This window comes from Lysinibacillus zambalensis (genome assembly GCF_040183165.1).
In the GTDB taxonomy this organism is placed as follows: Bacteria; Bacillota; Bacilli; order Bacillales_A; family Planococcaceae; genus Lysinibacillus; species Lysinibacillus zambalensis.
This window is the reverse complement of sequence record NZ_JBEGDG010000001.1, coordinates 461,369-519,039: the sequence shown is the minus strand read 5'-3', so window position 1 is coordinate 519,039 and position 57,671 is coordinate 461,369. Positions and strand designations below refer to the sequence as shown.

Below are 57,671 nucleotides of genomic sequence, written 5' to 3'. Positions count from 1 at the left end.
TTATCAGTTAATTGCACACCAAATATTTTACAATCATTTAAAAACGGATTCTATTACAGCCTGGGGGGAAATTACCGCTAGATTAATTGAACAAAATCCTGAGAATGAAGCAGAAATTATGAAAGTCTTAACAGGTAATTCTTCTGATTCGAGTGAGTATCAGGAAAAAGGGCGAGAAATCTTTAGACAGTATGGATTATATGAAGATTTGGAGACAAAACTGTTTCCACTTTTAAATAACCATATTTTTAGCTTTAATCAAACAATATTTTGGGGATTGATTTGTTTCGGATTTATACTGTTTTTGGCAAACTATATGCAATACAAAATTATTTTCAATAAAATTAAGCAACTTACTTCAACTGCTAAGAAAATAATTGATGGTGATTACTCAGTTTCAATAAATGAAAATAAAGAAGGGGATATCGCCAAATTAGCGGTTTCATTTCGCTCTATTAAAGACATAATTAGAAAAAATATAAAGGATTTACTTGGTGAGAAGGAATTCTTAGGACAAATATTGCAAGACATATCCCATCAATTAAAAACGCCACTTTCAACTATATCAATCTATAATGAATTGTTATTGAATGAAGACTTGCCCCGTCAGCAACAAATTCAATTATTGCAAAATAATGAAGTTCAAATCTCCAGAATGAATGTCTTGATTCAAAACTTATTAAAAGTAGCGAAAATAGATGCCAAAGCAGTTTCATTTGATAAAGAATCTTTAAACTTGGTGGAGACCATTCATGAAGTTTTGAACCGTTTGGAAAATATAATCAATGAAAGGAATTTGTCAATTGACTGGGACGGGACGGAGGAAGTAGTGGTTACCCACGATAAATTATGGATGCAAGAAGCTTTGATGAACTTGCTAAAGAATGCGATTGAGCATTCCAAGCCTGGTGATACAATCACTATTCAAGTTAAGGATACACCGATTTATACAGAGCTCATAATTCAAGATTTTGGAGAAGGGATTACTGCTGAAGACTTACCACATATCTTTAATCGGTTCTACAAAGCAAGCACTTCTAAAAAACATGACTCGACTGGGATTGGCTTGGCTTTAACAAAAGCGATTATTGAAGCGCATCAAGCCTTAATTAAAGTTGAAAGTGAGAAAAATGTTTATACAAAGTTTACTATTACCTTTATTAAATTTTAAATTTTATTAAATAGGTTATTTTTATCATCTATCAATTAAATGAACCTTGTTCAACTAACCACCTGTTAGTTGAACAAAACACCTTAACTCTACCGTCTACATTGCAACCGTCTTTTTTCTCATAAATACCCTTTTTCTGGAACATCGGGCAAGGTGATATTGCAAACTTTTTAAGGAATGTTCATTCAAAAAGAAAAGAATCCATTTTGATTAATCTCTTTGTTAAAATGGATTTTTTATTTACTGTAAAATTGTGTTTGCCATTATTTTGTAAAATTTTAGAAAAATATACATTCAACAGCTTGATAATTTGCACGAAATGGATTATATTGATATCAAATGATACATTTATCTATCAAAAATAATTACTTTATACAAATGAGGGAGAGATTTACAATGGAAAAAGGCTTGTCAGCGTTGAAGGAAGCGAGATTTAATGCAATTCTTGATGCGGCTACTATATTACTTGTTGAAAATCCTACTGCTTCGATGAATGAAATTGCGGAATATGCGGGAATTGGCATTGCTACACTTCATCGCTACGTCGAAAGCAGAGAGAAATTGATGCTGTTCTTGGGCCATCGGGCTATACAACTGGTAAGTGATACCGTAAACCAGATTCCACTGGATGAGGAAAGAAGCGAAAACTATATTCCGGAACTCATTGAAGCTTTAATCCCTTTAGGTGACAAAATCTATTTTCTAGGTCATGATGCATCTGTATTTAACAACAAAGAATTAGGTGAAGCCGAAGAGAAGCTGAGGGAACCCTTACGACGCGTTATTGAGCTGTTACAACAAAGAGGTTACTTTCAGCAAACGGTTAGCAGCGAATGGATTTTGAATACGCTTTATGCCCTGCTTTTCCATACTTGGGAACAGGTACATGAAGGCAACGTGGCTAAAAAATCGGCTGCAGCCCTTGTTTTAAATACGTTTTATTATGGTTTCAAAGCTAAGGATGATAATTAACATCAATAATATAAAAAGAGAATAGGAGTGCTAGGAAATGAATCAAATCTCTATTGTAAAGGCTGATCATCGATCCATGGTCAGCGCTAAGCTAAATGTAATGGCATTGGAATACATGGCGTTTTCACTTGCAGGATCTGAGGAGGAGAACACGGTCGAAGGGACATTTCGTACGCTATGGCAGCAGGAGAACAACCGTTTTAGTCATCAATATGCTTACGAAGCACAGATGGACGGGAAAACTTTAGGGATGATTACTTGCTATCCCATACCTGTTTTAAATCGTCTTGCATGGCCCACTTTTAAACAGCTGCTTTCATTCCGAAAGCTGGGCCTTGTTGTTTATAACATTCTGAATATCAAAATGTTTTATTCCATGATCACCATGAAGGAGGGAGAAGATGACGAGTTTCACATCGGAACAATCGCCTTATTGCCCGAAAGCCGGGGACTGGGGGTAGGTACCAAGCTGCTTGAGTTTGCCGAGGAACAGGCCTGCCTGCAAGGCTTTGCCAAATGCTCTCTGACGGTAAAGAAAGAGAACCATCTTGCCATTAAATTGTATCAGAGGATAGGCTACCAGATTACAGGTGAAATCAATAAACCAAAGTTATCGTTGTACAGAATGGTCAAAAATGTAGAACCTTGCAACCGTTTATAAAAAAAGTTGTACCGTATTACCCCTTTGATTAAAGATTAAGTGAGTTTTATTCAAAAACAACACAATATTCAAGTATCAGCAGTGTACCAGAGACTCTTTACTATTAAGGGTACAGGTTTAAAGGTAATCTAAAATTAAAGAGTGTTATTGTCAAGCGAAGACGCATAAAAGAAACTGGGAAGAAATGAGTGAGATTTATAATAACATTTACCTAACTAATTTAGTTAGGTAAATCGAAATTCTTCACCATCATACTCTTAACGCAAATAAGCAAATGATTTTCATGGTTTAATTCGAGATTTAGTTTTTCATGCTTAGGAAAAATATTAAAGGAACTTCTATAGTTACAATTTAGTAAGCTTATATTTCAAATTGTAAGAAAACAGTTATTCTTTTAAATAAAGAAAATGTTTATCTTTAAGGTAATAATAAACAATTAGACAAAAGTGAGGTAAATAATATGACTTTTGAAGAAAAATTACAAGCGTATGCAGAACTTGCGGTAAAAGTCGGTGTCAATATTCAACCAGGGCAATATTTATTAGTCAATACATCAGTGGATGCATTGGATTTCGCCCGTTTAGTTGTGAAAGAAGCTTATAAGGCTGGGGCGGGACGTGTTCATATTAATCTATCGGATGATGAAATGGATCGTGCTTACTTTGAACATGCCTCAGATGAAGAATTTAATCGTTTCCCAGAATGGATAGTCAAAATGAATGATGAGCTGATCGAACGTAAAGGAGCACTATTAATGATAGATGCTGCAGACCCTGATAAATTTACAGGTATTTCAGCCGATCGTCTAGCTACCTATCAAAAGGTATCAGGAGCTGCTTTGGAAAACAATCGCAACGCCGTAATGAAGGATTTAATAGCTTGGTCGATGATAGCAGTTCCTTCACCAAAGTGGGCTTCGAAGGTGTTCCCGAACTTAGCAGCTGAGGATCAAGTACCAGCATTATGGGAGGCTATTTTTAAAGCTGTTCGTATCGGTGAAGGCAATGCTGTTGAAAAATGGCGTGAACATGTACCAAATTTAGAATCTCGTGTGGTCCTACTGAACAGTAAAAAATATGCGAAGCTTCACTATACAGCGCCAGGTACTGATTTAACAATTGCGTTAGCGCCACAGCATAAATGGATTACTGGAGGTGGTAAAACGCCAGATGATACGATCTTCATTGCTAATATGCCGACAGAAGAGGTTTATACGTTACCGATGAAACAAGGTGTAAATGGCTATGTCAGCAATACAAAACCATTAGTTTATCAAGGGAATATTATTGACGGTTTTAAACTGACATTTGAAGAAGGAAAAATTGTTAAAGCTGAAGCACAGATAGGACATGATTTATTACAGGAGCTTATTAATGTGGATGAAGGCTCCTGCTATTTAGGTGAGGTAGCACTTGTACCACATGAATCGCCAATTTCAGCATCGGGGATTTTATATTTTAATACATTGTTTGATGAAAATGCATCGAACCATTTAGCGATTGGTAAAGCTTATCCAACTTGCTTAGAGGGTGGAAGAGATTTAGAAAACGATCAGCTTGAAGCGTTAGGTGCAAATATTTCAGTAACACATGAGGACTTTATGATTGGCAGCAGTGAGATGGACATCGACGGTATACTACCAGATGGAACTGTAGAGCCAATTTTCCGTAAAGGTAGCTGGGTATTTTAAGTTTTTGATAAGAAGAAAGAAGTGGGGCAGATGAAACGATACGTGAGCTTCACTAGTAGCAATACTCACAAAGGTATTTAGGTTTCATCTGCTTTAGCTCAGACTGAAAACTAACAGTCAATTGGAGATTCCTTGACGGCTGGTCCAACACCTTATCAACAGAAATGATACAGACTACAGTGATTTAACCACCATGAGATTGGGGATGACCGGTCAAATTGAGGTTCTAGGTTATCCACTAATAATGCTATAAAATATATTTATATTAGGAGTCTTGGAATGAATAAAATAAATTCTTATACAAGAATAGATACTATGGATTATTTACGAGGATTTGCCTTGTTGGGGGTACTTCTTGTAAATAGTTATCAGGTAATGGGGTATTTGTCTAATACTAATGAGTTACACCAAGTATTATATGATATATTTAACAGAAAATTTTATCCTATTTTATTCTTTTTATTTGGATTTGGGTGTTATCTTTTTATGAATCGATCCAAACAAAAAGTAAACAATAGATACCTTCCGTTTTTACGCAGAATCTCTTTTTTATTTGTACTAGGGCTTATCCATACATTTTATGCACCATTAGGAATTAATGATGTATTAATGTTTTATGCTGTACTAGGCTTGTTTATTATAATATTTTCCAAAAGAAGTAAATGGACCAACTTAATCGTAACGATTACACTAATAGCCTTATCTATAGTTACTGCTTTTTGTCAACCGTATTATGGTGAGAGAATTGCATGGGTGGAATTTATATCCAACACAAGTAAATGGTTTGTATTAATGATGCTAGGTTTTACGATGGGGCAATTTAAATTTTTTGAAAATGTCTCTGGAAAATTAAAGTATATTTCGATTTTTTTAATCGTTAATATTTGTACTTATGTATTTTTATTTTATGTAAGGGGGTCAGGGTTATTGAACATTCCCCCTTCAGGAATTGAAGTGCTAGAAGATTATAGTGTAGCCTTTATGATGACTAGCAGTCTTCTTATTATTTTACAATGGGATAAGGCAAAAGTGATATTAACTCCATTAAAGTTCTATGGACAAATGTCTTTAACAAATTATCTTGCACAAAGTGCTTTACTAATTGTATTTAGTATCATAATTGGTTTTACACCTATTAATTCATTAATAGTGTGCTTCATAATCCACGCTATTTTAATTACTTTTAGTATAGTTTGGTTAAGGTATTTTAAAATGGGACCAGTTGAATGGTTATTAAGATATTTTACATATTGGAGTAAAATTCCGAATAGGAAGAGTTCTGTTAGAAACTATTTAGAAAGTGTTTAAATGTTTAATCACTTTAATTAGAAGTAAAATGCATTCAAAGGAGATAGGCCAATGAATTTCTGGGAAGTTGTTTTGGCAGTTGTAAATTTTAGTCTAATAAGTTGGATTTTGTTAGTTAGCAGGGAAACGAAAAAGTGGTCTAAATTCGCATCTTTGGTTGCTGTTGGAATGGTTATAATGCAGCTATTGGCAGAAGGTTTTAGATGGCAGATGATTCCAGCTTATTTATCCCCAGTTATCTTGATTATATGCTATTTATCAGCTGAGCGGAAGAAGGGGTTCAGAAACAGGAGTATATTCATTGTTAAGTCTGTGTCGTTGTTCATCTATATTTCTGTAGCAGTTACGTTACCCTTACTTATGCCAGTATTTGCATTTGAAGAACCAACTGGCCCACATACGGTCGGTACGAAACTATATCATTGGGTCGATCATCAGAGAAGTGAACCGTATTCAAAAAATCCAACCGACCGGCGTGAACTGATGGTGCAAATTTGGTATCCTGCAGCTGAAAAAAGCAATGGGAATCGAGAACCTTATATTGGGAACATGACAGAGCTTGCTAAGGGACTGGAAAAAGCATTGTCCATTCCTGCATTTGCATTCAGCCATCTGGGTTTGGTAAAATCGCATTCGTTTAAGGATTTACAACTATCAGACTCAGAGAATCGTTATCCCATATTAGTTTTCTCCCATGGTTTAAGTGGTTTTCGTAATCAAAACACGTTTGAAGTTGAGGAGTTGGCTAGTCAAGGATATATTGTTCTAGGTATCGATCATACATTTGATGCTGCAGCTACCGTCTTCCCAGATGGTCGAACTGCTTACGTACAGTCCCACAATTTAACTGATTTTGACGAACGCGATCGCCACATCAAATTATGGAAAGAAGATGTCACTTTTGTACTTGACCAGTTAGAGAAGCTTAATCAAAACGATGAGACCGGCTTCTTTACAGGAAAGATTGATACCTCGCGTATTGGAATGTTTGGGCACTCTTACGGCGGGGCTACCGCAGCACAAATACTTGCAGAAGACTCTCGTGTCAAAGCAGCTATTGATATGGATGGGACATTGTATGGGGAAGTATTACCTGAAAGTGGGATTGGAAAACCATTTCTGCTCATGAGTGCAGACATAAATGAAGATTCTGATGAAGATGCCTATAAAGACAAGGTTCGCAGTGAACGTGGGTTAGCTGGTGGTGGTATGTCAATGGTCATTCCCCATACGGATCATACAAGCTTCACTGATTTTCATTTGTTCTCCCCTCTGTTGCGGAGCCCAGGTGAAAATCCAAAGGAAGTTCATCGCATTATCAACGAATTCAGCCTGGCATTTTTTGACCAGTATATTAAGCAGAAGGACGACGGCTCAACCCTTAAAAGGCTGAAGACCAAATACCCGGAAGTGAATTTTAAAGTAAACCGATAACCTTATGCAGAAACTAACTTCATCTGTTGAAGAAGCTGGGAAATCGTATTCTCCAATCCATTTAAGGTGTAGTATCTCATACCAAACAAGTTTCTGTGACCTCAGAAGAAATGTCCGCATTTTCAGAGGAGATTACAACAGGTGTAATGGAAACAACAAATAAGATTGCAAAGGTAACAGAAAGTGTTGTAGCGTACGATGGTGCAAGAAAGCTACAATCAAGACAGCCTTGAAAAATCTATTTCAAAGTTCGAGTAAAATTCTACCATTATGTAATTTTGCTATCGATTATCTTTTTGAGGGTGGGATTAGAAGAACACTTTTCAATGTTCTTTGTAAATCCCATTCCAATAAATGTTCCAAACTTGCTCGGCGCGCCTTCTAAATTTTGCTTCCGTATAAAAAAGTAATTCCAAAAAGAGTCCATCCATCAAACAATTAAACGAAGCTATTAAGTCATCAACCGGTTGATCTTTTATTATGCCTTGCTCTATTCCTTCTGAAAAGATTGTTTCAAGCACCTCAAAAAGCATTTCTTCCATCTCATTAAAAATGTTTTTCACTTTATCATTTAAAGTTGGAGGAAGGTAAAAAGCTAATTTTGTATATGCTGCTGTTTTTTCAGGTTGACTTAAATAGTAATTACAAAGTTCTTTCACTATTTGGTAGAGCTTTTCTTTAGCCGACCCATTTTTAAAATTGGCAATTGATCGTTTTATGTGAAGGTAATACTCTTCGAGCAGATCTTTATATACAGCCATAAACAGGTCCTCTTTGTTTTTAAAAAAAGCATATATCGACGGTGTTTTAATGCCAACTTCTTTAGCAATACTAGAAAGAGTTGCCTGATCGTAGCCTTTTTCAGCCAATTGTTTATAAGCAACTTCTTTAATCCTGTTTCTTGTCATAAATATCACTTCTAACTTATTTTTTATTGTAAAGCTTACTATCTGTATTAAAAACAAGGTGCAAAAACTTAGTATAAAAATACTCCTCTAACTATAATACAAAACATTTGAGTAAAACAAAAATAGAGAATACTAAATATGAGGTGTTTTCTATAAAAAAATTTCTTATATTTATTTTTGCTATTTCTCTTTTGCCGTTTGTTACTCCGAGTATCTGTCAGACATATACGTAACCCACAGGAGGGATTACCTAAAAGGCCCATAGTAGAAGATTTAATTTCTATTTGGTTTTGATCAAACTAGTATTATCCCCTTTAAGTAGACAATTAGTACTTTATTAAACAATTACAATAATGATTTTTTTAGGGCAACTATAGGTGGTGATAGTGTTTTATTGCGAATTAACTCATTCTTTGTCTCTTGTTCGCTAAATTAGTAAGTGACAGATAAATGAAAATATTTGTTTTTTTAAAACTATTTTCTTATAATAGATTAGCTGTTACCTCAATGATCTCATTTAACTTTCGTAACCCATTTCTTTCTAAAATAGTTAAGTTTTTAAAGGTAATTCCGAATGTAGGGAAAGGAGAGATTGGAATGAAGCTATCATCTGTTGAACAAGAAAAATTATTCCTTCATGTGGCAGGAGAACTTGCGCAAAAAAGAAAAGCTCGTGGACTAAAGCTGAATTATCCAGAAGCTGTAGCACTCATTAGTAGTTTTATTATGGAAGGTGCCAGAGATGGAAAAACAGTTGCACAATTAATGAGTGAAGCGAAGCAAGTGCTCAAAGTAGATGATGTTATGGAGGGCGTCGGTGACATGATTTCAGATGTACAAGTTGAATGTACATTCCCAGATGGAACGAAGCTTGTAACTGTACACCGCCCAATTCAATAAAGGAGGATTTGTCTATGATTCCTGGAGAAATTCGCCCAGCTAAAGGCGAAATCGAAATGAATGTAGGACGAGCTACTAAGACGATAGTCGTTGCTAATACTGGTGATCGTCCGATACAAGTTGGTTCGCATTTTCATTTTATTGAAGTGAATAGATTTTTAGAGTTTAATCGGCAAGAGGCAATCGGAATGCATCTAAATATTCCTTCAGGTACAGCAGTTCGCTTTGAACCAGGTGAAGAGAAAGAAGTTGAGCTTGTCGAGTTTGGTGGTAAAAGTTATGTGTTTGGTTTGGACAAACTAACAGAAGGCTCTACACATCATAAGGACGAAATTTTAGACAAGGCAATTGAAGGTGGTTTTAAAGGAGCTGAGGAAAAATGAGGGTGACACATGATGCGTATGCAAAAATGTTTGGACCGACAGTTGGAGATAAAGTTCGATTAGCGGATACCGATCTATGGGTTGAAATAGAGAAGGATTATACAAGCTATGGGGATGAGGGTGTATTTGGTGGCGGAAAATCGCTACGTGTCTCTATGGGGCAAAATGGTAAGAATACACGAAATGAGGGTGTTCTCGACACGGTTATTACCAATGTAGTCATTATTGATTATACAGGTATTGTAAAGGCTGATATTGGTATTAAAGATGGCCGAATTATTGGTATTGGAAAAGCCGGAAATCCGAACAGTATGGACGGTGTCGGTCAGGATATGATCATCGGTGTTGGAACAGAGGTATATGCTGGGGAAGGTTTAATTGCAACGGCTGGGGCGATCGACACACATATTCACTTTATCAGCCCAGATCAGGTAGAAACAGCATTACTAGCAGGTACGACTACCTTTATCGGGGGTGGTACAGGTCCAGCTGCTGGCTCAAAAGCGACAAGTTTAACTCCCGGTGAATGGCATTTACATAGAATGCTTCAAGCAGTTGAAGGATTCCCAATCAATGTTGGATTACTAGGAAAGGGTAGTGCATCTGATCCAGAACCGATTATTGAGCAGGTTCGAGCTGGTGCAATCGGCATGAAAATTCATGAGGACTGGGGCGCAACCCCTACAGCGCTAAATCAAAGCTTATCCGTTGCAGACGAGTATGATATTCAAGTGGCACTTCACTCTGATACATTGAATGAGGCTGGGTTTGTGGAAGATACGATCAATGCTATTGATGGACGTGTTATTCATATTTTCCATACGGAAGGTGCGGGTGGAGGACATGCCCCTGACCAATTAGTCATGGCGTCATTACCTAATATTTTACCAGCATCTACGAATCCCACGAAACCATTTACAACCAATACGATTGATGAGCATTTAGATATGCTAATGGTGTGTCATCATCTTAAACATGATGTCCCAGAGGATGTGGCATTTGCTGATTCACGTATTCGTCCAGAAACAATTGCTGCAGAGGATATTATGCAGGATTTAGGGATTTTAAGTATTATGTCATCCGATTCCCAAGCAATGGGGCGTGTCGGTGAAGTGACAATAAGAACGTTCCAAACGGCAGACAAAATGAAAAAACAACGTGGTTCCCTGCCACAGGATGAAGGTAAGGGTCATGATAATTATCGCGTGAAGCGCTATATGGCGAAGCTTAATATTAATCCAGCGATCGCTCATGGAATTAGTCATGAGGTAGGATCACTGGAAGAAGGAAAGTTAGCAGATATTGTCCTCTGGGATCCAGCCTTCTTTGGCGTAAAGGCAGAGTTGGTCATTAAAGCAGGTATTGCCGTTTATGGTATTACAGGTGATCCCAATGCATCGATCCCTACACCACAGCCTATGCAAGGACGACGTATGTTTGGCTACTATGGACAAGGGCCACAAAATTGCGGAATGACGTTTTTACCAAAGATTGCTGTGGAAGAAGGATTACCAGAAGTATTAGGGTTAAATCGAATGATTGGTACGGTGAAAAATTGTCGGAATATTGGTAAAGCTGATATGAAGCTTAACAACGCTACCCCAAAAATTGATGTTAATCCAGAAACGTACGAAGTGAAAATTGATGGTGAGCTAGCAACTTGTGAGCCAGTAGATGTACTACCAATGTCCCAACGGTATTTCTTATTCTAATTGTAATGAAAAGATTGAATTGTAAGAAAAATGAAGTTTCTATATGAGATTTACAGAGGAGCAGCCATTTAAATCCATTAAAATATGAGGTGCCTATACTATGTTAATAGAAAAAATTATCGGTAATATTGCCAACGAGGAAGAACTTACTCACAAATCCACGGAATGGATTGAGCTTGAATGGGAAGAGTTAAGCAAACGTATTCTTCGCACAGAAACGGATAAGGGAACTGACATTGCTTTACGTATTGATGGAGAAGAACCTTTACTATATGGAGATTTATTATTTGAAGATGACAACCGTCGTATCGCTATTCGCACAAAATTAGAGCCTGTAATTGTTATTACGCCGAAAGATATGGTTGAAATGGGGAAATCTGCATTTGAATTAGGGAATCGTCATACACCTTGCTTGATTGAAAATAATGAAATCATCGTACGTGCAGATCATACGATCAATCCATTATTAGATGAAATAGGAGTAAACTATGAAACGACAGAGCGACGTTTTAAACAACCGTTCAAATACCGTGGACACTCTCACTGATTTATCCATATTGCATTTATTACAAATTCATGATTCCGCATTTCCGATAGGGTCCTATACGCATTCATACGGAATGGAAACCTATATTCAAAGAGATTTAATTCGCACAAAGGAACAGTTAATTCAGTTTTGCAAAGCGTACTTAATGCAAAACTTAGTATATGGTGATGCCATTATCATTAAGGAGTCGTTTCATGCAGCGGTAAGCAAAGACGAAGCTCGTTTAAAGAAGCTTGATGAGCTTTGCGGGGCTATGAAACTTGCGAAGGAATCGAGAGATGCTAGTGTCAATGTCGGAAAGCAATTTGTTCGAACAGTAGCACCTCTTGTAGAGAACCTTTTTATAGAGCAATGGAAGGAAAAAATAGAGCGTGAAGAAGTGAAGGGACATTATGCAGTTCTTTATGGTATTTATTGTGAAGAATTTGGTATCAATGTCTATCATGCCATCATGACTTTTATGTATGCATCCATAAGTGGCTTAGTGCAAAATGCGGTACGATCTGTTCCATTTGGACAAAATACAGGGGTTCAAGCATTACACGAACTACTTGCTTATGTAGAGCAAGCAGCCAAAAAGGTGATAGATTTAACCATTGATGATTTGGCCAATAACGCATTAGGGATTGAGCTTGCATCCATGAAGCATGAATTTTTATTTTCAAGATTATTTATTTCGTAGAAAGAGAGTGAAGATTAATGAAACCAATAAAAATTGGAGTCGGTGGGCCAGTTGGTTCAGGAAAAACATCGCTGGTAGACCAATTAACACGCGCTATGCATGAGCAATACAATGTGGCGGTTATTACTAATGATATTTATACACGAGAAGATGCCCAATACCTGATTACGAATGGTGTTTTAAATGAGGAGCGTATCGTTGGTGTAGAAACGGGTGGATGCCCACATACAGCTATTCGTGAAGATGCGTCGATGAACTTTGCGGCCATTGATGACTTGAATAGACGCTTTCCCGATTTAGATATTATTTTCATTGAAAGTGGTGGAGATAACTTATCGGCTACATTTAGTCCTGAGCTTGTTCATGGCTATATTTATGTTATTGACGTAGCAGAAGGCCAGGATATTCCACGAAAAGGTGGCCCAGCTTTAACACGTTCAGATTTGTTGTTAATAAATAAAACATCGCTTGCTCCACATGTTGATGTTGATTTAGAGCTGATGGATCAAGATGTGAAAAAAATGAGAGGTGGGCGTCCATATATTTTTGCTGATGTTCGCTCTCAAACGAATGTGGATCAGGTTGTCGCATGGATTCAGCATCATATGTTACTAGAAGGGGCAGAAGCAGTTGACGGCAATGTCTAGTCAGGGAAAAGTAAATCACTTTGGCAAGCTAGAGATGGCATTTGAGCTTAGAAGAGGATACACAAGACTTGTTCATGTGTACCAGCAGCCCCCATTGAAGGCAAGTCGAGAATTATATGAAGGAAATAATCCAACAGCTACTGTTTTTATTATGGAATCCTCAGGTGGTATGGTGGCAGGTGACCGAAATGAAATCAACGTTAAACTTGCTGCTGATAGTCAAGTGTGCTTGAAGCAACAATCAGCATTAAAGATATATCCGTCTCATACAGGCGAACGATGCACACAGTCAATTTCGATTGAATTGGAGGAGCAGGCTCGCTTAGAATGGATGCCCGAGGTAACCATTCCATTTGAGAGGGCGAAATTTCAGGTGGATACAACGATTCGCATGAAGGAAAGCGCGACACTAATTTGGGGAGAAATCATTGCACCAGGAAGGGAAATGCGCGGAGAAATCTTTGATTATCAGGCATTTCGCTCAATCTATCAGCTATATGTGGAGGATGCATTAATAGCATTTGATACATTACTATTCAAGCCACAAGAAATGGATTTATCATCCATGGGCTTGCTTGAAAAAGCGCTATACATCGGATCATTATGGATTGTTTCACCACAGGTTAAAAACCTTAATATAAGAGACTTACAGGATATGATACTACAGGAGAGCTCACTAGAAGCAAGCGTAACGCGGCTTACGGATCATGCGATTCATTGTAGATGGCTTTCTAAAGAGCAACGCATTCTACATAAAGAAATCAATCGAATGTTTATACATGTTGCCTCGCTAATTTAAAGCGCTTGTTTGTTTAAAGGAGAAAGTGAATTGAATTGAAAAAGTTTTTAGTAAGTTTGCTAGGAACAGCACTGTTACTAGGTCTTATGGGTTGTAGCAAATTGTCTAGTGAAGGTGCAAAACAGCAACAATCTGCTGAAGCGACATCACATGCAAATGAACTTATATATGCTTCAGAATCTGAATTTGCAAACTTAAACCCTATTTTAGAGGAAACAAATTTAGATGCTTTATTATTTCGTGGATTAATGCGTTTTGATGAGCACAATAATCCGGTGAATGACATTGCAGAAAATGTTCAAATATCGGATGACCTGTTGACATATACGATTACTATAAAAAATGATGTCAAATTCCACGATGGGCAGGTTTTAACAGTTGATGATGTCATTTTTACAATCGATAGTATTTTAGACGATCAAAATGCCTCGTTTTTAAAGTCTGATTTTATTCATGTAAAAGCAATGGAAAAAGTGAATAACTCGACTATGAAACTCATTTTAGATGAACGTTTTACGCCAATGCTCGATAAGCTGACAGTACCGATTTTGCCGAAGCATGCGTTTGAGGGGCAGGACATGCGAACAACTACGTTTAACCAAGAGCCTATTGGTGCTGGTCCATATATGTTTGCTAAATGGGATCGTGGCACGAGTTTAACACTGAAAGCATTCCCAACATTTTTTGGTACAAAAGCTTCTATTGAAAAGGTCATCTTTAAGTTTATTCCAGACAGCAATGTTCGTGCATTACAGTTAAAGTCTGGGGAGGTTGATATTGCGTTACTTGACCCTAATCAAGTGGATGAACTTTCTAAAGTAGAGCATTTAAAAATGTACGAGGTTGAATCAGCGGATTACCGTGGCATTTTATTTAATATGAAATTTAATCTTTGGCAGGATGTGAATGTACGTAAAGCAATGAGCTTTGCGGTAAATCGTGAAGGAATTGTAAAAGGCATCTTACATGGCTTTGGTACAGAAGCATATTCGCCACTACAGAAACACGCTTATGTCAACGACAGCATTGAGCACTATGAATACGATTTAGATAAAGCCAAGCAGTTACTTGAGCAATCCGGCTGGAAGCTAAAGGATGACGGCTTCCGCTATAAAGATGGCAAAAAACTTAGTTTTACCATTACTGCCCCTGCTACAGATACAGTACGTGTAAATATGGCAAACTATGTAGCCGAGGGTTATAAAGTGATTGGCGCAGATGTGGAAGTGGCCGCCTTAGATTGGAGTAATATTGTCATTGAAGATACAGAAGCGTTTATGGTTGGCTGGGGAAGTCCTTATGATGCAGACCACCATACCTATAGCCTATTCCATTCAGGTGAGTCTAGCTTAACGAGTGCTGGCTATAATTACGGAAGCTATGCTAACGCAAATGTCGATGAGTTGTTAGGGGAAGGGCGTTCAACGGTTAATCCTAACAAACGTAAGGAAGTTTATATGGCATTACAAAAAGTGCTAGCAGAGGATCCACCGTTTGCTTATTTTGCCTATGTAGATGCGGTTTATGGCATTAATAAAAATATTAGTGGTGTAAAAGAACGTATTTTGGGTCACCACGGAGCGGGCTTCTTATGGAATGTTGAGGAGTGGAAATGGAATGATCGCTAAGTGGCTTGGGAAGCGATTGATAATGGGGACACTTGTCCTCATTATCGTGAGCTTCCTCTCTTTTTTTATATTACAAGCCGCTCCTGGCAATCCAGCAGCGGCTTATTATGGAGGCAATGCACAAACATTAACTGCAGCCGAGCAAGAGCGCATTGAAAAAGCTTTTGGCTTAGATAAACCCATCTTCTATCAATACGGAACATGGCTTCATGAAGCTGCTCAAGGCAATTTAGGATATTCCGCAAAAGAAGGAAGACCGGTTTTAACGATTTTACTAGAGCGATTACCTAACACCTTACAGCTAGTGGGTATCACCTTGTTTATTGTAGCGCTTACCTCTATTTGGTTAGGACTTCATGCAGGCTTAAATGAGGGTACGCTACTAGATCGTGGATTATCCGTTTTTAGCGTGGCTAGCTCAGCTGTGCCACCATTTTGGATAGGTATTGTATTAATCATTGTATTTTCCGTACAGCTTGGCTGGCTCCCGTCATCAGGAATGAACGATATACGTGGTGATGGAGGATTAATAGATAGAATGCGCCATCTCGTCCTGCCTGTGATTGTACTTGTTGTTTCACATGTAGGGATATTCGCACGCTTTTTACAGGATTGTGTGAAGGTTGAAAACTCAAGTTACTATGTACAGGTTGCTCGTGCAAATGGTGTGGCACATCGAGAAATACGTAGTACTATTTTACGGAATTCCATTATCCCATATCTCAATTACGTAGGAGTTACGATTCCATCATTCTTTGGTGGCTCCATTGTTGTAGAATCATTATTTGGTTGGTCAGGCTTAGGGCAGCTTCTAGTGAAATCGGTAATGGTTAAAGACTTTCCACTTTTAATGGGAGGCATCCTTATTATAGGGGTGGTTGTTATTTTGTGCCTATTTGTAATCGATATCATCATGATTGTTTTAAATCCTAAGCTGAAAAGAGGTGCTTGGCAATGAGAAAACAACGGAAAATATCAATCTTTTGGCTTGTGATACTGTGCATTATTTTCACTGTCACTATTTTTTCTTCCTTCCTTGCGCCCTATGAGCCAAATGCAATGGATATGAATCATACTTATGAAGCTCCTACTCCGACACATATACTTGGAACAGATCAGCTAGGCAGAGATGTACTTTCACGTTTACTAGTTGGTGGACAGGTAACACTTTTAATTGCGGTTGTTTCAGTAGTGATTTCCAGCTTAATTGGCATACTATATGGTGGTATAAGCGGTTATTTTGGCGGCGCTGTAGATGCAGCCATGATGCGAATTCTTGAAGCCTTGTTAACGATTCCTTCGTTAGTTATCGTTCTTGCCTTCCAAGCGATATTGCAAGGCAATGTCTGGAGTATGGCGTTCATAATGGGGGCAACAGGGTGGTTTGTTACGGCACGTATTGTGCGCTCTGAATTTATTCGTCTGAAGGAAGCAGAGTTTGTACAGATGGCAATCATGTTCCGCACACCTATATGGAAGATTTTTGTTGGGCATTTATTGCGTAATATCTACCCAGCAATTTTTATCGTGACATTGTTTAATTTTGCTGGGGCTATTTTTACAGAAGTTTCATTGAGCTTTTTAGGAATTGGCGTACCACCCACAACACCTTCTTGGGGAACCATGTTGAATTCTGCTCAAAATGATTTACTGATTGGTGCATGGTGGATAGGGCTTTTCCCAGGCATTTTAATATTTGTGACGATTTTATGCGTACAAATGATTGGTGGGGCTTTCAAGCAAGGAGGAGAGCGTTCACATGCTTAAACTAAAAAACGTTTCTGTTAGCATTAATAATAAGAATTTAATCCAACATATTTCCTTCACTGTCCCAGAACATAAAATTACAGCTGTTATTGGTGAAAGTGGTAGCGGTAAAAGTACTACAATTTCCGCAATTCTAGGTATATTACCTGCTCAGGCGGATATTCAAGGAGAGATATTCTGGCATGACAGCAATGTCCTAGCAATGTCGTCAAAGGAAAGGTCGACGGTAGGAAAAACGAATTTCTTCACAATTTTTCAGGACGCAGCAAACAGCTTTTCACCAACGACAAAAATGAGGAAGCAATTATATATGTTTAGCGGACAACGCTTAGGTCATAAGGAAGAGCTGTTTCTCTCAAAAATGTCTTTGATCTTTAAGGACCTAGATTTAAGCGAAGATATTTTACAGCGCTATCCCTTTGAGCTTTCAGGAGGCATGCTTCAAAGGTGTATGCTAGCTTGTGCGTTTTACAATGAGCCTGCATTACTAATAGCTGATGAACCAACATCGGCGCTAGATATGCTTCATCAACAAGAGTTTATTAAACTATTGAAAAACCTCAATAACCGACTTGGAACGACAATATTATTGGTTACGCACGATTTAGAAATGGCCGTTTCGATTGCCCATTCCATTGTGGTAATGAAAAGCGGCGAGGTTGTTGAAACTGGACAAGCGTCGGAAATTTTTGAGGCGCCAAAACATTCGTATACAAAGCGACTTGTCGCGAATCATTTTTAGAAGGAGTGGTTTTGTTGCTTCACGTTGAAAATATTAGTAAAAGCTACACAGGGCAGCAAGTACTACATCATATAAATATAAACGTTGGACATGGAGAAATCGTTGGGCTTGTTGGTGAAAGTGGCAGTGGAAAAAGTACGTTGGCTAAAATCATCATGCAGCTAGAGCAGGCAGAGCAAGCCCAAATTCGCTTTAATGAAACCTATATTACAAAGAAAAATCGTCTATCTTTATATGAAAACTGCCAAATCATCTTTCAAAACGCGACTGCCGCTTTCAATCCAGTTTGGACGGTCAGAGAAATTTTAACGGAGCCATTACAGCAACAAAAGTCAGATTGTTATTGGCAAACAATGCTTGAAAAGGTCAAGCTATCAACAAATATATTAAATTCCTTTCCACATGAGCTAAGTGGTGGTGAAAGGCAAAGGGTAAATTTATTAAGAGCCATTCTAATTCAGCCCAAATTGTTAATATGTGATGAAATCGTTTCAAGCTTAGACCGTTTGATTCAACGTGAGATTATTGATTTATTAATTTCATTGAATAAAGAGCACAGCATGGCTATTTTATTTATCTCACATGATTTAAAGGCTGTTTCATATTTATGTCAACGCGTTTATGTGATGAAATCTGGCGAGATTGTTGATGAGTGTTGTAAAGGGAAAGATGGCTTTACATTCACGGATAGCTATGCGCAAAAACTGTTTCAGGCAATGAAAAATTGAATTTTTACAATTGATAATAGAAAGTCTGTGAAGGGGATGGAATAGCATCTACTTTTCAGACTTTCTTTATATTTATCCTACGCCTAAATTATACTTTAAATCAATTGATTGGTGTTTTGAAAATTCAGATATTTAAAGAGGGGTGCTAGGACAGGACAATAACCTTGGCAAACAGGAAGATTGACTATTTCTTTTTTCTCTCAGCCTATCTATATTCCCTATACATATGAAAGATTTGTGCAGTGAATAAAATGGGATTTCGCGTCTGAAGGTAGCCGTTTTGTAGATAATTCCATCATACTGAAAAATATCAGCATTAGTATTTAATGTTAAAACTTCTTCGGCATCAATATCAATACACGCCAAAATTTAAATTCCATTAGTTATTGTGCTTTGGATTAATTTAATTTAATATACAAATGATAACTAACTAACCATTAACTTACAATGAAAAAACTGAAAATTATTATATGGGTTCTTTATCCTAAAATCGGGTGGGGAAGTTTTTTAGATAGCAAGTTTTCGTATAAAATACAATCGAAGGAGGCGGAATTTTATGGATTTTATCAGGAAATAAACCGCTTGAAAATAATTTATTCCTTTCTGCTATTGCGGAGTGTCTCTGATCCTATCTGTACCTTATAGTAACGGAAGAAGGGTACGGAAGAAGCCGTATCAGAGAAACCCTTGAAAAAGTTAGTTCAGAAAATTTCTAGTAGGAGCGTGTAAAATGAATTTAAAAGAAAAGTTGATATTAATAAAAGAAAATGGGTACCAAGCACCCCCCGATACATTCCAGTTGATACTAGAAATGATAAATAACATCGGTTCTTTGGATGCCCAACTACGTGATGAGCTAATCTATACAACCTTATCACATTGGATTCCTGATAATTCTCTAACAGCAAACGAACTAGAACAACTTCTACCGATTGTTTTGGATAAAAACCATTTGCTTTTTAAGCTTGGTGAAACAAATACAGACTCTGTCTTCACTCGATCTTTCTCCATGTTAGTCATACCGCTCCTCTTCATGAGGCATAGAGAATCACCATTTCTCTCAAGAGAGCAAATTCATCAGATAAAAGAGAAAGTATTTTACAATGTACAAGAAGAGCGAGATTACCGTGGGTATGACGAAGAAAAAGGCTGGGCTCATGCTATAGCCCATGCAGCAGATGCTTTAGAAGATTTGGCCCAATGTTCTGAACTGGATAAAAATGACCTCTTAACTATCCTCGATTTGGTTTACGAAAAGATGACCATAACAGATCGAATTTACTCCGATGGGGAAGATGAGAGAATGGTAAAATCCATAATTAGTGTTTTAAATAGAAAAATACTTAGTCAGACTTATGTAGAGCAATGGATTCAAAGTTTTGGTGATGTGGAGAAAAATTCAGAATTTCTCCCTGCCTTTAAGCAAAAAAATAATATAAAGAACTTTTTGAAAAGTTTATACTTTCGAGTTAAATTTTACAAAGTGGATGCCGTTCTCTGCTCGACTATCGAGCATACATTATATAAAGTAGAAAAAGTATACTATTCTTAATTAAAAAAATGAGGGGAAAGCACCCGCACTTGTCCGTCTCCACTTCAAATGTGGTAACAGGCAAACAATAGCCCTCAGGGGACATTTTTACTTCACACTTTTCACAGAAAATTTGATTTGCGGGGATTCAGATGGATCTCCGTTCTACCTGGCGTCAAAGGAACGTTGAGGGTTAAAATTATCTTTGAAGCAAACGTATGCAAACCTACAATAATTACGGGGGTTATCTTTTGTTTCTCTTCAAAATAGTTTCGAATAAACCGTGTGCCGTTGTTCGTGAATTCTTTTAGTAGTTCACGGTGTCGGTGGATAGCTATTTTTGAACTTTTTGCTTAGCTTGAATAAACGTCGGTTTTTCCGGATTAAGCCAAACTTCTTCTACCAGACTCCAATCACGTGTAGCCCCTGACCAACGACTAGGGAGAAACACCTTGTCCTTTTCCTTTTCCTTTTTTGTACTCTGAATAAAGGTTAAAAGTGTAATAGTTGTACTCATTGTTAGTTTTGTCTTCCTTAATAGGGACTTGGAAACTCAGAGGGTCTTTATAAAATCCCATTCCTATTGCTTTTAAAAAGGCCTCTTTTCTTGTCCATATATAAAAAATCTTGATTCCTTTTCAAACAAAGTTTTTACCTCTAATACATAATCATTTCTTCTATTCTAAAAATGTGCTTCATAATATTGAAATCCACAGGACAAATACGTTCAACATCAACTCCTACCTCATCTAAACCTATCACACAGGCGAGTAGGCCATTACTATGAGCTAAATTAAAATAAATAGGTTTGTCTTTAAACATAGAATTATTTAAAAATAATTTCCCATATTTGCTTTTCTTAAATACTACTATATACTTATCTATTTTTTCTTCGTAAATTATTTTTCGTAGCCTTTAAACAGTATTTTTTCCTATTCTGAAAAGTTGCACATATTCGATTGGTGATACAACAATTCATAAAAGGATAACGCATTTGTTTACTTGACAGCGGTAGATTCAATGCTTTTAGTACTTACTCTTATTTTATTTCCAAAAATTTAATCTTGCCAAAAAGCAAACGTTTGTTCTAATATGTATACAAACAAGTGTTCTTGTGTATGATAAGTAAAGGGGAAAATCATTGTGCCAATAATAAATAACTGTATAGGAGATATTTTGGTTCAAATTGGATATAAAAGGTTTGAAAGTCCAGGTGCGATTCAATTTATGGAAGTTAATCCTTTACTAGTAGGCATATCGGTAGAAATTGAAAGTCAAGATATAGTGATTAGCCAATTAAAAAATTGCGAGAGGTAATGGGAGGAAACTACGTTGAGAGAACAACTGATTAAAGCTATGCAGCGCAAACAATTAGTGAACATGATGTATGTAGCAAAAGATGGTTCCATAACAAAAAGGCGTGTAAAAGTCATTAAAATTGTTGGTGATTCATTTCAAGCATTTTGTTTTACAAGACATGCAAAACGTACTTTTTTGATTAGTAACGTTCTAGCCGTTATTCCTTTTGTTAGTAGGGGACGTGAAGTTGTATGAATTATGAGAGTATGCCCAATAGACCTATTATGTGTATCGATATGAAATGCTTTTACGCCAGTATCGTAGCGATGTTACATGGGCTAGATATTTTAAAAACTCCAGTTGCAGTAGTAGCAAATTTTGACCAACCAGGTAGCGTAGTGCTTGCTGCATCCCCCTTAATGAAAGAAAAATTTAGTATCAAAACTGGTAGTCGTCGTTATGAAATACCTAAACATCCTGACATTAGATTGTTTGAGCCTAAAATGAGTTTCTTTATTCAAATGTCGATGACGATTACAAAGCTAATCTCTAATTACGTCCCGGTTGATGCTATACATGTGTATAGTGTAGACGAAAGTTTTGTTGATTTAACCGGCACTGAAAAGCTTTGGGGTTCACCAGAAGAAACGGCTAAGGAAATACAAAAGGCTATTCTTGACCAATTTAATATACCTAGTGCAGTAGGTATGGGACCAAATATGTTAATAGCCAAATTAGCTTTAGACCTTGAAGCAAAGAAAACAGGCTTTGCTAGATGGACTTATGAGGATATTCCAAAGAAATTATGGCCTGTACGACCTCTATCGGAAATGTGGGGCATAGGAAAACGAATGGAAGCAAATCTAAATGCTATGGGAATACAAACAGTTGGTGGTTTGGCTAATACAGATCTAAAAGAATTAGAAAAGCGCTTTGGTGTAATGGGCAATCAACTCTATTACCATGCATGGGGAATAGATTTATCCAAATTAGGGGAGCCGTTAATAACAAACGGAGCTTTAAGTTTTGGGAAGGGACAAATGCTGATGAGGGATTACCATACACGAAAAGAAATCTCTGTAGTGCTCCTTGAAATGTGTGAGGACGTAATGAAGCGAACGCGGGATGCAGGTTATGTGGGTCGTACAATTAGTATTGGTCTTTCTTATAGTCGAAACGCCATGACCAAAGGATTCCATCGGTCTAAAACAATTGCAGTGCCAACAAGTGAAACTCTTGTGATGTATAAAACTTGTCTTGAATTATTGGATGAATACTTTGCAGGGGAGCCAGCTCGTCAATTATCTGTCCGAATAACGAACCTCGAAAGAGAGCATAGTATCCAATTAGATTTATTTGACGAACGCAAACCACAGCGTCAAATTATAGGACCTACTATGGATGCCATACGCAATCGGTTTGGAGCAACATCCATATTAAGAGCAGTTTCTTTCACAAAAGCTGGTACAGCTATTAATCGAGATCGCCTAGTTGGTGGTCATTTGGCATAGGAGTGATTTATTAATGATACAAGACAGAGGTAATATTAAATGGGCATCGATGATGTTGCCGGAGCATTTGGAGCTTCTTAGAGAGTACAAACAAGAGTGCACAGAACAGCCAAGAGAATTGACTGAATGGGAGCTGGAAGAGCTACAGAAAACAATTGATCAAGCTTTAAATCAGCAATTGGACATAAAATTAGAAGTGTGGAAGGACTACAAAATCACACAATGGACGGGAATAATTAAATCGATGAATACTAATGAACTCCTACTTGAAACACTACTTAAAACGAAAAGTATTCCAATCCAAAGTATTCAATCAGCCCAACTGGATGCTGATTATTATGATTAAAGCCGACGAAAGACAGTTACTTCATAAGTATCTTTTGTTAGAGCTAGCAGTTAAATCATTGCAGGTTGACTATTGTAAATTAGAGCAGTTTAAAATGAAAACGGTATTTCTTCCAATGATGGATGCATTGCTAAAGGATCTAAGACAAGAATATTTTAGCCTAAAACGAGAACTTGCACAGCAACGTATACGAGTAGTAGGCTGGCAACCAGTAGATGAATACTTTAGTGACGTGCAAATTGCCACTGCAGGTAATGATGTAGTACTTCGTTATGCGAATCAAGCTCTTAAATCCCAGGTGGAAAAGTTGTTAGCTAATCATATAGGTGTAGCTTTAGAATAAAGACTTTTTCTTTCAACCTTTATTTATCAGCAAACGCAAAAACACTCCATTTCGAAAAAAGATTGATCAAATATACTGTGACAAGGTGTTTTTTGTTTGGAAGGAATTTGTAACTTTTTAATAGAAGATCAGATAATGAATTTTTACACATAAGGAGATAAGACTATGGCAGAAAACAAATTACTAAGAATGGACAATGTCGGCATCGTTGTAGAATCTCTTGATAATGCAATCGCTTTTTTCGAGGAGATTGGCTTGAACCTTGAAGGGCGAGCCACTGTCGAAGGGGAATGGGCTGGTCGCGTAACTGGATTGGGTTCTCAGTGTGTAGAGATTGCTATGATGGTTACTCCGGATGGCCACAGTCGACTTGAACTTTCGCAATTTCTCAGCCCACCTACTATATCAGATCACCGGACTGCACCTGTAAACGCCCTCGGCTATTTACGTGTCATGTTCGCCGTTGAAGACATTGACGAAATGGTATCCAGACTAACTAAGTATGGTGCTCAGCTCGTTGGCGAAGTGGTTCAGTACGAGGACTCGTATCGGCTCTGCTACATTCGTGGAATCGAAGGACTTCTAATCGGTTTGGCGGAACAACTCGGTAACAAATAAGTAGGTGGTGTTTTATCGGTTTTCCACAAGAAGACTCCTTCCTCAATCACGTGCAGGGCGTAACCCAGTGATAGGTGGGAGATGAATTATGATTGGCGTTAGCCAAAAGTATTTAAACACATCATGCCTTATTGTATAATCAGGCATATCAGAGGAAGGCGTGATTATACCCAAAGACCATGTTCACATTTTGTTTAAAGCACAACCTAATACAGAATTATCTAAGTTCATCAATGCGTATAAGAGTGCTAGTTCCCGACTGATAAAACGTGACTTCCCATTAGTTCGTAAAAAACTTTGGAAAGAAATGTTATGGTCAAGAAGTTTTTTTGTTAACTACTGGTGGTTCTCCCATTCAGGTGGTTAGAAAATACATCGAAAACCAAGGAATGAAGTGAGGTGAAAGCATTGTTAGTCAAAAAAGCTTATAAGTTCAGAATCTACCCAAATAAAGAGCAGGAAATACTGATTGCGAAAACAATCGGTTGTTCTCGTTTTGTTTTTAATCACTTCTTAGGTATGTGGAATGACGTATACAAAGAAACTGGTAAAGGTCTGACTTACAACTCTTGTTCTGCTCGACTACCGCAGCTCAAAATGGAGCTAGAATGGTTGAAAGAAGTTGACAGCATTGCTATTCAATCAGCAATTAAAAACCTCGCAGATGCATATAATCGCTTTTTCAAAAAGCAGAATGACAAACCACGTTTTAAATCTAAGAAAAACAACGTTCAATCTTATACGACTAAGTATACAAACGGCAATATTGCTATTGTAGATAATAAGATCAAGCTACCAAAGCTCGGTTTTGTTAAGTTTGCCAAAAGTCGTGAGGTACATGGACGTATTATGAATGTTACTGTTAGACGAAATTCAAGCGGAAAATACTTCGTGTCCATTCTTACAGAAGTTGACATACAACCACTTGAAAAAGCTGATTCTGCTATCTGTATCGACCTAGGAATTACTGACTTTGCTATCCTTTCTGATGGTCACAAGATTGACAATCATAAGTTCACTTCCAAAATGGAGAAGAATTTAAAACGTGAGCAACGCAAATTATCAAGACGTGCATTAATCGCTAAAAATAAAGGAATCGATCTTCTTGATGCGAAAAACTATCAGAAGCAAAAGCGTAAAGTTGCTAGATTACATGAAAGAGTCATCAATCAACGGGATGACTACTTAAACAAGTTGAGTACAGAGATCATCAAAAACCACGATATCATCTGTATCGAAGACTTGAACGCAAAAGGCATGTTGCGTAATCATAAATTAGCTAAATCAATCTCTGATGTATCTTGGTCTGCTTTTGTATCTAAATTAGAATACAAAGTAACTTGGTATGGCAAAACAATCGTCAAAGTAAGCAGATGGTTTCCATCTAGCCAAATATGTTCTGATTGTGGACATCATGATGGCAAGAAATCTCTTAAAATAAGAGACTGGACTTGTCCTATTTGTCATGCAAACCACGATAGAGATATTAATGCTAGTAAAAATATTCTAGCTGAAGGCTTACGAACATTAGCCTCGGTTTGAATAATCATAGAACCGTAGGAATCTACGGAGATAGCTTGGTAAATAAGAGAAACCGCTGTTGGTAAAGAAATACACCAACAAGTATGCTCTGTTCCCAAGAATCTCCCACTTCAATCTAGACCGGAAGGTCGATAAGTGGGTTCAAAAAAAGCCTTCACTGAAATATTTGAAGAAAATTATCATTCAATAAAGGGGCATTTGTTGGTTTTAAACGACTTTATTGTCACATCTACGAGTACTTATTCGGCAATTGTACCAAAAATTAAACGACTTTATTTTACACCGTCCGCAAATGTGGACGGTGTTATGCGTTTTTTAGCTTCAAAATTAAATAACGGAAGCTCCCAGTAACCGTCTATTATACATAAGAAAAAAAAGAGCTGCATATTCCGATTCCCCTCCAATCACTCCTCTTACTGCTCTCCTAATTTTCTATAAGCAACTACACCACCGACTATACCTACAACTGCTGCCTTGATAGGATTAATTGAAAAAATTAATGAATTACTGAACGTTTCTCGTTTCAAAGTTCTGCTTTTTTTATTAAATTACCAAGAAGATAGACTTAATCTATCTTTGGTAAACTAGTACTAATTACCGATATTTTAAAATGCTTAAATATTCAGATATTCGCATTGGTACTTTTGTGATAAATTGGAAATATCACACTAAACTGAAAAGTGTGACAATTATAGGTGGAAGGGGAAATGAGATTTGAAAAAGTTTAAGTTTACGAAGTTCTTAAGTAGTATTCTAGCTTTCGTTATGGTGCTTTATCTATTGGTTCCATTGTCGAGTGCTAGTGCTGAAGAATCGAAGCCATTCAAGCAGGATGGTCAAAGTGAAAGTATAATTCAACAAAAGGCGGCTATTGCTGAACAGCTAAGCTTGTCTAAAGATGGTCCAACTCTTCACGAAAGCTTACAAAATGTATCAGGTAATCAAAAAGTTGCAGTCATCGTTCATTTATCTGAAAAGCCTGTGGCACTAGAGCAAGGAATGAGCGAAGTCAAAGGTGAAGAATTCTCTAAAGCCCAAGCAAATGAAGTTCGTTCAAATGTAAAAGAACAACAAGCAGAAGTTAAAGAAGAGTTAGCTGCTAAAAATGTTCAGATGACTCAAGGATATGCATTTGATACTGTTTTAAACGGTTTTGCGGCAACTGTGAAAGCAAATGATCTCCCGAAACTGCTTACAGTAGAAGGAATTACATTAATCGAACCTGATGCAATTGTTTCCGCATCAGAAGATAATACGAAATCATCGGAACTTATTAAGGAAGATCAATTAGAAGCTCAAATGAATACAAGTAATTCTTTCCTTGGCATCGAACAGCTTTGGAAGGAAGGACTTGAAGGACAAGGGATAAAAGTAGCAGTATTAGATACTGGTATTGATGTAGATCACCCTGAGTTTGCTGGAGTTTATAAAGGTGGAAAAAACTTCATTCCGAATTCAGCAACATACACGAAGCCTAGGGCAGATGACGATGCATCGGAAACATCGCCTTCGGAGCGTCCAGCCGGGACACCTGAATTTAATGAAAAGGGAAGCGCGTTCTATACTTCTCACGGTACACATGTTGCTGGAACAATTGCAGCAATCGGAGCTAACAAATTCGGTATTAAAGGAATTGCTCCAAAAGTAGACCTTTATGCTTACCGAGTTCTTGGGGCATACGGAAGTGGAGCTACATCCGGTATTGTTAAAGCAATTGAAACTGCTGTAAAAGAAAAAATGGACGTTATCAACCTTTCACTTGGCGGAGGAGCTAACTCTGAAACGGATGCTGGTTCATTTGCTATTAATAATGCAATGATGGCTGGAACAATCGGAGTAGTTGCAACAGGAAACGAAGGTCCAAATCGCGGAACAATGGGCACGCCTGCAACTGCTCGTTTAGGAATTGCTGTTGGTAACACAACAAATCCTGAAACAATGTATAACGGGGAAGTGAATGTTAAAGTTGGCAACTACAACTTAACAAAACAGCTTCCATTAATGGGAACGACTTTTGGGAAAGATTTAGCAACACAGCTTCAAGGAGAATTTGACCTAGTTGCAGTTCCTGGAAACGGGGAAGTAAAAGACTTTGAAGGAATTGATGTAAAAGGTAAAGTGGCATTGATTTCTCGTGGCAGTATCGCATTCGTTGATAAAATTGCGAATGCAAAGGCAAAAGGAGCAGTGGCAACAATTATTCATAACTTTGCTGGTGGAACGAATGCACCGAACATTTCAGGTACATTCCTGGGTGATTCATTTGAGTTCCTGCCAACATTTGATATGTCTCAAACGGATGGCGCTGCAATTCGCGCTGCATTAGCAGGCGGAGCCGGAAAAGTAAGCTTTAGTAAATTTGCTTCCACAAAGACACTGGGGGATGATGTAAACGATTCAAGTTCACGTGGACCATCTACACCAAACTTTGACATTAAACCAGATGTAAGTGCACCTGGAACAAACATTATGTCAACGATTCCAATGTATAAAAAAGATTTCCCTAATGCAGATTATGGGGAAGCATATGGTCGTAAAACAGGGACTTCTATGGCAACACCGCATATTGCAGGTATTGCTGCATTAGTTAAACAAGCAAATCCGGATTGGAACGCGTTCGATGTAAAAGTGGCGCTTTCTAATACAGCAAAGGTTATAGATAAAACAAAATACGATGTGTTTTCACAAGGTGCAGGGCGTGTAGATCCTTATGCAGCAGCTCATCCGGAAATTCTTGCCTATGCACTTGATAGCGCAATTTTAGATGGAACTGGTGTAGTTACAGAAAACTTGAAAGGTACAGTTACTTTCGGTCCACAATCACTTAAAGACCGAGATATTTCTGTAACGAAACAAGTTTTAGTAAAAGATATTAAAGGGAACGGCGGCAATTATAACGTATCAATTGATGTAACAAAAACATTTGGTGATGCAACTGTTACAGTAGATCAGCCGACATTTAATCTAGATGGTGAGCAAGTTTTAAATATTACATTAACTGCTTCACAAGCTACGGCGCCAAACGGCTCTGAAATACTAGGGTATATTTACATCAGCGGTGGAGATACAGAAATTTCATTGCCATTCGCAGCTGACCTTGGCGGTGCGGAAGCAACTGCAATTAAAGATTTTAAGATTACAGAAACAGACCTATCCTTTAACGGAGATGGAGTGAAAGACTCAGCTGTACTTTCATTCACATTAACTGGAGATGTAACAACTAACTATATCGAGCTTTGGGATATTATGAATCCTGAAGGTGGAGAATACGGAGACGGCTACATTGGTTATCTACATGCAGGTACTGCGCTAGGAAAAGGCTCTTATACGCTGAATATTGGTGGGCAATACAAACCATGGGGAACAGCACCTGCCACAAAGATTCCAGATGGTCTGTATACAATTGACTTCACCGGTCTTGCAGCATCAGGAGCAGTTTCCGATTATGTTGGACCAATTATCGTGAAAACGACTAAACCAGAAATTACTGGTTCAGTAGCTAAAGGTGTCGCTACAGGACAAGTAACAGATAAGTATATCGACTACAATGAAGAGTTATATTTATACGGTTTAGATTACAATTTAAATGATAAATTAAAAGCTTCCTATGTTTCGACGGTAAATGGTGAAGTACAAGCTCCAGTTGCTTTTGAATTAAATCAAGACGGTAGCTTCACATTCCCAGTAACAGCAGAAACTAATGCTGTATCAGTAATAATTAAAGACGCTGCCGGGAATGTTGGTGAAGCGAAGATATATGAAAAAGAAGTAGTAGAACCAGTAGTAACACTTTCTGTAAATCCAACTAAGCTAGATCTAACAGCTGGAGAAACTGCACAACTTACGGTAACAGAAACGTCAACGCCTGCAGAAGGTGATGCAACAGAGGAAGACGTAACTTCAAAAGCTACTTATGTTGTTGCAGATGAAAATGTTGCAACAATAGTAAATGGATTAGTAACTGCAGTAGGTGAGGGCACGACTACAATTACTATTTCATACGGTGATAATGAAGTTACTTTAAATGTTACAGTTAAAGCACCTGTTATAGAAACACCAATAGTAACACTAGAAATTGATCAAGCTCAGCTTGAAACTAGAATAGGTAAAGAAGTTCCAGTTAAGATTACTGAAGTAACTACTTTTGATGGTAAAACAACAGAAAAAGATGTTACAAATCTTGCAACCTACGAAGTAGCGGATGATAAAATAGCTACTGTAAAAGATGGGGCTGTAAAAGGAAAAGGTCAAGGTAATACAACGATTACGGTAACGTATGGTGAGAACACACTAACGTTTGATGTGTTGGTTGTAAAGCCAGGGAATGACAACGGAAATGGCAACGGAAACGGAAACGGCAATGGAAATGGAAATGGCAACGGAAACGGCAATGGAAATGGAAATGGCAACGGAAACGGAAACGGCAATGGAAATGGCAACGGAAACGGAAACGGAAATGGAAATGGAAATGGAAACGGAAACGGTAATAAAAATAATTTGAAGTGACCGAGGATGAGTTATAATTAATTTAAGTTCAAGCAAAAAGAGAAATTGCACAGCGCAATTTCTCTTTTTGGTATCTATTATAAAGCAATCCCTTAAAAAATATTATCACCTACTAAATTAACTGTGACATATCCTTTCTGATATTCTTGCCATATTTGATACAAATCAGTTCCTCTTTATTTCTCCAAAATCAACATCATAAAAGCCTCCGTACGCAATTATGCCGAGGTCTAATTGATTTGATTAAAGGGTTTTTAATGAAATGTATTGAAAAGAATATACATACTATAATCTGGAGGGTTTAAAATGATTTTTGAAATGACTACTCAAGTACGAGTATCTAATATCGAAGAAGAGCGTAAGTGGTATGAAATACTGTTAAATAAGAGACCGGATTTCATACCACAGGATGGTTTTGTAGAGTGGAAACTTATACCTGGCTGTTGGTTACAAGTAGCAGAAGGGAATCTTACTGAAGGAAATGGTCCTTTACGTTTAGGTGTTACAAATATCGAAGCTGAAAGAGAAAGTCTTATAAAAGAACTTAACATTGATAATTTTGAAATTTACTCAAGACCAGAAGTTTCAGCTAAATGGGGAACATTTACTGACCCTTGGGGAAATCGTCTTGGATTTTTTGAATACATGGATAAGAATGAAGAATAGCTCGGATAAAGGCTATTATCGGAAAAGCGGGAGTTTAGGTATTCTTAAAAAATTGTAGAAAAATATCGCAAAAAAATAATACGATTCTCCAATAAACGCCAAATTTAAAGAGATCCTCTTGACGTATAACGACCGTTAATACTAAATGGAACTAATAGAACCTACTATAACTCAAAATCGTGTTCCTTTGAAGTGTCGGTTCGATCCCGATCACCGGTATCATTACGTATATTTACGTTACGATTAAAAAGTTAAGAAAGCTCATAAATCTTGATATAACAGGGTTTATGAGCTTTTTACATTTTTGGGGTTACGATAGGAAACGATAAGAATTGAAATCATTTTACACACATTTTACATATAGGCAGGTTCATTTTACACAAGCTTCGTTCCGGGAAAATGTGATTGATTAAGGGAAGCAAAATAAAAAAGCTCATGTTTGAAAATGAACTGAACCCTATTTTGTAGACAGTTTAATAAGAAGGGATGTAGTTGTAAGTTAAGCCGCAATGAGATGGCTTCGGTAAGTTGCCGGAGCCATCTTTTTGTGTGCCGGGCATGCCCGGCAACTAGGTGATGAAAGTTCACTGTGGGCGTTGGGATATGCGAACCACTAGCCAAGTGCAAGGGTGTCCGTGGTGACGCGGAATCTGAAGGAAGCAGGCGGTAAAACCTTGGTCCGAGGTACACGAATCACATTCGAGGTTGTCCTGACTGGACGAGATTGCAAAACAAATCAAAATCCAAAATATCCACGGAAGTCAGGGCAATAAATGTGGCGGATATATGAGGTGAAAGTGGACGGACTTATCCCGGGAGATCTGATGAATACCTGGAAACAGAACCTATTTAGTGATAGATAGCTGAATCATCAGAAGTCAGCAGAAGCCATAGTACCAGTAATGGGAAGGGCTGAACGAAAGGAGGGAACATGGAAGGGCACATTATATGACAGTGAAGACACAGCCAATCGTAAGACTTTTCGCTGCCTTGCAACGCAGAACGTGAATCGCGCAACGAAAAGAGTGGAACTGTTCATATGCATACCTATACCATGAGAACATATGGATACAAATGGACTAATTTATTTAATAACAGATCGAGATAATCTAAATGAAGCTTTTAAGAAGGTACGTAGAAATAAAGGGGCTGCCGGAGTCGATGCGAAAGATATAGAGGCAACAAGCCAATACTTAAAAGAAAATAAAGAAAAGATTACTCGCCAAATTCAAACACGCCAATATACACCGCAACCGGTAAAACGGGTAGAAATTCCGAAAGGAAATGGTGATACGAGAAAATTGGGAATCCCAACTGTAACAGACCGCGTTATTCAACAAGCGGTTGTTCAAATCTTAACGCCAATCATCTACCCAATTTTCAGTGACTATAGCTATGGTTTTCGTCCAAATAAAAGTGCCCAGCAAGCAATTACACAAGCGTAATCTTATATGGATGAAGGCTACAAATTCGTGGTAGACATGGACCTTGAAAAATTCTTTGACCGTGTCCAACACGATAAACTGATGTCACTAGTTGCAGGATATATTAAGGATAAGCCAACCTTAAAGCTAATTCATAAGTTTCTCAACACTGGCACTATGGCAAATGGGGTCGTAGTACATAGCCAAGAAGGCACGCCACAAGGTGGACCACTGAGTCCACTACTTAGTAATATCCTTCTCCATGAACTAGATAAAGAGCTTGAAAAACGAGGTCACAGATTCGTCCGTTACGCAGATGACTGCAATATCTATGTTAAAAGTCTAAAAGCAGGAGAGCGTGTGAAATTAGGGATGACAACATTTATCGAAAAGAAACTAAAGCTTAAGGTAAATGAGGAGAAATCCGCAGTGGGAAAGCCGAGAGCACGGACATTCTTAGGAGTGAGTTTCTACCGAAACAAGCAACAAACAAGGATTTACGTGCCGAAGAAAAGTAAACAGAAATTGGAAGATAGAATCCGCCACCTCACGAATCGCAATCGAAGCATGCGAATGGATGAAAGAATTAAATACCACAACTACCTGATTCAGGGATGGATTAATTACTTTAAAATCGGGACATTGGAGAATACGCTAAAAAGATGGATGTCATATACGCCGAAGATTGAGAGAGTGTCGATGGAAAGAGTTGAAGAAAACCACAACCAAGTATTGCAACCTTAAGAAACTTGGTATCTGCCCGAACGACGCTTACAGAAAGCAAATACCCGAAAAGGATATTGGCGTTCATCCAATAATCCAATCATAAATAGAGCCCTAAATAATAAATACTGGGAGAAACAAAATTTAAAAAGTCTCTCCCAAATCATTTTAAAACCATAAAACTTTCGAACCGCCGTATACGGAACCGTACGTACGGTGGTGTGAGAGGTGAGTCTCTGGAGCAGCATAGCAGGCCTCTACCTTATGAATAGGCCGAATGAAGGGATTGTAAGCGCAAATGATGACGCTAAGAGACATGGGAGGGTACGTCGTCATAAGTATCGCAGAGATCCATTGTGCATCACATAGTGGATTAAAAAGCTAATGATTCCCATTAGTTTTAGCGAAGCGTACACTCAAATTGTAAATTATAACTATAAATTAAAAATAATGTTTATAAATCAATTAAAAAAATATTTTTTCTTCATCACGAAGTGGTGGAAACCGTTGATACATCAATGTTTATAGAGGGAGATTAGTTAAAGAAGGTAGTTTTCAAGTGAATGGTGAATTGTTAAAAAAAATAATTTATTACAAGGAGTCTGTAATGGAAAGGTTGGAGGTGATTTTTATGAAGAAGGTTATTATTGGACTATGTAAAGTTGTAACTGGATTTATCCTCTTTATCGCACAAGATGAATTTGAAGGGAACGATACTGCAAATGGTATTGATAAAATGTTATCTAGTCAACCTGTTCACCCCTACTTGTAGAAATATGTTTGAATACGTTTAGAACCAAAAAAATAGTAATACAAACCAAAGCTATGGTTTGTATTACTAATGTTAGTATGCTTCACCTTTTGAAATTATTGAACGCGAGCAAATCCAAACCCTGAAGCGTAGTCATCACCTATAGCAGCTCCATAACCACCTTTAATATCTACTGATTTTGCTCTCGCTTGTAAGTTAGAACGTAGTTGCGTGTTAGACAATGACGGATTTTCAGCCCAAATTTTTGCTGCTAAACCAGAGACATGAGGAGTAGCCATTGATGTGCCGCTAATTGTATTATAACCGCCATTATACCATGTAGAATAAACTGATGAGCCAGGAGCTGAGATTTCAATATCACCTTCCTGGATTACATAATCTCCAGTTGTAGACGTATAACCACGTGAAGAGTAGTCAGCTACACGATAAGTCCCATTTTGTTGTACATTTTCTAAAGCTGCAACAGCGATTGCATTTGGTAATGCCCCCGGATAACCAATTGTTCCTTGCGCATAGCCTGAATTACCAGCTGCAGCTACTACTAGAACTCCTTTACTGTATGCGTAATTGACTGCACTTGAAATGAGGCTATTATTCGCTGAAGAACCTAGAGACATACTAATAATTGTTTTGGTACCAGTAGCTGATGCTTGATCTGCTGCATGTCGAATAGCAGCAGCAATATCATCTGAGTATCCAGAGCCGCTATCTGATAACACTTTGTAAGCCCAAAGATCAGCATCTGGAGCGACACCGTAAATGCCTGCTTGATCGCTTCCACCATCAGCTAAGGCCGTACCAGCAACATGTGTACCATGTCCGTTTTTGTCTGTACAGCTGTTGTTAATGGGTGTTGTCGCACCTGTAAAGTCTTTACATTGCTCTACGTTATTGACAAGGTCAGGATGAGAAGTATTTACACCCGTATCGAGTACGGCAATATTAATGCCACTTCCTCCAGTTGTAGATGTTAAAGTATCATTGTTATATATTGCTTTAATTCCCCAAGGTATTTGTTGAGAAGCTCTTAAAGAAGTTATCGAATCCAGGGTTTCATTTTCTACCATACTATCGTCTTCCAAACCTATCGTATCTAATGTAACGATAGGAACTTTTGTAACTGTGAAATTTTTATTCTTCTGTAATGCTTCGAATTGTTTTTCATTCATATCAGTTGAAAATCCGTTCTCTGTTAATTCCCAACGAGCAGAATATTGAGTTTTTAATGTTGATTTTTCTGATTTTTTGTTTGCCTCAACATAAACACGGAATGTCTCCTGACCACCGTCGTTTCCTGAGCTATCTTCGCTATTCATCGCTGTTGCGTACACCGGATTTATTACTGATCCTGCAATCAAAAGACTTAGCAACGTACTTTTCATTTTTTTCATTCATCCCAACCCCTTTTCAAATTAAGTTATAGTACTACAATTTGAATCTACCATAATTTGGGCTTTTTGATTATTGGGAAAATTTTGATTATAATAAATGTAAAATATAGTCATTCGATAGGGAGGTTATGAAAATGAAAATAGGTTCATTAATTAAGTACTATCGTACAAAGCTAGGAATGACACAGAACTCGGTGGCGATGGGGATTTGCTCGATTCCTCATTTAAGTAAAATTGAGAATAATAATAAAGAAGCAAATAGCGAGACAATACGACTACTGCTAGAACGATTAAATATTAGTATTCACGATGTAGAGAATAACGAACAAAATATTATTTGTCTATTAAATGATTTACAAAAACATATAAATTACCTAGAGAATGAGAAAGTAGAAGAGACAATGAGCAGATTAAAAGAATATGAAGAAATAATAGGTTTTACAGAATCTATTTATTTATATGAACTTTATAAGTTACGTTATTATGTGTTTGTTAAAGAGCATAAATTAGCAGACAATCAATTAAGATGGCTAAATGCCCACCGACAAAATTTTTCCCAACATGAAAGGTATTTACATTCATATTATTATGCATTAGTTTTAATAACAAAAGGTAAATATGAGGAAGCAGCTAAAGAACTAACTCAAATACTTCAAATACATCCAGAACTAGGGTCACTAGAAGGAGAGTTTTACTACCATTTCGCTTTAATAAAAGGGCGGTTAGAAGAACCAAGCCAAGCAATTATTTATGGGAAAAAAGCTCTTCAATTCTATAAGGACCAATTTAATTTTAAAAGAATTATTTATACATTAATGTCTCTGGCACTCAATTACTCTCGAGGAAAAGTGTTTCACGAAGCAATCGAAATCTATGAACATTTAGTGAGAAATGTGGAGCTATTACAGCAACAGCAGCTATTACCTGCTATATATCACAATTTGGGGGATTTGTACCAAATGAGAGGCGAATATGAAAATGCATTAATATACTTTGAAAAAAGCGCTTCTTTAATGTCAAAGAACTGTGATCATTATCTGCTTTGCTTATATAATTTAGGTGTTACACAATTTCGCTTAGAACAAACGGAGAAAAGTATAAAAACCTTTACTTTTCTAAAGGAAGAAGCAAAAAATAAGAAAAAATTAAGTTTTAATTTATTTGCTACTTTCTATTTATATTTGCTAGGAGAAGAAAAAGAGAAAGCAATGGATTTTTTAGAAGGGAGGTTAATTCCATTTACAGCAGATAATGAAGAATTAAAAGAAATGCACCAACAATTTTCTAATTTATTGAGAGAGTATTATCGACAAGAAAAGAAGTTTGAGAAAGCTATGCAATTTATTGAAATCTAAAGGAGAGTGCGAATATGAAGAAAAATGTTGGATTATCAATCTTAATACTGAGTGCTGCAGTAATGATTATATCTGTTCCAATTCATCCGCCGGTTTTATTTTAAAGTTTATACAATGAAATTAAAAGGCAAGAGTGGTAGAGGGTAGTGGCTCTATCTTATGATTGAGGAACAGTGTATTTCAAACTCGAAATGTGAGGCACTTCGCAACTGAAAAATTGCCTTTTTCTTGGACAAGATAAACGTAGCAGCATGTACTTTGGTAGGCTTTATATTGAGCCTCTGCGGGCATAATTCTCGCATTAAAGACGTAGCAACCGGGATTAAACGCCAATTGCCTTAGGGGCAAAGGCAGTACTAGTAGGTCGTCGCCCCTGTATGTATGGATTGGCTTTGGTTGATGAAGAAGGAGTCAAGCAGGTGTTAAGAAACCTGATAGCCGATTTTATAATAAAACCCTACCAGCATCCATGCGTTGCCACATCAACTTCCCACAGGGGGAATGTGTGAATAGATGCTAACATTTTGTTATCGGAATTTACTCACCAAGAGGCTGGGACAAAATAGGTCAGAACTTTAAAAAGCACTAGAAATCATTTTAGGTGTTGATTTCTAGCGCTTTTTTTGTGTGGATATTTATTAATTTTGCTTGTTAAAAATACTTATGTTCATCCTCTTTTATGTATCCAACTCTTCCAAAGCTGGTCAATTGTTTAAAATTACGGTGACTTACTTTCACAAACAACTACTTGCATTTTTTGATGAGTATGCAATATTGCACCTTTTGACCCTATTAAACTAGGTAATACTCATTTGAACTATATTATGAGTACACTTTTTTTGTTAATATATTTCTTTATAAGTTAGAAAAATCTAAATATTCGTAATGATTTACTTAAAGTGACGAAAATCGCCTTGTTTATACAAAAATCGTGCGGTAATATCGATTTATATAGGAGTTTACTGTATGTGAATATTAATTATTTTTGGTAATAGATCGCCGTTAGTTGAAAAACTAAAGGTGGTTGCAAAAGAGGCTAAGTTTGTTAATCCATTACAAGTCATAGATTTAGGAGGAGCCGATCCTCATAGTGTAAAACTTATTTGAAAAAATAGGAAAAGAATGCCCGACGATTATACTATTAGTGAGAAGGTATTAACTAGAAGACAATTAAGGAGAGAGGTGAAGGTAATTAACGGAATATTATGACTATATCATTATTTATAGTTTATTACCATTAGATATGAATTTTTAGGAGGCTACAGGAAGTATAGTTCATTCTATATCAACATGTTATGTATTGCGAAATAAAACAATTTACCTATTTAAACAAAAAGAACAAAATCGAAGAAAACGATTCTTATTGTAATGCTTAGCTTTTAAAATCAAAGACACAATAAAATAAAGGATTGGGGATAAATAATGAATAGAAGATATGCTTTAAGCGCTTTAATTTTACTTACAATGAGTCTTGGTGCATTACCTGAAAATTCTAAGGCAGCTTCAGAAGAAGAAAATGGTAGTGGTGCTTCGAATGTAGATATAGATTATATAGAAAACAAAGAATATTATGATCAATTGGCGAGACAAAGGGATTTAGAAATTGCCGAAAGAGAAAAACGAGAACAAGAACAAGGTTTAGCACGTGCTTCCGCCTATTATACAATACCAGTTACCTACAATAAGCAAGCGTATAAAAATTTTTGCGGTCCAGCGTCAGGAAGACAAGCTTTAAGTTTCCACAATGTAAAAAGTAAAAGTAAAGAAGCTTTGCAAACTCAAGAGCACTTTGGTGTCACTATTGGTGTTCTACCAGAAAAAGGACCAACAAAATCTACAGATCTAAGTAACGGTTTAAATAAATATAAAAATGTATATGGCTTTAGTTCAACCCCTTATATAGTAGGTAGTATTATTGACAGTAATGATCCCCAAAAAACGTTTATTTCACGTATTATTGATAGCTTAAAGAATGAAAAAACAGCACCAATCTTATTAACAGAAACAGAATGGATTGAACAATATAAAGGCACAAATTTTCGTCACTATGTAACGATAAGTGGGTACAAAGAATCGAATAAGACTCTAAGGGTTGTAGATCCAAATCATCATACAAAATACACAGGCACTGGAACATATTGGACAACCATCGGAATTGCAACAGATACTACTAGAGAGGGTAAAGGTATTGCAAAAGCAGTATATAAAGCTGATGGTGCTAACCCTGCAATGATTTGGTAAAATAAACAAAATTAAATAACTAGGTTATTTGGAGAGATTATTTTGAAAAAAAATACATTAATAGCATTCGGGTTAATTGCCAGCTTAGTTGTTGCTCTACTAGTTATTTTAAAAGTGGTTCAAAACAATAACAATACTGAAAATGAGACTCTTGAATATTATCAAATAGTAGATGAAGATTTTAATAAAACAGTAGATGTTCCTTTTTCTAGGATAACTTCTTTTAAGGGGAACGCTAGCTCAATTTTCATGAGTGTGGATCATAAGAGTCCGTCTGGTCTAGATAATAAGATCATTCAATATAATCGAAAGACTCAGCAATACAAAACTATATTTAATAGCAAATTTGAATTTCCGTCTGTCCAAGGTCTAGAAATGAATGATAATTGGTTAGTGTGGGTTGATGCTGATGAAGGTGGTGGACAGAAAAATTCGTATTTGATGAATTTAAAGACGAATGAAATACAACCATTAACAGAAGAAAATAATCCAAATATCGATAATGATTTTCCTGTACTTGTTGAAGACTATGCTGCTTGGATATCAATAGATTTAAGGACGGGCAAGCCGAAAGTTATGTTGAAAAATCTTAAAACAAATGAAACTGACAGTATATTTGATTTAAATACTTATACATTTATGAATATGTTTTTATCTGCAAAGGAGGGAAAAATATTATTTACTGATAAAAAAAATAATGTAGGTTATTTATATTTATATGATTTGAAAAGTAAAGAAATCGACGAAATAAAAACGGACTATGAATTCATTGGTTGGGCAAGTTTGCTAAATGGGCAACAATTTATTTATCTAACCTTTAATGACCCTAGTGAACCTATAGTTGATGAACGAAAGCTTCTTTTTTATGATGTTTCGAATAAACAAACGCAAGAAGTTGTTTCGGATGTATTAATTGTAAATTCTATTTACACAGATTTTAATAACCAAGTGTTTTTTTCTTATGATGATAAATATTTTATGAAATTTAAGGTAAAGAATAATTTACTGGTTAAAAATGGAGAGTTGGAAACTCCCGATATTTATAGGTTTTCTGCGGAAAATGATCTCTATATTATTAACCAGGACCTTTCAGATGAAAAACGTAAAAACAAATTAATTATCCAAAGTGAACTCTCTAATTAAAAAATTGGCTATCCCCAATGATAATATGATCCCCTTTAACATTCTACTTAAAGGGGATTTTTCTTTGCCTAGAAAAAATAATTCGAATACAAATGAGTTTAAATTAGAAGTTCAGGCATATTTAGCAGGTAACGAAAGCTATGTTTCCATAGCCAAACGATTTGGCGTTCAAAATAAAACACAAGTCGAGCGAAGGGTGAAAAAGTAAAGTTTAAAGAAGGTGAATCCATTGAAGCGTTCAATTGTCTACCATCGCCAAGTTCTGGAGCTAGAGGTGTGAAGAATCTGTTGAAAAGCAACTTATCTAAAGAGCGTAGAGGAAGAAAGTAATTACTATAAATTACAGGTCAGATACTTTAATTACTGTGGGGGAACATCATGTTACCGATCGGTTTACGGAGCGAGAGCAAGAGAGAGCTTGCTAAATATGAGATTGATTGAATAATTATATTATGTAAACTTATGGGAAGAATAATTAAAACCAAAAACCCTCTACTTCAATAATCGACATGTTGATGTACTCGTTGCAAAACTTTGTAAATTAATAGTGCATGTTGGTACTATCTTGTGAATATAATAGACCAAATACCACATGCAATTTAAGCTTTTAATTGATTTATTAAGGAATTAGGATGAAACGAAGGAGTGTAAAATTGTCGATTTCAAATCCTCAATACGCATTTTTAGAGGTTGATTTTCATAATCCTAATTTAACTCAAGCAGAACTGAAGGTTGAGAATATTATTTCTGAAGGGGTACGAAAAAATAATGAAATCGTAGGAAATACAAAAATATCATTGAAAATAATACCACCTAATGTATATATAAAATTAAACTGGATGATAGGATGGCTCTTATCGATACCAGTAGACATTTATTGTGCCGCGTCTTTGGTAGTAGATAAATTTATATCATAAAAAAGGCGAAACTACCATTCCGTGGAATAAATTATCAAGTAGAATAAAATCTCATATAGTTAGTAGGATTAACTCCATTTTGATCAATCTCTAGTTCCAAAATGGAGTTTTTGCATTTGCTGATAAATAAAGGTTGACGGAAATAGTTAAATCAATCTTTATTCTAAAGCTACAGCACAAGCTGCGAATATACCCAATCAATAAAAAACCTTCGTAACAGGTATAACATTGGGGACCAAAAGAACATATTGATTTTTTTCAAAAAAGCGTATAAAAAATAATAATTAATCTATACTATTAAAGATTTTCACTTCAACCAATATGACTGGGAGGGTTAACCCGATGAGTACGATTGATCGTTTACTCTGAATAACCATCAACTGAAAGCTAAAGCACGGTTGTCTTAGGTTATTCTTAAGATCGAATGCGAAAAGCGAGACAGTGTGTGTCATGGAGGAAAAAAGTAAGTGGTAATTAGCCCGGAATTATTTCCGGGTTTTTTTGTATTTTAAGAAATCCAAAGAGATGGATCAAAGTCGATGTTTACAGAAAAAAAAGCCCAATACACACCTTTTTCTAAGGTGTGTATTGGGGGTTAGATTAATTAACGTTTATTTTCATTTTGAATACTACTAAAATCTACTTCCTCAGCGAACTCTTCTCTGTTTTCATTTTTACGTTCTCTGTTAGCATTTTGATTTTGATTCTGCTGTTTTTTGTTGTCTTGAGTTTTATTATTTTTATGTTTATTATTACCCATGATCGTCTCACCTCCACTATTAGTGTGAGAGAAAGATGATTTTTTATCCGCATAACTTACAATTAATTAATGAAATATATTTGATGAAACAAAAGGTATGAAAAAAGTAACATTTTCACCTCCACAACACTAACCCCGAGTTTAAATTGAGCGGATAAAAGTAATCCGCAAATGAGCTACCACGAGAACTTGTCAAATAAAGGGATGGTTGTAGAAGTAGATATGCCCATAAACATCTCATGTGAGTTCATACACTCTGTACATTGCGAATTGAAGATCAAATCCTAATAAAAGTGTTTGGTTTTATAGGAAATATTTACATATATAGTAATTATAATGTAAAGTTGGTCGTATGAAAATAATTAATTAGGAGTGAAATAAAGATTGCGAAAGGGAGGGATTCACTGACTGAAAGCGGTAAGGTGTAAATGTTAAAGGTACTAAGATTCCGGCTTTGAAAAAATTGTAGTAGATTTGTTTCCTCGTATTTGTTAAAACAATAAAAAACGGATTTCCAGTAGTGGAATCGTCCTTTTTCGTTACATAAAGGATTGAAGATATTTTTGAAGAAATTATATGTTGAAAAATTTGTTGAAATTTTCTATGGAGGCGTACTATGAAGACGGAAATGATTATAACCATAATTATAATTTTAGGAATTGTAATTTTAATAGACAAAATATACAAAAAAATTAATTTGGAAAATTATTCTCCTGTTTGGGAGTATTTTTCTAAAGCAATTCTCTATGGGTTTATTGCTAGCATTACATTATTCTATGGAAAGGAATCACTAAGAGATGTTAATCCACTAGAATGGGCCATCATTGCAGTTTCAGCAATAGAAGGAACAGGTAACTATATTAATTATGTAAAAGAATCAAAAAGAAGAAAAAAGAAAGATTTGAGGTAATCAAGCTTATATACATAATGAAATAATTCTTCAACTTAATAGAGTTATTGATCAAAAAGGGATTGATGCTCTTTTTGTAATTGAAAGTAGAAGATACAGTAATTTTTGTATTTCGCAAAAGTAGAGAAGAGTCATTTTTTAATTTAATTAAACCCACCAGCCCCTTGTGTTTCCACATACACACCACACATGACGTATGTGGAAACGTACTTTATACGATACTAAAACATGCTAACATTTTGCTAACGCAATCAAGTGAAAAACGATAAATTTCCGTTAAAGATGTTACACCTCGGATTTTTACAAACATTGATATACTGCACTTTTGGTACACATCGTTAAAGATATTACACACTTTCACCTTACGGGCGAAATGATGTAATTACAAGAGTAAAACATTGATACATCAACGCTTCATAACAATCAAATATTATGTGGCTCATTCCATGTAATCTTGGACTGAGCGGCACATGCCATTCATGATATATTAAGAGCTGTATACTATTAAGGAGGATTTACATGATTAGACATGGTGAAGAACTGGAAATAGAAAAATACAATTTTCATTTTTCTGAAAATGAGTGTAGTGCAAAAGGAAATGGCAAATGTTTCTTTGATAATGAAAACGAAAAAAAATATTCAGAACTACCGGATACACCTGAGCGTAAACAGCGAGGGGATTACATGTACTGTCCTTATTTAGCAAAAACATGGTTGCATGGTACAAATCAACGGATGTTTAGTCCGATCAAGATATATGATGAAATGGAATTCGTAGATGGACGTCATAGATTTTGTATTTCTCACAAATTAAATCAACCATTTATTTTTATTGATTCAGAAGTATATGAAAATCTTGAAAATATAAGTGAGGAATTAGAAGATAATATCCATTTGGAATCCTTGAACATCATTAATGAAATAGAAGAGAACATAAAGCCTGTTATAAGTGAAATTCCTGATGAATTATATTACAAATCTCAGGAAATTTTTCGAAATGCACGTGACCAAGCCTGTTCTATGTCTAAGGAAATAACAAAAAAACTCCTAGTTGATATATCAAAATTAAAGTGTCCGAAGTGTGAGACTTTTTTACCGATATCGGCTAGAGACATACGGAAAGGTAGATTTTCCTGCACAGATTGTGGTGAATCTTACACATTAATTGTTAAAGAGGACTAGTTTACATAACTAATTTTCTACTCTTTTGTAACAAGGGACAGAAATAAGATAGGTAAAACCTATATAACCCAAAATAAAACTGCTCATATTTTTATTACATTGGTATACAAGAACTGTCTTTAGCTACGGCATTTTATTTTGTCGTAGTTTTTTCTTTGTACATTTTTTAATCACTTAATTTTGAAGAAGTAATCAAATTAGCTGCTACGACTTCTCTAGTTTTCCAATGAGAGTAGATAAGAAAAAAATTTATTCAGAATATTCGATAATTTTGTTGACTTAAATAAGAATGTCATTTAGAATTTGGTTTAATTCCGATAATAGGAATGTATTACGATAATCGGAATTAAGAAGGGTGCGGATTTTGAAAGAAAAGCTTTATATTGATGGATGTTAGGTAGAGGCAGAAGTCTATGAAGATTTGTATTCACCTTTTTCAAACAAGAAAATGGCGGAGATTCCCAAGGTTCTTTAGAGCAGGTTGACGATGCTATCCGAAGTGTAGTGAAAAATCAGCATGAGATTGCTGAGATGACAACCTATGAACGAGCGAGAATTTTAGAAAGATTAATAATATTGCTTACTGAAAAAAGGGATTAGGCAGCTACATTAATAGCTCTTGACTCAGCAAAGCCTTTGAAAACAGCATACGATGATTTGATCGTACGATCGAAACATATAAGTTTTCGGCAGAGGAAGCAAAAAGAAATGTTGGGGAAATCATTCCGATGGATGCTGCAAAAACAGGCGCGGGTCGATTTGGTTATACACAAAAAGAGCCTATAGGAGTTGTTGGGGCTATTACACCATTTAACTTCCCAATGAATATAGTTGCACATAAACTAGGTACTGCGATTGCTGAAGGTAATAGCGTTATTTTAAAGCCAGCTACTCAAACACTGTTATCGCTTTCTTTATAGCAAGACTTTTAGAAGAGGCAGGCTTACCAAGAGGAGTTCTCAATGTTGTTACGAGCAGAGATTCCCTTGTATGAGACCGCATTGTAACGAGTGACGACGTAAATATGATTACATTTACAGATAGCCCAGAAGTAGGGAAAGATATTATTGCCAAAGCAGGTCTGAAAAAAGTGAGCTTAGAATTAGGATCCAATGCAGGCGTCATTATAGAAGATGCATCGAATTTACAGGAGGTTGCCCAAAAGTGTGTAATAGGAGCTTATTCAAATCAGGGACAAGTTTGTATCTCCTTACAGCGAATTTATGTGATGGGGCACTTATATGATGAATTTTTGGAACATTTCCGTAGTGAAGCAGCCAAACTTGTTTGTGGTGTCCGCTAAAGGCAAATACTGACGTTTCTTCACTTATTTCAGCTGAAGATTGAACAAGAAGTGTGAATTGGATTGAAGCTAAGCAACAAGGGGCAACGTGCTAGCAGGGGTTATATTGAAAATAATGTATTAGTTCCAACTGTTTTAATAAATGTTTCCACAACGTCAAAAGTAAGTTGTCAGGAAGTATTTGCACCGATTGTAACTATAACACCAATCGGGTCTATTCAAGAAGGAATTGCTCTAGTAAATAATTCGAAATATGGATTACAAGCAGTTATTTTCACACAAAACATTCATACTGCATTTGAAGCTTCTAAAAAGCTACAAGTTGGTGGGGTGATGATTAACGATATCCCGACATACCGTGTAGACCAAATGCCGTATGGTGGTGTAAAAGAAAGCGGAAACACTAAAGAGGGGATTAAATATGCAATGCAAGAAATAACAGAAACAAAATTAATCGTATGGAATCAAAATTAATGGAGGATATATGATGGTACTTAAATATGAGAGAAACAATAATGGTAAAACAACAAATGCTATGCGTATTGCATTGGCATTAGAAAGACACGGGGTCAAATATCTTTTCGGTCAAAGTAACCCACCTACTGTAACTTTGGCATGCGAAGATATTGGTATTGAGCAAATCGGCTACCGTCAAGAAAATGCAGGAACATATATGGCGCAAGCATATGCGATGTGTACAAATTCCATTCCAGTCGTTACTGCACAGCATGGACCAGCTGCAACATTATTAGTAGCAGGCTTAGCAGAGGCACTAAAAGCATCTTATCCAGTCGTTGCTTTAGTAGAGGAAGTTTCAAGAAACGATGAAGAGAAAAATGCTTTCCAAGAAATAGATCATTTAGAGCTATTTAAAGGAGTATCAAAATGGATTAAGCGTATTCCAACTGAAGATAGAATAGAAGATTATATTGACATGGCATTTAAAACAGCAGGATCTGGGCGTCCTGGGCCAACGGTAATATTATTACCAAAGGATATTATTACAGATCCGAATGAGTATCCAATTAATGAAAGAAGAACGCTAAGTTATGGTACGTTCCCATTAGATCGTACAATTGCAGATACATCTAAAGTCGAGCTAGCTGCTGAATGGTTAAGTAGAGCAGAAAATCCATTTATTTATGCGGGTGGTGGAGTCATTTCTTCTAACGCCATAGATGAATTACGTGCTATTCAAGAAGAGTTTTCGATTCCAGTTGCAACTACAACAATGGGAAAAGGTGCAGTTGATGAAAGGCATCCACTATCGATTGGACCCATTGGTTATTATATGGGTAAACGGGGAGTTAGCACACATTTAAAGCCAATGGTACAGCAAGCCGATGTCATTTTACTAGTCGGCAACCGCACTAATCAAAATGGTACAGATAGTTGGTCATTGCTTCCTGAAAACGCTAAATACATTCATATTGATATTGATCCGGTAGAAATAGGTAGAAACTATGAATCATTAAGACTAGCTGGGGATGCTAAATTAACTTTACAAAGCTTGAAAATACAATTACAAAACAGATCTGTAGAGAAAAGAGCAAGTAAACGAGCTAAGATAGAACAACAGATACAACAGTCTCGCAAAATGCATCAGCAAGATATGCAATCAATTGTTACACAAACGACAGGCAAAATTAAGGTAGAAAGATTTTTATATGAAGTAGAAAAGAGTTTAACAGATGACCATATTGTTGTAGCAGATGCAAGTATTTCATCTGTTTGGAATGCCAACTACTTAACGGCAACAAAAACGCGTAAGTTTATTTTCCCACGTGGCTTAGCTGGTTTAGGTTGGGGGTTACCGATGGCAATGGGGGCAAAGCTAGCAAATCAACATAAGAAAGTCTTTTGTCTTGTTGGTGATGGAGGATTTGGACACGTTTGGAGTGAACTAGAAACGTGTAAACGGCTTGGTATTCAAGTAGTAGTAGCAGTAATTAATAACGGTATTTTAGGTTATCAAAAATATGCGGAAAGCGTGATGTTTGGTAGATACACAAATGTATGTGATTTTTCATTTGTTGATCATACTAAAATAGCGGAAGCTTGCGGTATTTCTGGTATTCGAGTAGAGAAGATTGAAGAAATTGCCCCGGCCATTGAAAAAGCTTTTAGCTCAAATGAAAGCGTTGTCATTGATTTGATGTCAGATGATCATAACATTCCTCCTGTTGGAGTTATGGATTCATTACAAACAAATGAGTAAAGGAGCATTGGAAATGAAAAAATTAGAGGGTAAAGTAGCGGTTGTCACAGGTGCAGCACGAGGAATAGGACGTTCCTACGCATTAAGGTTAGCACAATTAGGAGCAAATGTAGGAATAATTGACGTGGATTTGCAGTCGTATCAGCATTTTGAAAAAGAGCATATCGGTGAGCAGTATGAAACAGTTGTCGATGAATTGTTAGAGCATGGTGTAAAAGCAATTGGTGTAGAGGCAGATGTATCAAATGAAGCTGCTGTTCAAGCGGCTTTTAATAAAATTGTTGATCGCCTAGGTGAAGTAGATATTTTAGTTGCCAATGCTGGTGGAGGGACAGGGACTATACTTGAAAATAAAGCATCTGAAATAGATTTGGAGCAGTTGAAAATAGTGTACGAGCGCAACTTTGTTGGAACAGTGAATTGTGTCAAAGCAGTTGCTGGAGGTATGAAGAAAAAGAACTACGGGAAAATCGTCACAGTAAGCTCTGTTACTGGATTACAAGCAACAGAAGGAGGCACATACTCACACTACGGTTCTACAAAGGCCGCAATCGTTTCTTATACAAAATATCTGGCACAAGATTTAGGACCATATAATATTACGGTTAATGCAATTGCACCAGGTTATATTGCTACTGGTCGCTTAATTGAGCAATTTGAAAAAGCAGGCGCTGAAACATATACAAACCAAACCGCTTTAAAACGTTTCGGAACATCTGAAGATTGCGCCAATGTCATCGAATTTTTAACAACAGATTTATCCGACTATGTAACAGGAAGTGTTATTGATGTTACAGGCGGTATAACAAAATAGAAGCTGAGGATAGCTGGACGAAGGGGGAGACATTTTGAAAGCATTAGTGAAAGTAGGCAAAGGGCAAATAAAAGTTCAAGATAGACAAAGGCCTATACTTGAAGAAAATGAAATACTTATAAAAGTCAGTCATTGCGGTGTGTGTGGAAGTGACTTGCATGCAGCTCACCATGCTAAAGGTTATGAATTTGTACCTAAGGAAATTATATTAGGCCATGAATTATCTGGAACTGTAATAGAGGTTCACCCTGCATCAAGTAATGAACACTTGCTAAATGCACACGTTGTTGTTGAACCAGGTGTGACTTGCTCTCAATGTGAACAGTGCAGACAAGGGAAGCAAAATATTTGTTCAAATATTCAATGCCTTGGTTTGCATTTTGATGGCGGAATGGCTGAATATGTGAAGGTAAACGCTGCTTCAGTACATCTCATACCTGAAAATTTGCCCTTTAAAATTGCTGCACTTGCCGAGCCACTTTCCGTTGCGTTACACGCTGTTGAGAAAGTATCAAATGATATTACAGGCAAAAAAGTGTTAGTCCAGGGTTGTGGCATTATTGGTTTCTTTGTAGCGATAGCTGCTAAAAATGCAGGAGCTTTTGTTACTGTTTTAGGCTTAAGAAGAGATCGTTCTGTTCGTTTAAGCGCCATTGAAAAGTTTGATATTGCAGTTGAAATCGTAGAGGATCCTTTAGAAAAAAGAAATGATGCGGATATTGTTTTCGAATGTTCGGGTTCTTCATTGGCTGCGCAACAAGGAATTTCACGACTTAAAAAAGGTGGTTCATTTGTTGTAGTTGCTTTATATGAACAGGACGTTACATTACCGTTAAATGTGATGGTGAGAGGTGAAATCAACCTATTACCGAGCTATGGCTATTATAGTAATGACTTTGAAAAAGCATTTAATTTATTAGCTTCTTATAAGGAGCAATTTGCAGCAATCGTCGCTGTATATCCTTTATTGAATGGTGCTCTAGCATTTGAGGATGCTAGAAAACAAAGGGTGCTTAAATCTATGATAGAGATGTAAAAAATAAAGTAGATTACGTATCATGAAAAGGGGTAATGGTATATGGTATCTATAAATACAGTTACAGGAAAGCTAAATATTAATGATTTAGGTTGTACACTAGTACATGAACATTTATTATTACGATCGGAAGTAGTGACGTTTCAGTTCCCACATTTATATGATGAAGATGTAATTTATAAAAAAGCTGTAGAAGGTGCGAAAGCTGTAAAATCACAAGGAGTAAAAACAATTTGTGATCCAACTGTTGTAGGGATGGGAAGAGATGTGCGATTTTTAGAGCGTGTCGCAAATGAAACAGATATGCAAATAGTAACAGCCACAGGTATTTATTCATTTACAGATATTCCTTACTATTTCCAAAATAGAGAAATAGATCATATGGCAGAAGCATTCATTCATGATATTGAAAAGGGCATTCAAAATACAAATATAAAAGCGGGGTTCCTTAAATGTTCTGCAGATGCACCAGGTCTTACACCAGATCTTGAAAAGGTATTTCGTGCTGTAGCACGTGCTCAAAAAAGTACAGGTGTGCCTATTATGACACATTCTCATCCTGAAACCGAAAATGGCTTGAATCAACTAGCTATATTTGAGGAAGAGGGTGTGAATTTAAAATCTGTTATGATTGGTCACACAGGTGATAGCACAGACTTGAATTATATTCATAAGATTTTAGATCAAGGTGCTTATATAGGAATGGATCGTTTTGGACAAGGACCTCTTCCAGCTACAAAAAGAAATGAAGTGTTATTGCAATTATTGAAAGAAGGCTTAGAAAAGCGCATATTCTTATCACAAGACTATTGCTGTAATATTGATTGGTATACGCAAGAATCAATCGATGAAATAATTCCAGGTTGGTCTATTCGTTTCCTAATAGATGAGATCCTTCCACAGTTGCAAAAAGAAGGGGTAACAGATCAACAAATTCATACGATGATGCATGAAAATGTTCAAAATTGGTTTATTGGAATTTAATCAATCAGTTTGGTTATAATTGAATAAATAGGATTGTCTATAATAAAGGATCAAGTTCGCCAATTTCAACGGTGGCTTGATTCTTTATTTTTATGGTAGCATATAAGGATTAGCAAAATGTGGATGTTTCTACACATAATCTTACTATAATAAGCCATGCTATAATCTTCAAGTAGGCTTTAAAGGTAATTTACATATAGGTTAATGGAATATTAAAAGAAGGTGTTTGGATGAATAATACAAGTAAAAGCTCGTTAGTGGCTGAACGTACGTTGAATGCTCTGATGCTATTTGCGAGTGAAAGATCTTTAGCTGTGTCGGATGTGGCAAAAGGGTTAGATATTAGCTTGACTTCGGCGTATAGATTAGTTGAAGCGCTAAATAATACAGGTTTTATTAAACGAGAAGAATCGAAAAAATATAGATTGAATCCACCGAATATTCTTAAATTGTATAATATGGTAGAGCAAGATCTTCGTATAATTGCAAAGCCATATATGCAAAAGTTAGCCAAGGAATTTCAAGAATCAGTGTATTTAAGTGTGATGTATAGTGACCAAATGACTTATTCATTTGTTGAGAAGGAAGAAAGCCCAATTACTTTGAAATGGGCTGAAAAGCTAGGTTATGTATATAAACTACCGACGGGAACAGCTGGGAAAACCCATCTTGCGTATTTTATAAAACAGCTGAATCTACAAGAGCGAGCAAAAACTTTAGCAGAATTAGAGCTGGATGCGCATACAAAAAATAGCATTACAACAATAGAAGGACTTGAAAAATCGTTAGAAGAAATTTGTGAAAAAGGATACTGCTATACGAATAGTGAGCATGTACAAGGAGCTATTGGTATATCGGTTCCGATTATTAATGCTTCAAATGATGCGACAGTAGCGGTATTAAGTGTATTTATGGCAGAAACAAATTTTAAAGAGAATCAATTAGAATATTATTTAAAAAAATTAAAAAGTAATGCGCAAAGTATTGGTAATTCAATTTTATAATAACTCAAAGAATTATACGGGTACTCTGATTACACTTTTTAATTAGTTTAGCGATAGTTTGGACATAGTTCTATTAAAGGGAAGATTAGCTTCTTTGTATTTATACCATATAGTGTTTGAAGAAGGTGATGATAAATATGTACATCCACAAATCTCTTTAAATAATGGGTTAAGTAAAAATACAGTAGTATGATTTCATTCCAATGGTGGTCGATTGTTTCCTGAACTGACAAACCTCACTAGTCCTAATTCTTAAAGATTGTCAATCGATTAAATCGTAGGGCCAAACGCTCCCTTTCCTTGAAAAATTACTGCTAGCGATTGATTCGACAAAGATTACGGTAGGTAGAACAATGCGTGTTGAAAAAAATTAATTAGGAGTGAAGTAAAGGTTGCGAAAGAAAAGGATTCACTGATTGAAAGCGGTAAAGTTTTTGCATACTCTTGCATATTTAAAAATGCAAAAGAATCCTGTGAAAGATTCTATAGAGACAAGCTAATCATTTTTTCAGATTTGTGGAAGCGTATGAGGGTTCAACTTGCTAGTACAACATTTAATCTTTATGTAAGTGAAAACCTTTATTATGATAGTATTGACCGAGGTTCTTCCAGTAGTAGAATTCGTCCTTTTTCGTTACATAAAGGATTGAAGATATTTTCGAAGAAATTATATGATGAAAAATTTGTTGAAATTTTCTATGGAGGCGTACTATGAAGACGGAAATGATTATAACCGTAATTATAATTTTAGGAATTGTAATTTTAATAGACAAAATATACAAAAAAATTAATTTGGAAAATTATTCTCCTGTTTGGGAGTATTTTTCTAAAGCAATTCTCTATGGGTTTATTGCTAGCATTACATTATTCTATGGAAAGGAATCACTAAGAGATGTTAATCCACTAGAATGGGCCATCATTGCAGTTTCAGCAATAGAAGGAACAGGTAACTATATTAATTATGTAAAAGAGTCAAAAAGCAGAAAAGAAGAAAAAAGAAAGATTTGAGGTAATCAAGTTTAGATACATAATGAAATAATTCTTCAACTTAATAGAGTCGCTTATCAAAAAGGGATTGCCTAGTGTGGCTGCTGCAACCTTTTATTACTGTTTAATATCATGATGTTTTTAGTAGCGTAGAAGTAAAATTATATGCTCAATAAAACTGAATATAATTTTAGAGGGTGCCTTTCTTATAGCTGGTAATATAAGTAGGGCATTTTTTGTGTATTAATAGACTACTTAAATAGAAGCTTGTTTTTCTGAGAATTTTTTTACTATGTTTAGATAGTTTTTTCTATAGGACAAACATATTTTTTAAAATTGCGTGGGGGGTATCCCTCCCACTTCGAACAATTTTATACTGCGTTAGTCGCCCCCGGGGTCATGAATCCACTATGATTTATGGTAGCCCAAAATATTCCTAAAGGGGTGGATGCCGTTAGGTGAATAATTAAATGCTTATACAATTGTTGATGTATATTGGGAAATAGTTATTGTTTAAAGTGTTTAGATTGTCATTTTTGTGGTTGTGTGCGATAAATCTTATAAAAATATAGTAGATTTTAAAGTTGACATATAAAAAATGTAATAATATAATTATTTCAAATAATTAAATAAGCCTCACTTTTCTGATAGTGAGGTAGAGGCGCGGCAGTTAACAGTACCTAATGGAGTCCGAGAAGATGAAGAAGTTAGATAGAAGGAAGTGTCGCCGAAGTATGTGATGAGTTCTCGCCATCATATACTGGGTCTGTAGCGAATAGTTGCAGGACTGTCTTCGTAAGCATACGTGTTTATGAAGTTGTGCTATCTCTGTTTAGACAAACAGTGGGAATTTTAAATGGTCGATTCATTTTAGAAATGAGTAGGTCATTTTTGTGTTAGACAGATTCTTTTGCACAAAGAGTCTGTTTTTTATTTATCTATATATTTTGGAGGGGATTTTATGGATAATACATCAACATTATACTATGAATTTTTACCGACTGACGGTCAAAAAATAAACGTGAACCCTGATAAAACAGCATTACTAATAGTAGACATGCAACATCAGTTTATTAGCCGAGACGGATTAGACGCGCAGGTTGCAAGAGAAAAGGGCATGTTTGATCAGTGGGAATACTTTTTTGATCGTATCGACAATTTAACGATTCCGAACAATAAAAAGCTTTTAGATTTTTTCCGTACTAATAAATTAGAAGTAACATTTGGTCGCATTGCTTGCCATCATAAAGATGGACGAGATCGTTCTCCTGTACAACGCCGGACAGGATGGAACAATATTTTATTGCCAATCGGTGACCCAGGAGCGGAGATGGTGGATGAATTAAAGCCTCTTGATGACGAAATTGTTGTAAATAAAACGACAGATAGCGTATTAAGTGGTACGAATTATGAATTTTTACTGCGTAATATGGGCATTGAAACAGTAGTTTGTACAGGTGTTGTAACAGATCAATGTGTTGCTTCAACAGTTCGAAGTTTAGCTGACGCAGGATTTGAAGTTATTTTAGTTGAAGATGCATGTGCAGCTGCAACGCAACAGCTTCATGATGCTGAAATTATGATTATGAATCAAATTTATTGCCAAGTGATGAGTACAGATGAAGTAATTGATATAGTAACGGAAGAACTCTCAAAACGCGAACCAATGAATCTATGAGAGGAAATGGACTATGAGTCAAACACCAAATGATCATACACCACAGTTAAAGCGTGTTTTAACATTAAAAGATTTAGTCATTTATGGTATTGCTTTTATGACACCGATTGCGCCAGCTTATATTTATGGCTTTGCAGCAGAGTCTACAGGTGGGATGTTGCCATTAGCCTACTTGATTGCTATGGTTGCAATGATGTTTTCTGCATATAGTTACGGTCGCATGGCTGCTGTTTTTCCAAATGGAGGATCAACTTATACATATACCCAGCGTGCAATCAATCCGCATTTAGGTTTTTTTGCAGGTTGGGCAATGTTTATGGATTATGTTTTAGTGCCACTCATTGTATTCATGGTAGGTGCTTCATATGCGAATGCATTAATACCAACTGTTCCGTATTGGGTATGGGTGTTATTAATTGCAGGTATTATAACTACTGTCAATATTCTAGGTATTGGCATCGCAGCAAAAACAAATCAAATCCTCGTTATGTTTATGGGAATTGTAGTCGTTATTTTTGTGATTTTTTGTGTAAAGACAATTGTCGGTGCGGAAAGTAATACGTCGCTCTTTACTGTTGTACCGTTTTTCAACGATGAAAAATTCGTTATGTCTGCAATTATTTCTGGTGCAGCAATGGCCTGCTTCTCATTTTTAGGGTTCGATTCGATTACAACACTTTCAGAAGAGGCAGTCAATCCAAAAGAGGATATTTGGAAGGCAGCTATTTTAGCTTGTTTAATCGGAGGACTTATTTTTATTGTGCAAGCATATGTAGCTCAGCTCGTATGGCCTGATGTTACAAACTTTAGTTCAGCTGATACGGCTTTATTTGATGTAGCGGAAAAAGCAGGTGGTGCAGTTCTTGCAACTCTTTATACGGTTGCGATTATTGTATCAACAGTGACAGCTGGTTTAACAGGACAAGCAAGTGCATCTCGTTTAATGTTTAGTATGGGGCGTGATGAGGTACTTTCGAAAAAGTTTTTCACACATTTACATCCAAAATATCAAACACCGGTATACAATATTTTATTGATGTGTGTGATTAGTGTTTTAGGAGCGCTGTTTTTATCAGCAAATTTTATAGCAGAATTAATGAACTTTGGAGGCCTAGCAGGATTTATGTTTGTCAATTTGTCAGTGATCGTGTATTACTTCTTCCGTAAAAGAGAAATGAAAATAATTCGATACTTATTAATTCCAGGGCTAGGATTTGGTATTTGTCTCTACTTATTTATTAATTTATCACCGATGACATTGAAGGTAGGCTTTATCTGGCTTGCAATCGGTTTTATCTATGCTTTTATTACAACGAAAGGCTTCAAAAAGAAACCACCAACATTTACGGATTTATAAAATACCGAAAGAGCTTAGGGTGAATTTCTACGATAAGTCAGTTATCTAGTATTGGTAATGTTTATCGATATTAGGTAGCTGATTTATTTTTATACAGGAATATCTTATACGAAAGTAAAATACTCGCAGTATAGAAATATCTTCACTTACTGGTATAGGTGTATAACTTGAATTTTTAGCTTGTTGTTTCCATATGTAGCTAAATAGTACCGAGGTAGCTCAATACATGGCAATTTAAAACTTTAACATATAAATGTAGGTGTGTTATGCATAAAAGTAATAAAATTAAAACTGGCCTTGAGGAATTCCTTATAAATATTCAGAATAATATAGCCAGTACTGTATATCAAAGGATTTGAGGCGGATGAGATAGCTAACAGGTTATCTAAAGATATAATAAAAACATTTGGGTTCGACAAGGGCATTAGCTGAAGTAAAAAACTGTTTGAAGATAAATAAAAAGGCTGGCTCTACTATGGTAGTACCTAGCCAATTACTTAAACCCACCAGCATCCATGTGTTGCCACATACACTCCACACATGTAGAGTGTGTATCGAAAACCTCCCTTAATAATCCCTCACATCCTTCTTCGATGAGTTGTGTTTAGAGGATCAACTCCACAATTCATAAGCAGTTTGCTGCATTATCTCTCTGAGCTTTTGTTAGGTACTCCACAGCATTCAGATAGACGATCAACAAGGAGATATGCTATAAGGGGAGAACAAAAAAATCACCCATGTCATGAAGAGTGATTTTTGAAAATCTATTAAAGGTATAGGTTCATAACAATTTGCTCGCCAATACGTCCCATTCTTCTTTCCCCGTTATCGACAAAGCCAGCTTTTAAATACAAGTTTTGAGCCGGAATATTTTTATGATTAACGACTAAAACGACTTCATTACAATCTTTAAATTTTCTTTTAATAAATTCAGGCAGTGCAAGCATCCCTTTTTTGGCATACCCATTTCCTTGTTGTTTATGGTCAATAGATAATGCAGTAAGCAGCATAGCTTTTGGATTAGTAGAGTACTCTTTTACTCTATCAGTTGCATGCAGGACAAAAAATCCTACAGGAACATGGTCACTCAAAATAACAATCGGATATTGTCCAACCATTTCTATAGAAATCTCTTTTGGAAGGGTAGTAAATTGACTTTGTTCTGCTGGAAGGTCAAAGTCATTCAAACTATCCACAAACTCTTCAGAGAAATGTACTAATTCAATGGTGTTCGTTTTTTGCATAAAATTGCCTCCTTTTTTATTATTCTAATACCAGAACAAGTGTTCGTCAAGAGACTTGGTTTATAAATGCTTTAATTTGATGGTGAAATATAGTAAGCAATACACATATATATTTAAGGAAATGACAAACAAAATGGGGGAATGAAAAATGTTATTACTTACATATAACGTAGAGGAAAACGAGCTAACAATGTTAAAAGAAGTTTATCAATCGGTAGGGTGGATGAAACATGACGAAAGCATAATAAGAAAAGTTTTCAATGCAAGTACACACAAAGTTTTCGCAGTAAAAGATCATCAAATTATTGGATTTGCGAGAGCTCTTTCAGACGGTGTTTTCAATGCCGTAATTTATGATGTTGTCGTACATAGAGATTATCAAGGAAGAGGAATTGCCAGAACTCTTTTAGATGACATCATTCAGCAATTAGGGGATGTTTCTTGTATTCAGTTAATTGCAACAACTGGAAATGAATCTTTTTATGAAAAGGTTGGCTTTAAAAAGTTGAAAACTGGTATGGCGATATACAAAAATCCTCAACTAGCCGAGGAGTATTTAGAAAGAAATAATCCTTGAGGAGGAGAATGATTTTAGTGAGTCTTAATTCAGTACAAAAAAAGCTGTAGCGTACGGCATCGCTACAGCTTAATATTGTCTTGCTTAGGTTAGTCAGTAAATGAATTATATCATACAATACTGAAAACTAAAAATAACAACAGCTATTTATTACATATAAATTATTTAATTGAATTTGTCCTTGAATCTCTAGTAGCGTCACCTTTTATGATGAATTTAGTTACTCATCAAAAGGTAACAATCAAAAAAGCTATTGGAGGAACGGCACAATGAAAAAAGAGAGTTTATTAAATAGAGGATTGGCAAGTTTAATGCATCTGTTCTCACTATTATTAACCTTTATTTTACCAATTTTGGTATACTTAGTATCGAGGGATAAGAATAAATATTTTGCTGACCATGCAAAAGAAGGGATGAACCTTCACTTTACTTTCTTCCCGATTTTTTTGTTATTAACTTTTATTTCTAAAAAATGGAGCGCGGTTTCAATGATTTCTTTTGCACTTATTATTCTTGAAACAATACTAATAGTAGTTGCTGCAATTTATACTTTAAATGGAAAAAAGTTTTCTTATCCCGTTATACGATACTTTAAAGTCAATCATTAAGG

General features: G+C 36.2%; 57 protein-coding genes, 2 pseudogenes and 1 riboswitch (1 of these 60 cut by a window edge). Of the genes and pseudogenes, 53 read left to right on the top strand and 6 right to left on the bottom strand.

Features of this window, described 5'->3' with window-relative positions:
- From ABNX05_RS02545 to ABNX05_RS02515, 7 genes are all read left to right on the top strand, one after another.
- Positions 1–1,171, top strand: partial view of a HAMP domain-containing sensor histidine kinase gene (locus tag ABNX05_RS02545; protein ID WP_349658312.1) — the 3' portion only. Its footprint begins 65 nt before the window's first position; the window shows 1,171 of its 1,236 coding nt (coding positions 66–1,236); its start codon lies beyond the left edge, outside the window; it ends in the stop codon at positions 1,169–1,171.
- A gap of 396 nt (positions 1,172–1,567) precedes the next feature.
- On the top strand, positions 1,568–2,143 hold the full coding sequence (locus tag ABNX05_RS02540) for a TetR/AcrR family transcriptional regulator (RefSeq protein WP_349658249.1): 576 nt from the start codon (positions 1,568–1,570) through the stop codon (positions 2,141–2,143).
- A gap of 37 nt (positions 2,144–2,180) precedes the next feature.
- Complete coding sequence (locus ABNX05_RS02535) at positions 2,181–2,804, top strand: GNAT family N-acetyltransferase (protein ID WP_349658248.1); 624 nt, start codon at positions 2,181–2,183, stop codon at positions 2,802–2,804.
- 460 nt (positions 2,805–3,264) lie between these two features.
- Positions 3,265–4,494 (top strand): aminopeptidase, encoded by a 1,230-nt coding sequence (locus ABNX05_RS02530; protein WP_349658247.1) that lies wholly within the window; start codon positions 3,265–3,267, stop codon positions 4,492–4,494.
- Between the two features lie 279 nt (positions 4,495–4,773).
- Positions 4,774–5,802 carry a DUF418 domain-containing protein gene (locus ABNX05_RS02525; protein WP_349658246.1) on the top strand — a complete coding sequence of 343 codons (1,029 nt, stop codon included), beginning with the start codon at positions 4,774–4,776 and terminating at the stop codon, positions 5,800–5,802.
- 51 nt (positions 5,803–5,853) lie between these two features.
- Positions 5,854–7,236: an alpha/beta hydrolase family protein gene (locus ABNX05_RS02520; RefSeq protein WP_349658245.1), complete on the top strand. Its 1,383-nt coding sequence runs from the start codon at positions 5,854–5,856 to the stop codon at positions 7,234–7,236.
- 95 nt (positions 7,237–7,331) lie between these two features.
- Entirely contained in the window at positions 7,332–7,469 is a 138-nt protein-coding gene (locus ABNX05_RS02515) for a hypothetical protein (RefSeq protein ID WP_349658244.1), read from the top strand.
- Positions 7,470–7,559: 90 nt separating this feature from the next.
- Here ABNX05_RS02515 and ABNX05_RS02510 read toward each other — a convergent pair whose 3' ends face one another.
- The gene (locus tag ABNX05_RS02510; protein WP_349658243.1) at positions 7,560–8,144 is read right to left on the bottom strand and encodes a TetR/AcrR family transcriptional regulator; all 585 of its coding nucleotides are present in this window, start codon (positions 8,142–8,144) and stop codon (positions 7,560–7,562) included.
- 597 nt (positions 8,145–8,741) lie between these two features.
- Between ABNX05_RS02510 and ureA the strand changes: the two genes are divergently transcribed.
- From ureA to ABNX05_RS02445, 13 genes are all read left to right on the top strand, one after another.
- On the top strand, positions 8,742–9,044 hold the full coding sequence (ureA, locus tag ABNX05_RS02505; RefSeq protein WP_349658242.1) for an urease subunit gamma: 303 nt from the start codon (positions 8,742–8,744) through the stop codon (positions 9,042–9,044).
- A 14-nt stretch (positions 9,045–9,058) separates the two neighbouring features.
- Positions 9,059–9,427: an urease subunit beta gene (locus ABNX05_RS02500; RefSeq protein ID WP_349658241.1), complete on the top strand. Its 369-nt coding sequence runs from the start codon at positions 9,059–9,061 to the stop codon at positions 9,425–9,427.
- Entirely contained in the window at positions 9,424–11,139 is a 1,716-nt protein-coding gene (gene ureC, locus ABNX05_RS02495; protein ID WP_349658240.1) for an urease subunit alpha, read from the top strand. Before ABNX05_RS02500 ends, ureC begins: the two co-directional genes overlap by 4 nt.
- 100 nt (positions 11,140–11,239) lie before the next feature.
- Positions 11,240–11,686, top strand: a complete 447-nt coding sequence (locus tag ABNX05_RS02490; RefSeq protein ID WP_349658239.1) for an urease accessory protein UreE — start codon at positions 11,240–11,242, stop codon at positions 11,684–11,686.
- Positions 11,628–12,368, top strand: a complete 741-nt coding sequence (locus tag ABNX05_RS02485; RefSeq protein WP_349658238.1) for an urease accessory protein UreF — start codon at positions 11,628–11,630, stop codon at positions 12,366–12,368. Before ABNX05_RS02490 ends, ABNX05_RS02485 begins: the two co-directional genes overlap by 59 nt.
- Before the next feature lie 17 nt (positions 12,369–12,385).
- A complete protein-coding gene (ureG, locus tag ABNX05_RS02480) occupies positions 12,386–13,015 on the top strand; it encodes an urease accessory protein UreG (RefSeq protein WP_349658237.1) in 630 nt (209 codons plus the stop codon).
- Positions 13,008–13,814: an urease accessory protein UreD gene (locus ABNX05_RS02475; protein WP_349658311.1), complete on the top strand. Its 807-nt coding sequence runs from the start codon at positions 13,008–13,010 to the stop codon at positions 13,812–13,814. The genes ureG and ABNX05_RS02475 overlap by 8 nt, the downstream gene beginning before the upstream one ends.
- A gap of 35 nt (positions 13,815–13,849) precedes the next feature.
- On the top strand, positions 13,850–15,442 hold the full coding sequence (locus ABNX05_RS02470) for an ABC transporter substrate-binding protein (RefSeq protein ID WP_349658236.1): 1,593 nt from the start codon (positions 13,850–13,852) through the stop codon (positions 15,440–15,442).
- Positions 15,432–16,400 (top strand): ABC transporter permease, encoded by a 969-nt coding sequence (locus ABNX05_RS02465; protein WP_349658235.1) that lies wholly within the window; start codon positions 15,432–15,434, stop codon positions 16,398–16,400. The genes ABNX05_RS02470 and ABNX05_RS02465 overlap by 11 nt, the downstream gene beginning before the upstream one ends.
- Positions 16,397–17,209 (top strand): ABC transporter permease, encoded by an 813-nt coding sequence (locus ABNX05_RS02460; protein ID WP_349658234.1) that lies wholly within the window; start codon positions 16,397–16,399, stop codon positions 17,207–17,209. Before ABNX05_RS02465 ends, ABNX05_RS02460 begins: the two co-directional genes overlap by 4 nt.
- A complete protein-coding gene (locus ABNX05_RS02455) occupies positions 17,202–17,951 on the top strand; it encodes an ATP-binding cassette domain-containing protein (protein ID WP_349658233.1) in 750 nt (249 codons plus the stop codon). The genes ABNX05_RS02460 and ABNX05_RS02455 overlap by 8 nt, the downstream gene beginning before the upstream one ends.
- Positions 17,952–17,956: 5 nt before the next feature.
- Positions 17,957–18,679 (top strand): ABC transporter ATP-binding protein, encoded by a 723-nt coding sequence (locus tag ABNX05_RS02450; protein ID WP_349658232.1) that lies wholly within the window; start codon positions 17,957–17,959, stop codon positions 18,677–18,679.
- Positions 18,680–19,409: 730 nt separating this feature from the next.
- Entirely contained in the window at positions 19,410–20,231 is an 822-nt protein-coding gene (locus ABNX05_RS02445) for a DUF2785 domain-containing protein (RefSeq protein ID WP_349658231.1), read from the top strand.
- Positions 20,232–20,544: 313 nt separating this feature from the next.
- Here ABNX05_RS02445 and ABNX05_RS02440 read toward each other — a convergent pair whose 3' ends face one another.
- Positions 20,545–20,727 carry a hypothetical protein gene (locus tag ABNX05_RS02440; RefSeq protein ID WP_349658230.1) on the bottom strand — a complete coding sequence of 61 codons (183 nt, stop codon included), beginning with the start codon at positions 20,725–20,727 and terminating at the stop codon, positions 20,545–20,547.
- Between the two features lie 140 nt (positions 20,728–20,867).
- Positions 20,868–21,032: a 4'-phosphopantetheinyl transferase family protein gene (locus ABNX05_RS02435; RefSeq protein ID WP_349658229.1), complete on the bottom strand. Its 165-nt coding sequence runs from the start codon at positions 21,030–21,032 to the stop codon at positions 20,868–20,870.
- Positions 21,033–21,353: 321 nt separating this feature from the next.
- On the opposite strand from ABNX05_RS02435, the gene ABNX05_RS02430 reads away from it, so the two are divergent.
- The 14 genes and pseudogenes from ABNX05_RS02430 to ABNX05_RS02370 all read left to right on the top strand — a co-directional run bounded on the left by ABNX05_RS02430 (position 21,354) and on the right by ABNX05_RS02370 (position 33,960).
- Positions 21,354–21,527 carry a hypothetical protein gene (locus ABNX05_RS02430; RefSeq protein WP_349658228.1) on the top strand — a complete coding sequence of 58 codons (174 nt, stop codon included), beginning with the start codon at positions 21,354–21,356 and terminating at the stop codon, positions 21,525–21,527.
- Positions 21,528–21,542: 15 nt separating this feature from the next.
- Positions 21,543–21,764 carry a transcriptional regulator gene (locus ABNX05_RS02425; RefSeq protein ID WP_079561311.1) on the top strand — a complete coding sequence of 74 codons (222 nt, stop codon included), beginning with the start codon at positions 21,543–21,545 and terminating at the stop codon, positions 21,762–21,764.
- On the top strand, positions 21,761–23,020 hold the full coding sequence (locus ABNX05_RS02420; RefSeq protein WP_349658227.1) for a Y-family DNA polymerase: 1,260 nt from the start codon (positions 21,761–21,763) through the stop codon (positions 23,018–23,020). Before ABNX05_RS02425 ends, ABNX05_RS02420 begins: the two co-directional genes overlap by 4 nt.
- A 13-nt stretch (positions 23,021–23,033) precedes the next feature.
- Positions 23,034–23,366 carry a YolD-like family protein gene (locus tag ABNX05_RS02415; protein ID WP_349658226.1) on the top strand — a complete coding sequence of 111 codons (333 nt, stop codon included), beginning with the start codon at positions 23,034–23,036 and terminating at the stop codon, positions 23,364–23,366.
- The gene (locus ABNX05_RS02410; protein WP_349658225.1) at positions 23,359–23,709 is read left to right on the top strand and encodes a YhjD family protein; all 351 of its coding nucleotides are present in this window, start codon (positions 23,359–23,361) and stop codon (positions 23,707–23,709) included. The genes ABNX05_RS02415 and ABNX05_RS02410 overlap by 8 nt, the downstream gene beginning before the upstream one ends.
- A gap of 165 nt (positions 23,710–23,874) precedes the next feature.
- Positions 23,875–24,327, top strand: a complete 453-nt coding sequence (locus tag ABNX05_RS02405; RefSeq protein WP_349658224.1) for a VOC family protein — start codon at positions 23,875–23,877, stop codon at positions 24,325–24,327.
- Between the two features lie 175 nt (positions 24,328–24,502).
- A pseudogene (tnpA, locus tag ABNX05_RS02400) lies at positions 24,503–24,725 on the top strand (IS200/IS605 family transposase); the annotation flags it as partial.
- Positions 24,726–24,735: 10 nt separating this feature from the next.
- On the top strand, positions 24,736–25,869 hold the full coding sequence (gene tnpB, locus ABNX05_RS02395; RefSeq protein WP_349658223.1) for an IS200/IS605 family element RNA-guided endonuclease TnpB: 1,134 nt from the start codon (positions 24,736–24,738) through the stop codon (positions 25,867–25,869).
- Positions 25,870–26,004: 135 nt separating this feature from the next.
- A complete protein-coding gene (locus tag ABNX05_RS02390) occupies positions 26,005–26,220 on the top strand; it encodes a hypothetical protein (RefSeq protein ID WP_349658222.1) in 216 nt (71 codons plus the stop codon).
- A 363-nt stretch (positions 26,221–26,583) separates the two neighbouring features.
- Positions 26,584–30,375: a S8 family serine peptidase gene (locus tag ABNX05_RS02385; RefSeq protein WP_349658221.1), complete on the top strand. Its 3,792-nt coding sequence runs from the start codon at positions 26,584–26,586 to the stop codon at positions 30,373–30,375.
- A gap of 306 nt (positions 30,376–30,681) precedes the next feature.
- Positions 30,682–31,041 (top strand): VOC family protein, encoded by a 360-nt coding sequence (locus tag ABNX05_RS02380; protein ID WP_349658220.1) that lies wholly within the window; start codon positions 30,682–30,684, stop codon positions 31,039–31,041.
- 1,064 nt (positions 31,042–32,105) lie between these two features.
- Complete coding sequence (locus ABNX05_RS26545) at positions 32,106–32,486, top strand: hypothetical protein (protein ID WP_490390919.1); 381 nt, start codon at positions 32,106–32,108, stop codon at positions 32,484–32,486.
- A 6-nt stretch (positions 32,487–32,492) separates the two neighbouring features.
- Entirely contained in the window at positions 32,493–33,209 is a 717-nt protein-coding gene (locus tag ABNX05_RS26540) for a reverse transcriptase domain-containing protein (protein WP_490390918.1), read from the top strand.
- Positions 33,210–33,795: 586 nt separating this feature from the next.
- On the top strand, positions 33,796–33,960 hold the full coding sequence (locus ABNX05_RS02370) for a hypothetical protein (RefSeq protein WP_349658219.1): 165 nt from the start codon (positions 33,796–33,798) through the stop codon (positions 33,958–33,960).
- 95 nt (positions 33,961–34,055) lie between these two features.
- Here the strand turns inward: ABNX05_RS02370 and ABNX05_RS02365 are convergent, their stop codons facing one another.
- A complete protein-coding gene (locus ABNX05_RS02365; protein WP_349658218.1) occupies positions 34,056–35,351 on the bottom strand; it encodes a S8 family peptidase in 1,296 nt (431 codons plus the stop codon).
- 134 nt (positions 35,352–35,485) lie between these two features.
- Between ABNX05_RS02365 and ABNX05_RS02360 the strand changes: the two genes are divergently transcribed.
- From ABNX05_RS02360 to ABNX05_RS02335, 6 genes are all read left to right on the top strand, one after another.
- Positions 35,486–36,706, top strand: a complete 1,221-nt coding sequence (locus tag ABNX05_RS02360) for a helix-turn-helix domain-containing protein (protein WP_349658217.1) — start codon at positions 35,486–35,488, stop codon at positions 36,704–36,706.
- Between the two features lie 332 nt (positions 36,707–37,038).
- On the top strand, positions 37,039–37,215 hold the full coding sequence (locus ABNX05_RS02355; RefSeq protein WP_349658310.1) for an alpha-hydroxy-acid oxidizing protein: 177 nt from the start codon (positions 37,039–37,041) through the stop codon (positions 37,213–37,215).
- A gap of 913 nt (positions 37,216–38,128) precedes the next feature.
- On the top strand, positions 38,129–38,947 hold the full coding sequence (locus tag ABNX05_RS02350; protein WP_349658216.1) for a C39 family peptidase: 819 nt from the start codon (positions 38,129–38,131) through the stop codon (positions 38,945–38,947).
- Between the two features lie 42 nt (positions 38,948–38,989).
- On the top strand, positions 38,990–40,090 hold the full coding sequence (locus ABNX05_RS02345; RefSeq protein ID WP_349658215.1) for a hypothetical protein: 1,101 nt from the start codon (positions 38,990–38,992) through the stop codon (positions 40,088–40,090).
- 64 nt (positions 40,091–40,154) lie between these two features.
- Positions 40,155–40,298 (top strand): transposase, encoded by a 144-nt coding sequence (locus ABNX05_RS02340; RefSeq protein WP_349658214.1) that lies wholly within the window; start codon positions 40,155–40,157, stop codon positions 40,296–40,298.
- 445 nt (positions 40,299–40,743) lie between these two features.
- Complete coding sequence (locus ABNX05_RS02335) at positions 40,744–41,007, top strand: hypothetical protein (RefSeq protein ID WP_349658213.1); 264 nt, start codon at positions 40,744–40,746, stop codon at positions 41,005–41,007.
- A gap of 604 nt (positions 41,008–41,611) precedes the next feature.
- Here ABNX05_RS02335 and ABNX05_RS02330 read toward each other — a convergent pair.
- On the bottom strand, positions 41,612–41,767 hold the full coding sequence (locus ABNX05_RS02330) for a hypothetical protein (RefSeq protein ID WP_170938954.1): 156 nt from the start codon (positions 41,765–41,767) through the stop codon (positions 41,612–41,614).
- A gap of 616 nt (positions 41,768–42,383) precedes the next feature.
- On the opposite strand from ABNX05_RS02330, the gene ABNX05_RS02325 reads away from it, so the two are divergent.
- The 11 genes and pseudogenes from ABNX05_RS02325 (at position 42,384) to ABNX05_RS02265 (ending at position 55,240) form a co-directional block, all read left to right on the top strand.
- Complete coding sequence (locus ABNX05_RS02325) at positions 42,384–42,677, top strand: hypothetical protein (protein WP_349658212.1); 294 nt, start codon at positions 42,384–42,386, stop codon at positions 42,675–42,677.
- 519 nt (positions 42,678–43,196) lie between these two features.
- Entirely contained in the window at positions 43,197–43,859 is a 663-nt protein-coding gene (locus ABNX05_RS02320; protein WP_349658211.1) for a hypothetical protein, read from the top strand.
- A gap of 668 nt (positions 43,860–44,527) precedes the next feature.
- A pseudogene (locus ABNX05_RS02305) lies at positions 44,528–45,636 on the top strand (aldehyde dehydrogenase family protein).
- Positions 45,637–45,646: 10 nt separating this feature from the next.
- The gene (locus ABNX05_RS02300) at positions 45,647–47,380 is read left to right on the top strand and encodes an acetolactate synthase catalytic subunit (protein ID WP_349658210.1); all 1,734 of its coding nucleotides are present in this window, start codon (positions 45,647–45,649) and stop codon (positions 47,378–47,380) included.
- Between the two features lie 13 nt (positions 47,381–47,393).
- On the top strand, positions 47,394–48,194 hold the full coding sequence (locus ABNX05_RS02295) for an SDR family NAD(P)-dependent oxidoreductase (RefSeq protein ID WP_349658209.1): 801 nt from the start codon (positions 47,394–47,396) through the stop codon (positions 48,192–48,194).
- Positions 48,195–48,228: 34 nt separating this feature from the next.
- Complete coding sequence (locus ABNX05_RS02290; protein WP_349658208.1) at positions 48,229–49,230, top strand: zinc-dependent alcohol dehydrogenase; 1,002 nt, start codon at positions 48,229–48,231, stop codon at positions 49,228–49,230.
- A gap of 42 nt (positions 49,231–49,272) precedes the next feature.
- Entirely contained in the window at positions 49,273–50,214 is a 942-nt protein-coding gene (locus ABNX05_RS02285; protein WP_349658207.1) for a phosphotriesterase family protein, read from the top strand.
- Positions 50,215–50,444: 230 nt separating this feature from the next.
- Entirely contained in the window at positions 50,445–51,218 is a 774-nt protein-coding gene (locus tag ABNX05_RS02280; RefSeq protein WP_349658206.1) for an IclR family transcriptional regulator, read from the top strand.
- A gap of 711 nt (positions 51,219–51,929) precedes the next feature.
- The gene (locus ABNX05_RS02275; RefSeq protein WP_349658205.1) at positions 51,930–52,226 is read left to right on the top strand and encodes a hypothetical protein; all 297 of its coding nucleotides are present in this window, start codon (positions 51,930–51,932) and stop codon (positions 52,224–52,226) included.
- A 627-nt stretch (positions 52,227–52,853) separates the two neighbouring features.
- Positions 52,854–53,038: riboswitch (Lysine riboswitch) on the top strand.
- A 128-nt stretch (positions 53,039–53,166) separates the two neighbouring features.
- Positions 53,167–53,883, top strand: a complete 717-nt coding sequence (locus ABNX05_RS02270) for a cysteine hydrolase family protein (RefSeq protein ID WP_349658204.1) — start codon at positions 53,167–53,169, stop codon at positions 53,881–53,883.
- 13 nt (positions 53,884–53,896) lie between these two features.
- A complete protein-coding gene (locus tag ABNX05_RS02265; RefSeq protein ID WP_349658203.1) occupies positions 53,897–55,240 on the top strand; it encodes an APC family permease in 1,344 nt (447 codons plus the stop codon).
- 767 nt (positions 55,241–56,007) lie between these two features.
- Here the strand turns inward: ABNX05_RS02265 and ABNX05_RS02260 are convergent.
- Positions 56,008–56,484, bottom strand: coding sequence for a GNAT family N-acetyltransferase (locus ABNX05_RS02260; RefSeq protein WP_349658202.1), 477 nt, complete (start codon positions 56,482–56,484; stop codon positions 56,008–56,010).
- A 148-nt stretch (positions 56,485–56,632) separates the two neighbouring features.
- On the opposite strand from ABNX05_RS02260, the gene ABNX05_RS02255 reads away from it, so the two are divergent.
- Both ABNX05_RS02255 and ABNX05_RS02250 read left to right on the top strand, forming a co-directional pair.
- A complete protein-coding gene (locus ABNX05_RS02255) occupies positions 56,633–57,061 on the top strand; it encodes a GNAT family N-acetyltransferase (RefSeq protein ID WP_349658201.1) in 429 nt (142 codons plus the stop codon).
- A 269-nt stretch (positions 57,062–57,330) separates the two neighbouring features.
- Positions 57,331–57,669, top strand: a complete 339-nt coding sequence (locus ABNX05_RS02250; protein ID WP_349658200.1) for a magnetosome magnetite crystal formation protein family — start codon at positions 57,331–57,333, stop codon at positions 57,667–57,669.
- Positions 57,670–57,671: the final 2 nt, after the last annotated feature.

Coding starts and splice junctions, on each gene's coding strand:
- ABNX05_RS02520 (WP_349658245.1), top strand. CDS start 5,854: ATGAATTTCTGGGAAGTTGTTTTGGCAGTTGTAAATTTTAGTCTAATA.
- ABNX05_RS02500 (WP_349658241.1), top strand. CDS start 9,059: ATGATTCCTGGAGAAATTCGCCCAGCTAAAGGCGAAATCGAAATGAAT.
- ABNX05_RS02325 (WP_349658212.1), top strand. CDS start 42,384: ATGAAGACGGAAATGATTATAACCATAATTATAATTTTAGGAATTGTA.
- ureG (WP_349658237.1), top strand. CDS start 12,386: ATGAAACCAATAAAAATTGGAGTCGGTGGGCCAGTTGGTTCAGGAAAA.
- ABNX05_RS02490 (WP_349658239.1), top strand. CDS start 11,240: ATGTTAATAGAAAAAATTATCGGTAATATTGCCAACGAGGAAGAACTT.
- ABNX05_RS02300 (WP_349658210.1), top strand. CDS start 45,647: ATGATGGTACTTAAATATGAGAGAAACAATAATGGTAAAACAACAAAT.
- ABNX05_RS02320 (WP_349658211.1), top strand. CDS start 43,197: ATGATTAGACATGGTGAAGAACTGGAAATAGAAAAATACAATTTTCAT.
- ABNX05_RS02360 (WP_349658217.1), top strand. CDS start 35,486: ATGAAAATAGGTTCATTAATTAAGTACTATCGTACAAAGCTAGGAATG.
- ureC (WP_349658240.1), top strand. CDS start 9,424: ATGAGGGTGACACATGATGCGTATGCAAAAATGTTTGGACCGACAGTT.
- ABNX05_RS02380 (WP_349658220.1), top strand. CDS start 30,682: ATGATTTTTGAAATGACTACTCAAGTACGAGTATCTAATATCGAAGAA.
- ABNX05_RS02540 (WP_349658249.1), top strand. CDS start 1,568: ATGGAAAAAGGCTTGTCAGCGTTGAAGGAAGCGAGATTTAATGCAATT.
- ABNX05_RS26540 (WP_490390918.1), top strand. CDS start 32,493: ATGGATGAAGGCTACAAATTCGTGGTAGACATGGACCTTGAAAAATTC.
- ABNX05_RS02410 (WP_349658225.1), top strand. CDS start 23,359: ATGATTAAAGCCGACGAAAGACAGTTACTTCATAAGTATCTTTTGTTA.
- ABNX05_RS02255 (WP_349658201.1), top strand. CDS start 56,633: ATGTTATTACTTACATATAACGTAGAGGAAAACGAGCTAACAATGTTA.
- ABNX05_RS02370 (WP_349658219.1), top strand. CDS start 33,796: ATGGAAAGGTTGGAGGTGATTTTTATGAAGAAGGTTATTATTGGACTA.
- ABNX05_RS02420 (WP_349658227.1), top strand. CDS start 21,761: ATGAATTATGAGAGTATGCCCAATAGACCTATTATGTGTATCGATATG.
- ABNX05_RS02445 (WP_349658231.1), top strand. CDS start 19,410: ATGAATTTAAAAGAAAAGTTGATATTAATAAAAGAAAATGGGTACCAA.
- ABNX05_RS02525 (WP_349658246.1), top strand. CDS start 4,774: ATGAATAAAATAAATTCTTATACAAGAATAGATACTATGGATTATTTA.
- ABNX05_RS02435 (WP_349658229.1), bottom strand. CDS start 21,032: ATGTTTAAAGACAAACCTATTTATTTTAATTTAGCTCATAGTAATGGC.
- ABNX05_RS02365 (WP_349658218.1), bottom strand. CDS start 35,351: ATGAAAAAAATGAAAAGTACGTTGCTAAGTCTTTTGATTGCAGGATCA.
- ABNX05_RS02440 (WP_349658230.1), bottom strand. CDS start 20,727: ATGAGTACAACTATTACACTTTTAACCTTTATTCAGAGTACAAAAAAG.
- ABNX05_RS02485 (WP_349658238.1), top strand. CDS start 11,628: ATGAAACGACAGAGCGACGTTTTAAACAACCGTTCAAATACCGTGGAC.
- ABNX05_RS02530 (WP_349658247.1), top strand. CDS start 3,265: ATGACTTTTGAAGAAAAATTACAAGCGTATGCAGAACTTGCGGTAAAA.
- ABNX05_RS02285 (WP_349658207.1), top strand. CDS start 49,273: ATGGTATCTATAAATACAGTTACAGGAAAGCTAAATATTAATGATTTA.
- ABNX05_RS02535 (WP_349658248.1), top strand. CDS start 2,181: ATGAATCAAATCTCTATTGTAAAGGCTGATCATCGATCCATGGTCAGC.
- ABNX05_RS02415 (WP_349658226.1), top strand. CDS start 23,034: ATGATACAAGACAGAGGTAATATTAAATGGGCATCGATGATGTTGCCG.
- ABNX05_RS02270 (WP_349658204.1), top strand. CDS start 53,167: ATGGATAATACATCAACATTATACTATGAATTTTTACCGACTGACGGT.
- ABNX05_RS02280 (WP_349658206.1), top strand. CDS start 50,445: ATGAATAATACAAGTAAAAGCTCGTTAGTGGCTGAACGTACGTTGAAT.
- ABNX05_RS02455 (WP_349658233.1), top strand. CDS start 17,202: ATGCTTAAACTAAAAAACGTTTCTGTTAGCATTAATAATAAGAATTTA.
- ABNX05_RS02465 (WP_349658235.1), top strand. CDS start 15,432: ATGATCGCTAAGTGGCTTGGGAAGCGATTGATAATGGGGACACTTGTC.
- ABNX05_RS02460 (WP_349658234.1), top strand. CDS start 16,397: ATGAGAAAACAACGGAAAATATCAATCTTTTGGCTTGTGATACTGTGC.
- ABNX05_RS02275 (WP_349658205.1), top strand. CDS start 51,930: ATGAAGACGGAAATGATTATAACCGTAATTATAATTTTAGGAATTGTA.
- ABNX05_RS02330 (WP_170938954.1), bottom strand. CDS start 41,767: ATGGGTAATAATAAACATAAAAATAATAAAACTCAAGACAACAAAAAA.
- ureA (WP_349658242.1), top strand. CDS start 8,742: ATGAAGCTATCATCTGTTGAACAAGAAAAATTATTCCTTCATGTGGCA.
- ABNX05_RS02475 (WP_349658311.1), top strand. CDS start 13,008: ATGTCTAGTCAGGGAAAAGTAAATCACTTTGGCAAGCTAGAGATGGCA.
- ABNX05_RS02295 (WP_349658209.1), top strand. CDS start 47,394: ATGAAAAAATTAGAGGGTAAAGTAGCGGTTGTCACAGGTGCAGCACGA.
- ABNX05_RS26545 (WP_490390919.1), top strand. CDS start 32,106: ATGGATACAAATGGACTAATTTATTTAATAACAGATCGAGATAATCTA.
- ABNX05_RS02350 (WP_349658216.1), top strand. CDS start 38,129: ATGAATAGAAGATATGCTTTAAGCGCTTTAATTTTACTTACAATGAGT.
- ABNX05_RS02510 (WP_349658243.1), bottom strand. CDS start 8,144: ATGACAAGAAACAGGATTAAAGAAGTTGCTTATAAACAATTGGCTGAA.
- ABNX05_RS02250 (WP_349658200.1), top strand. CDS start 57,331: ATGAAAAAAGAGAGTTTATTAAATAGAGGATTGGCAAGTTTAATGCAT.
- ABNX05_RS02405 (WP_349658224.1), top strand. CDS start 23,875: ATGGCAGAAAACAAATTACTAAGAATGGACAATGTCGGCATCGTTGTA.
- ABNX05_RS02260 (WP_349658202.1), bottom strand. CDS start 56,484: ATGCAAAAAACGAACACCATTGAATTAGTACATTTCTCTGAAGAGTTT.
- ABNX05_RS02265 (WP_349658203.1), top strand. CDS start 53,897: ATGAGTCAAACACCAAATGATCATACACCACAGTTAAAGCGTGTTTTA.